We start from the raw sequence: 56225 nt of genomic DNA on the forward strand, positions 1-56225 counted from the left end.
ATCACCCAGGGCGGCAAGAGAGGCATATTCGTGCCGAATTATGAAGTTGGTAAACGTGCTCATGGAGATCAGGTCGATCCGGGACTATAAAGTACTTTTGAGAAGAGGGCGGTTTTTCGAAATCCTCCCGGGTCGATGAAGCAGGTTATCTCGGCGGTGTGCGCGAACGCCGGGATGGGATTATGCAGCCTGAGCATCCCGAACCCGAGAAACCTGCCGTCCGCATCCTCCACCGCGACCGAAGGATAGTCCCTGCAGGTGGCGAGGAAGATCTCGAAGAACTCGTAGGGCACCCCCTGCTCTGGGTATGCCGCGAAGGTGTTCTCGACGTAGTAGTTGAAGAGGTCGATGACCGCCGTCCGGTCGGCAGTCCCGATCGGCCATAGCGGGTATTCGGGTATCTGCTCATCGTACGTCATGCTATCACGTGCACCCATATCGAAAAAGAGTATCTGCGCAGGATTATTTGAGTTCGCTGCTCTCAAAGGCCTGGGTCGGTGCGGCAGTATCGGTTACACCGGCCCGGCACCCTTTCGACCTTCCTCCGCTATTGAAGAGTGGAGGGGGGGACGAGCCCCTATCAGACGCTGATCTTCCGGAAGAGGTACGCCCCGACGGCGGTCATGAGCACGGCGCACCCGGCGAGGACGGCGAGACAGATGACCGGACTTACCTGTGCCGCCCCGGTCAGGCCGTAGCGGATCCCCTCGACGCCGTAGGTCAGGGGATCGGCGAGCGTCAGCGGCCGCAGCCAGGCGGGGAGGCTGTCAATGGGGAAGAGCGCTCCCGAGAGCCCGAAGATCGGGAAGATCACGAAGTTCATGATCAGCTGGAAGCCGTGCATATCTTCCATCCGTGATGCGATCGCAATCCCGAACGCGGTGAAGAACACGCCGATCAGCGCCATGAACAGGACGGCGATCACAAACCCGGTTACTCCGGTGGGCTCAAGCCCGATGAAGAGCGCGAAGACCATCAGGATCAGCCCCTGGATAACCGCCGTCGTCGCGCCGCCGAGGGTCTGGCCGAGCATAATCTCGAGCCGCGAGACCGGGGCGACCAGCGTCTCTTTCAGAAACCCGAACTGCTTGTCCCAGATGATCTGGATCCCGGAGAAGACCGAGGTGAAGAGAACGCTCATCGCCACGACGCCGGGGATGAGGAAACTTATATAGTCCCCTTCCATGCCCGGCACCCGGACGATCGAGTTCAACCCGAACCCGAGCACCAGCATGAAGAAGAGGGGCATTCCGAGACTGCCGACGATCCTGCTCTTCGAGCGCAGGTAGCGCTTGATGCTCCGCAGCCAGATGGCGTAGACGATATCCACCCCTACCGCCTCCCTGCCCGGTGGAACATGCGCATCGCCTCTCTGCCGCTCGCCTCCTCCTCGCGGATCGTCCGTCCCGTGTAGTGCAGGAAGACGTCTTCGAGCGTCGGTTTCCTCACCGCAAGCGAGGTGATGCCGATGCTCCGCTGGTGGATGGCGGTCACGATCCCGGGGACGTGCTCTTCGGCGTTCTCCAGGCGAATCGTCACCTGGCCGTCGCGGCGCTCGACCCCGGAGACCCAGGGAGCGGTCAGGAGGCCGGCGACTGCGTCCGGGTCGGGCGAGGCGATGGTGATGACGTCGCCGCCGATCGAGGCCTTCAGGCCCGCCGGGGTGCCCTCCGCGACGATCGACCCGCGGTCGATGATCGCCACCCGGTCGCAGAGCCGGTCCGCCTCCTCCATGTAGTGGGTGGTGAGGATGATGGTGATCCCCTTCTCGGCGTTCAGCCGCTCGATATACTCCCAGAGGTGGTTTCGCGTCTGCGGGTCGAGGCCGAGGGTCGGTTCGTCCAGAAAGAGCACCGTCGGTTCGTGGAGCAGCCCCCGGGCGATCTCGAGCCGGCGGCGCATACCGCCCGAGTAGGTCTTGACGAGGTCGTCTTTCCTGTCCTCGAGCCTGACGAGGGCGAGGAGCTCACCGATCCGCTGCCGGCGCACTTCGCCGCCGATCCGGTAGAGGCGGCCGTGGAAGTCCATGTTCTCATACGCCGTCAGTTCTTCGTCCAGGCTCTGGTCCTGGAAGACGATCCCGATAGACCTGCGGACGCCGTCTTCGTCGGTCACGATATCGTGGCCGTTGACCGTCGCCGCGCCCGAGGTCGGCCGCTGCATCGTCGCGAGCATCGCGATGGTCGTCGTCTTTCCGGCTCCGTTCGGGCCGAGCAGCCCGAAGATCTCGCCGCTCTCGATCGTAAACGAGATGCCGTCGACGGCGACGAATCCGTCGAAGGACTTTGTCAGGTCATGTACGTCTATTGCTGGCATGGTGCTCTCCGGCGGCAGTGACCCGCTGTCTCACTCCTCGGGCGGCTCTTCCGGCGCTCTCTCGAAGATCTGGAGCATCTTCTCGGCGATCCGGCGGAACTTGTCCGCCTTGACGAGGGCGATCCCGTGCGCCTCGTCGCCGAGGACCATCAGGGTGTCGCCGGGCTTGATGTCGAAGATCTCCCGGGCCTCTTTCGGGATGACGATCTGGCCGCGTTCGCCGACCTTGACCGTCCCGAAGATGTGTTTCGTCTCTTCGCTGCAGTGGTGGCGGTGGTGGTTGTGGAACATCTTTCATCTCCTCATGTACGGTTGGGCAGCACCGGCCGGCACCGCAGGTACTCGCGCTTCTCCTCCTCGATCGTCCAGGACCCCGACTCCCGGATGGCGCGGCGCGTCTTCTCCCGCGGCTGGTGGCCGTCGTCGACGATCAGGACGCCGTCCGGTTTTGTGATCCGCCAAAGCTCCGCGAGGAACGTGTCCGTATCCTCGACCATGAAGAACATGTCAAGGGCGTAGATGAGGTCTGCGGCGCCGTCCGGCAGGCCCGAGTCGTAGCCCTTCGCCAGGGCGGGGACGACGTTCGCGAGCCCTTCGGTCTCGATCCGCCGGGAGACGGCTTCGACGGCGAGATCGTGGACGTCCACGGCATAGACGGTGCCGTCCGGACCGACGAGGTCGGAGACCGTTTTGATGTAACTTCCCGGGCCGCAGCCGTAGTCCACGACGGTCATGCCCTCCCGGATCCCAAACTGCGCAAGCATCTTCTCCGGCGGGCGGATCAGATCTCTGATGCGGAACGCCAGCGACATCAACCGGAAATGGCCGTCTGACATCCTGACGGCAGTTCCTGCGGCTACTGCCATACGACTCCTCCTCTGCAGGATCCGATATGCTGATCCTTGAACATACTTCTCATCCTCGGAATGTAATTCATACTTCTCATCCTCGGAATGTAATTCATACTTTTCATACTAATGTGATATATCATCCTATATATCCCCATCGGCCGGCCGTGCACGAGAGCATCCGCTCGAGGCAGATATCCTGCAGAAGAGGTACGGACGCCTATGCGGTTTCTGGCCCGGTAAACCGGTAGGCACCCTCCGGGACGGTGATCTCGAACCGGACTCCCTTCCCGGGCACCCCCGTCTCCCGGATGGTCATACCGGTGATCGCGAGGATCTCGCGGATCAGGAAGAGGCCGTATCCCCTGTTCCTGCCGAACCCGCGTATGAAGATCTGCTCTTTCCGGTCGGCCGGCACCCCGACGCCGTCGTCCTCCCAGACGATGGTGACACCCCCGGCAGAGGGGTGGCAGCGCACCCGTACCGCGGTCGCCTGCTCGCCGTGCCGGAGCGTGTTGTCCATCAGGTTTGCGAGGACATTCGCGAGCATCTGATCGGCATAGACCTCAAGTCCGGAAAGGTCGCACCCGACCGGTATCTGCCCGTCGCAGGCCTGTGCGATCACCGCGGCGACGTTCTGCCATGCCGGTGCTGCGCTGCCGACCTTCTCGCAGTCGCGGGTGAACTCGATCTGCTGCCGGATCAGTTCTGCAGCCTTCTCGAGCTTCTCCAGGTAGTCGATCTGCTCCGGATCAGTGCTCCGCTCCCGTGCGAATTCGAGATACCCGGTGAGGGCGGTCACCTGGTTGAGAATGTCGTGCCGGGTGATGGCCGAGAGGAGCTGGAGTTTCCTGTTTGCAAGGCGCAGCGCCTCCACAGCACGTTTGCGTTCGGTGATGTCCCTGCAGAAAGCAATATATTCGTCCGGACGGATCCGTGCGGCATCAACGCTCATGGCGTAGCGGGAGCCGTCTTTCCGGAGGAAGAGGGATTCGGTGTTCGCCCGGCCGGTCTCACAGAGGTTCCGGAACGATGCAAGGCCGGCGCTCACGCAGGTCGGGTCGAGGATATCGGGGATTGCAAGCCCGAGAAGTTCTTCCTCGCTGTACCCGGCCAGAGCGCATGCGGCGGGGTTTACCCGGAGGAACCGCCCCTCTGCATCCGAGACAAAGATAGCGTCGGGAGAACCGTTGAAGTAGGCACGGAACCGCTCCTCGCTCTCTGCCAGCGCCTCCACGGCACGCCGCTGCTCGGTGATGTCGGCGATGTAACCCTCGAGGGCGACGAGCCCGCCGGCCGTATCGAATATTCCACGCCCCTGCTCCCAGACCCACTTCTCTTCGCCGTCCCGGGCGACCAGGCGGAAGATCAGCTGGAAGGGCCGCTGCTCCGCAAGGGCTTCCTGCACCTTCTGCCATACCCGCTCGCGGTCGTCGGGGTGGATCAGCGAGTTGTATACAACCCGCCGGCTCTCGACGATCTCTTCGGGTCTGTAGCCGGTAAGGGCGAGCGCACCGTCGCTCAGAAACTCCATCGTCCAGTCGCGGTCGTTCCTGCACCGGTAGGCCATTCCGAGGAGATTTGAAAGCAGGGTCGAGAGCCGCCGTTCGCTCTCGCGGAGCGCTTCTTCCACACATTTCTGCGCGGTGACGTCGCGGACGACAATTTCAACCGCAGCGAGCCTTCCCTCTGCATCGTAGAACGGCGTGTAATATTCCTCGGCCCAGATCGTCCGCCCGCCGTCCAGGACCCAGCGGAAGGTCTGTGGCTTTGACCAGTCGGTCTCGTTTCTGATTACCTTCTCGAACGCCGCCCGGTCATCGGGATGGATCAGCCGAAACGCGAGGGTGATATCGGCAGCAAAGTCCTCGACGGAGAATCCGGTGACATCGGTCACCGCCGGGTCGACGTAGGTGATGACCGGCCGTGGGGTAAACTCAACCCTGAAGAGGAACTCGTGTCCGCTCTTCACGGCCCGCCGGAGCCGTTCCTCGCTCTCTGCGAGGGCTTCTTTTGCCTGTTTCTCTCCGGTGATATCCTCGGCAAGGCTCAGGATTGCAGGCGTCTCGCCCCAGGTGACGGTCTGGGCGTGCACGCGGAGCGGGAAGGTCGTGCCGTCGCTCCGCCGGTGTGCGACCTCGAAGACCGCTTCGCCGGTCTCGCGGAGCTGCTGCATCCGCGGTTCGATCAGGTCAGCGGATTCCGGGACGTCGAGGTCGTGCAGGCTGATAGAGAAGAACTCTTCCCGGGAGCAGCCGTGCAGGCCGAACGTCCGCTGGTTGGCGTACAGGAACCGCCCGTCCATGTCGTGGACAGTGATGGAGCAGGGGGCGGCGTCGACGATCCGGGTCAGGATGCGTCTCTCCTCGCCTGCACGCTTCCTCTCGGTGATGTCCACCAGCGAGGCGACCGACCGGTCCGTCTCCGGGATAATGCCGACGGTCAGGTGGATGTGCCGTATCTCCCCCGAGCGGTCGAGGAACCGGAACTCGTAGCGGCTCGGCACGTCCGGAAGGCCTGCCCGCCGCCCCCGGTGGTAGGACTTCATCAGCTCGAGGTCGTCCGGGTGCACGAACCCGGTCCACGGTTTCACGCCTTCGATCTCCCTGCGGGAAAATCCGGAGAGCCGCTCGAACGCGCCGTTTGCGAGGGAGATGGTCGTATTGTTCTCGATGATGATCGTCGCCGAACCGGTATTCTCGAAGATGCCCCGGTACCGGTTCCGGGACTCCCGCAGCGCCTGCTGTGCGGCGGCGATCTCCTCGACCTGCTGGCGCATCTCCTCTTCCGCGGCGGCAAGGCGCTCGTTCGCTGCGAGCAGCTCGTCGTGCCGCTGCTGCAGTTCCCGCTCCGCACGCCTGCCGGCGACGGCCCGGCGGATCTTGTGCAGAAGCTCGGCAAACTGGGTCTTCGGATCGCCGCCTTTCTGGAGGTAGAAGTCGGCGCCGCTGTTGAGCGCCTCGATGGCAACCTCTTCCCGACCTCTCCCGGTGAAGATAATGAACGGGATGTCGTTGCCCTGCCTGCGGAGGTGCTGCAGGAGGTCGATGCCGTCCATGCCCGGCATCTGGTAGTCCGAGACGACGGCGTCGAACTCGCCTTCTTCGAGCATCCGGAGCGCACTCGCCGCGCCCGGCGCCGGCGTTACGACGACGTCGCCCGCCCGCTCCAGAAAGATCTTCCCGACATCGAGCAGGGCGGGCTCGTCATCGACGTACAGCAGGGAGATGACCGTCGAGCCCGCCCCGTCAGGAACCATAGTGAGTAATAGTTAAAAACGGTAGATAACCTTATCGATCGCGCCAGCCCCTGGCGAATGTTGTATCGCTTAATTCGCTGGTTTTTGCGGATGCGGTGTTATATTGGCCGTTTTACAGGGGGTGGCGACAGACATCTCCACCGCAATGCCCTGACCCGGTACTGGCCGCTGCACCAGAGTGTTTATATGGCGCTTCCTGCCTGCGAATTGCAGAGTTCAGGCACCGGCAGGTGCGGCGTGCAGCGGCGGCGGGAGTCCGGCGCAGCCTCTGCTACTGCCGTCACGCGAAGCGTATTCTCCGCGAATTCTGGAGACCAGGAATCTCATTTTTTATCGCGAAATACCAAATATTAATCACTTTTAAACTGCATTTTTCCAATCGGGCTCGTTTCCGGGGCGATAAAACCGGCACCTTTTCATAGCAGGTCGGATACGTACTGGTATACAGAATGGATCAGCAAACAGGGCTGTCTCGATCTCCCGATCCCCGGGAACGGTCGAAAGGATGCGGATAACAGCATTCGGAGGCATACTGATGAATGAAAAATATTTCCGGATATGTGGAGTACTCCTCCTTTTTTGCATCTGCGGCATATCGTCGGCAGGTGCTCTTTCTGCAACGTACGTCGGTATCGATAAAGTCGATCTGCAATGGTGGGAGCCATACGGCTACGACTTCGAGTCGTACACGGTGTATCGCGGCGACACAGCGATCGCGACCATCTACAGCAAGAACGATGTAAGGCTTCGGGATGACGGCCTGGTGCCGGGTCAGACATACGATTACCGGGTCAGAACGGTCACCGAATCCGGTTCGGACGATCAGACCTGTTCTGTAACGGTCGGCAAGCCCCGCGGAACGCTTACAATGGGGGACGACACCTGGACCCGCCCCTTCCTGACGATGGACGGGAACGTCGACCTGAACGGCCATTCGCTGAACATCAGCGGCTGCACCATCGACGCCGCATCTGAGCGCAAGATATCGGGTTCGGGAGAACTCGGGATCTCCGATGCCGACCTGACCAACATCACGGTCTCCGTCACCGCGCCCGGGGCACTGATTGAAAACGTCCGGAGCGACCGGCCGATAACGGTGAGGGGCGGAACGATCGCGGCAACGAACGTTGCGGTCCCCCGGGACTCGAACTGGGTGGGCGGGGATCTTGTGCTCTACCTCTACGGTGACGGCAACACCATCAGCAGCTGCAACGCCGAGGTGCGCCTGCAGGGCGACTGGGGTGTGATCGAGGACTGTATCGGCGAGTACACCAGGATTCGGGCGACCGGCAACAACCTGACGATCCGCAACAACACCATCCGCGACGTGCCGGGTTACGGGATCTATGTGAGCGGCAACGATCTCATGATACGCTACAACGATATCCGGAACGCGACGCGGTGGGAGAAGAGCTACTATGTGACCGAAGAGGGCACCGGGATCCGGCTGTACGAGTGCTACCGGAACGTCGATCTCTTCGAGAACACCATCGCCGAGGCAGGCGACAAGGCAATCCACGCCACGGGCGGATACGCGTCGGTGATGGAGGACTGGACGGTGGACTACAACACCATCCGGGACTGCAAATACGGCATCTTTGCGCAGCTCCCGTCGCAGCGCTGGACGGTCGGGGAGAATACCGTCACCGACTGCCTCTATGACGGCATTTACCTGCAGTCCACGAACTGGTCGAAGGTCAGCGGCAACACCCTCACCGGCTGCCGGAACGGGGGAATCTACTTCGCCGGCGGCGATGCCGAGATCTCCGAAAACACCGTCACCCTGTACGACGGTGAAGGCATCAGTGCGGGAACGCAGCAGGGCATGGGGAACCTCACCGTCGCCGGCAACATCGTCACCGGACTCTATACCGAGGACGGATGCCCCGAGGGCATCTATTTCTCCGGTCAGGACGGCATGCTCCGGGACAATGCCGTGTATGACTGCAAGAACGGCATGTATGCCGGGGACAGGGAGAACCAGACAATCCTGAACAACGAGGTGCTGGACTGCTGGGGCGAGTGGGGACTCTACGCCTATGAGCTCTACGGCGGCCGTATCGAGGGCAACACCTTTGAGAACATCACGGGGACGAGCGATGGAGGGGCCATCTATGTCCACCGTACCGGGAACGCGACCGTCTGCGACAACCGGATAGAGGGCGGGCGCCGCGGCATCAACGTCGTGTCCGCCGACGACGGTCTCGTGATCCGGAACAACACCGTCCGGAACGCCACCTCAACCTGCATCCGGGTGAATGCAGCGAAGAACGGGGATCCCTATAAGAAGAACCGCGGCCCGGCGAACGTCGTCATACAGGAGAATATCGCCGAGAATGGGTTTTACGGGTTTGCCCTCTCCGACGTCGATGGAGTGACCGTGGCGCAGAACCGCGTGGAGGGCTGCAGCAGCGGAATTATGATCGAACGGTGCAACGGGACGGTCGTCTCCGAAAACCTCTGCGAGAACGTCGAGACCGGATTTAGGGTGTACGCCGCCAGCATATACGACTCGGTCATCAGCGGCAACGTCTTCAACGTCTCCGAAACGGGCATCCGGATCAATAAAGGCACCAAGAACACAACCGTTGCGGATAACGTCATCTCGGGCTACGACATCTGCGGCATCCAGGTGAACGACCCGGAGAAAAACCGGGTCGTCAGCAACACCCTCACGGCCTCGAGCCCCGGCGCCTGGGATATCATTCTCAGCATCCCCGAGGGTGTTCTCCAGGAGACGCTCCTCCTTGAGAAGAACACGCTCGGAAAGAGCCACCCGACGACCGTGACCATCACGGATCCGAACGAGCCGATCTTCATCCGCGGCGTCGAGAACCCGCCGGAGCCGCCGTCGTATCCCGACTACCAGACGACGAAGCAGGAGATCGGGAACTGGGTCGAGATCTACGGAGAGCTCGGCAAGACCGACGTCCAGCTCAACCTCACCTTCCACTACACGAAAGAGAATCTCGGGGAAGTCAACGCGAGCACGCTCCAGATCTGGAAGCACAACGGAACCCGATGGGATGCGGGAAGCGCGGACGGCGATTCCTGGAACGGCACCCGGTGGCATGACCTCGACAACCGCGAGATCGGCGTCGAGGTGGAAGAGCTCTGCATCTTCGCCCCGCTCGGCGGGCAGACCGTCCACAACCTCCGGATACCCAAGGACTACTCGACCATCGACGAGGCTCTCCGCGACTACGAGTTCCAGGACGGGGATACCATCACCGTCGACGGCGGTTACAGCGGGACGAAGGAGAACCTCGCTATCTTCAATGAGGTCACCCTGAAATCGGCATCCGGCCTTCCCGCCGACGTCGTCCTGACGGCGTCCGACCCGTACAAGCCCGTCGTGACGGTCTACTCTGACGACGTCGAGATCGACGGCTTCGTGCTCACGGGGGCGACGGGCTCGCAGGGGCTCCGGGTCGAAGGGGCGGAGACCGTCAAGCTGAAGAACTCCCGGGTGGAGGGGAACTACTTCGGCGTTACGATCCGCAGCGAAGAGGACTACTTCCACGAACCCTCGTCGCACTGCACCATCCAGCACTGCACCGTCACCGGGAACGAGCACGGTGCCGTGTACATCAACCGGTCGAACGACTGCAACGTCTTTGACTGCACCCTCTCCGGCGCGGTCGGCATCGGCATCGAGGACGGGACCGGGAACTACCTTGCCGACAACACCCTCACCGACTGCGCCGACTACGGGATCGTCGTCGACGGTGGCGGCAAAAACCGCGTGACCGGCAATACCCTCTCCGGCGGCACGCTCGGGATCTACCTCTTCGACAGCGATGAGAACACCGTTGAGCGAAATACCGTCACGGCCACGACTGATTCCGGCCTGCTGCTCGAGAAGGCGGAGGAGAACGCTGTCGGCGAAAACACGGTCGAGGGCTCGCCGCTCGGAATAGTACTTAAGGAAGCCGACGAAAACACCCTCACCGCGAACCGGGTCGACGGCGGCGCCGGGGGCTCCCGCCTGGTCGGCATCGTCCTCGAAGACTCGGATGAAAACACCGTGACCCGGTGCTCGGTCAAAGACCTTGCTGCGATCGGCTACGCCGTCACCGGCCTCGAGGTCTCCGGCTCCTCGTCCGGCAACACCGTCGACACCTGCAGTTTCAGCGGGTTTGAGGCGGCACGGGTCGACGGAGCGGATATCGGCGCCTCCGGAAACCTGATCCGGAACTCGACCTTCACCGATCTGCGGGGCGGCCCTGCGGGCGTCTCCGGCGTCATCGTCCGGCAGAACACGGCGGGCACGGTGCTCCGCAAGTGCACCATCGACGGCCTCTACGCGCCCGAGAACGCGACCGGCGTCTCCCTCACCGGTGCGACGGGCACCCGGATCGTCGACTCGGCGATCGGGTCGGTTCTCCCTGAGAACACCTCTTCCTATGTCGTCTTCGAGCGGTCGGCCTACTCGAACAGCGTTGAAGCGACCACGCTCGGCCCGCTCGCCGCGATAACCTCACTGTATGCTGCCGGCAACGTCACGGCATCGAACGCGACGGCGGTCCCGCCGGACGGCGAGGATACGATGAACATCGGCCACTACCTGAACCTCACGTCGGACGGCACCGGCGAGGTCTCGGTGGCTTTTACCTACACGGATGAGGACCTCGACGGCAGGAACCCGGCACTGCTTGCGGTCTGGCGGCACGACGGCAGCGCCTGGTCGAAGGTGCCCGCCCCGAACGGGGTGAACACGGCCGGGCGCTATGTCTACGCCGAGAACATCACCGAGTTCTCCATCTTCGCCCCGATCTGGTCGGCGAGCGGTATGCCCCGGGCAAACTTCACCGCTGAGCCGACCGACGGCGACGCCCCGCTCGCGGTGCAGTTCACCGACGCCTCCCGGAACGCCGAGTCGTGGTCGTGGACCTTCGGCGACGGCGCGGCCTCGACCGGGCAGAACCCGATTCACACCTACACCGCCATCGGGCGGTTCGACGTGACGCTCACCGTCGGCAACGCTATCGGGACCGACACGCTGACCCGGACGCACTACATCACCGTCCGGGACGTCCCGCCGGAGCCGCCGGAGCGGGCCGAGAACTTCACCCTCCGTGACAACGGGACGAGCGTCACCGCTGTCGGCGGCAAACAGCAGGTCAGCTTCAACGCAACGACCGGGAACGGAACGGTCAGCGGGGACGAGATCGTCCTGACGGGCGGGAACATGAACGTCACCATCCGGACCGACGGGCTCACCACGGCCGGCAACGTCTCGGTCGGGAACGTCACCGGCGTCCTGCTCGAGAGCAGCCCGGTGAGCACCGACCTCGGCGACCTCGGCAACGTCTCGGTCAATTTCAACGCCTCGATGAACGGCTACAACCCTGACCTCGGGATCACGACCGCGATCTACGACCGGCCGAGTGACGAGGCGGCAACGTCGTTCACGCTTGCTGCGGCGGACGACGGGCTTTCTGTCACCTCGACGGCCTACGCGGTCTACTTCACCAAGACGAACCTGACCGAGAACGACACTATCCGGGACGCCGTCCTGCGGATGACCGTCGCGCCTGACTGGGTGAACGCGAACGGCGGCACGGACGCGATCCGGATCTTCCGGCAGGGCGACGACGGCGACACCGAAGCGCTCGCGACGACGTATCTTGGGATTGACGCCGACGGGATGATGGTCTTTGAGGCGGTTTCACCCCGCGGTTTCTCCGCGTTCGCGGTGATCGCGGCAAAGGCCGTCGTCACCCCCGCCCCGACCCCGTCCCCGGCCTCCGGCGGCGGCGGGTCATCGGTGAAACCGACCACTGTGGTCGGCAGCGCCAGCCTCCTCACCGCCTCCTGGGGCGGGGTGCTCCGGCCCTACCTCGTCTCTGCCGACGAAGGGTTCGCCTGCCTGGCGATCGATACCGGCGTGATCGCCCTCGACGTCGACGGCGAACCGCTTCCCGAAGTCGGGATAGCCGTCGTCTCGACCCTCCCGTCCGATCCGTCGTATACCTTCTCCGGCTATGCGGTCGACTGCACCCCCGACGGCTCCGCCTTCTCGCCGGCGATCGACCTGATCTTCACCTTCACCACAGAGGAGTGGGCGGGTCTGCTCGCCACGGCGGACGGCGATGCGGGGCGGCTGGTCGTGCAGGGCTACAACGCCACGCGCGGCGTATGGGAAGACTGCCCGACGAGCGTCGATGCCGCCGCCCGGACGGTGACTGCATCGATCAGCCACTTCAGCACCTATGCTCTCACCTGCGCTGCTGAGGCGACGACGCCGGTCACGCCGGAACAGACGGTGACGGTGCCGGCAACCGCAGCGCCGCAGACGCCTCCTGCCGGAGAGGGCGCCGAAACACTCTCGTTCCTGTACATCGCCGTCGCTCTTGTGGCGGTGCTGGTCGTTGCGGGAGTGGCGTTTGTCCTGATGGGCAAAAGACGGTAACACCACCTTTTTTGCCGTCCTGACCCGGATTCGGGACAGCGCGGGATGTTGAAATGGCCTTAAGATCTCTTTCCAGGCGCAAATCCCGAATATCGGTGCTCTCCGCCCTTCGCGCCCACCTCCCGCGGCGGCCGGATCGCGGCGGAGGTGGGGTGCGATCCGATTTTGGGCGAAGAATGGCCGGCCAGGCGATCCGACCATTTTATTCATGATTTTTGAGAGTATTGCTGCTTAATTGATACAAGGCCGGCTTCAGATTTTTATTTGCCAATGCATATATTTATATGCCCTGAGGTGCAGATAGTCCATTGCAGACCGGCGCCGGGTATATATATGCCCGCCGGCCTGCACCAGGGGGAGAGAAATGGCATTTCTACAGGGAATCACCTGCATCTGCGACAACGGGCGGACACTCGAAGACCACAGGCCTATCGTCGGTGACGACGTCGTCTCCGAGATTCTCCGCAAAGCCGCGGTGCTGCAGGGCAGGCGCGTCATCCACGTCAACTCGACATACCAGAGCGGCGGGGTCGCCGAGATGATCCTCTCGCTCGTACCGCTGATGAACGACGTCGGGATCGAGACCGAGTGGAAGATCCTCACCGGGCACGGGGACTTCTTCACCATCACCAAGAACTTCCACAACGCACTGCAGGGGCAGCGGATCGCGTTCTCGGAGATGGAGAAGTCGCAGTACGTCGTCACCAACCAGGAGTTTTCGACGCAGCTTGCGATCGACCACGACCTCGTCGTCATCCACGACCCGCAGCCGCTGCCGCTGATCAGCTTCTACGAGAAGAAGCAGCCCTGGATCTGGCGCTGCCACGTCGACCTCTCGAAACCGGACGGCGACCTCTGGCGGTTCCTCCGCGACTACGTCGAGCTCTACGACGGCATGATCATCTCGCACGAGGACTACCGCCGCGCGAATATGGCGAAGCAGCAGCGGATCATCCACCCGGCGATCGACCCGCTCTCCGACAAGAACCGCGATCTTACGGACGAGGAGATCGCAGGACTCCTCGAGCGCTACAACATCCCGATCGACAAGCCCCTCGTCACCCAGATCTCCCGGTTCGACAAGTGGAAAGACCCCGTCGGCGTCGTCGAGGCCTTCAAGATCGCCCGGGAAAAGGCGGACTGCAGGCTGGTGCTCTGCGGCAGCATGGCGCCCGACGACCCGGAGGGCTGGACGATCTACCGGCAGGTCGAGGAGGCGGCAAAGGACCTGATCGAGCAGGGCGACGTCATCCTGATAACCGCCGAAGATCATCTCCTCGTCAACGCCCTGCAGCGTGTCTCGGTCGTGATTGTGCAGAAGTCGCTCAAGGAGGGCTTCGGTCTGACCGTCACCGAGGCGCTCTGGAAGGGCCGGCCGGTCATCGCCGGCCGGGTCGGCGGCATCCCGCTCCAGATCCAGGACGGCGAGACCGGATACCTGATCGACCCGACGGATATCGCGGCCTGCGCTGACCGGATCCTCCGGGTGCTCGAAAGCCCCGAGCGTGCAGTCGAGATGGGCCGTGCCGGCAAGGAATACGTCCGGAAGCACTTCCTGATCACCCGGCTCCTCGTCGACTACCTGGATATGCTCACCTGCGAACTCGGCTGCGCAGCGCCTGACTACGCGGTCGGCGAGGTTTTCCACGGCGAAGACGTGCCGACCTGAAAACCCCCTCTCTTCTCTTTCTGCGCTCGTCCGCATCACGGATCGGAGATGGCGCGCCTCCCCCTGCCCCCTCCAACAGTTTTTTCTTCTCCCGGTGCTATCTCACCGCGATCGTTTGTATGGCCGTCGTCGAGTTCATCTACCCGAACGTCGCGTCCGTCCGGCAGCGGGGCGGGCTGGCAGAACGCTGGGCGCTTGCCGATGCGGCGGGCTGCTCGTACGTCGAGATGCCTGCCGACCTCGTCAAGAACCGGACCGAGGTCGAGCGCACCGGGCAGGACGTCGGCTCGTTCCTCTCGGCAGCGTCGATCGAACTGCTCTACGAGAGCGGCGGCGGGGTTGACGGGGGCGTGCGCTACATCCTGCATACCGAGCCGTCCGTCCCGCGGCGGGACGGCTACGACCTGGTAACCCAGACGCCGCTGCGGTGGTACGACGACGCCTGGGTGACGACGTTTGTGGAGATGCTCCTCGGGATCGAGGAGTTCCTCGGGAGCCCTGCAGCAGCCGTCGAGATCCATCCCGGCGACGCCCGCAACACCCATGAGGATCTGATCCTCGCCGTCGACGACATCGTCGAGGCGCATGAGAGCGCCTTCGGCTTCGCGCCGCTGGTGCTGCTCGAGAACCGGACAAACCAGATCATCGCCGACGGTGCGGATATGGCGGCCTTCTGGGACTGCATCCGCACCGAGGCACCCGAGACCGCCTGCCGTTTCGGGTTCGTCATTGACCTGCAGCAGCTCTACGCCGTCACTCGGGGCCGGCTCGCCGCGGCGTTCTCTGAAGTGCCGCAACGGGCGATCGCCGGGCTCCACGTGCATCACCGGCACCGGTGCCCGTCGCCCTCCGACCCGATAGCGTGGGAGGACGTCTTTGCCGTCGTCAGGAAGATCGACCGCCCGCTCCTCGTCACCCCCGCGGTCCACGACGCCCGGCGGGTGCAGGACGCGATGGGATTCTGCCGCCGGATGCTCGGGAACGGCTGAGGGCGGTGCGCTGCACAGAGCAGATGCAAAAGACATTAAGCGGCAGACAGTGATCTCTATAGAGACTATGGAAGATCCGGGTTTACTTGACATCTACGGGGAGTTCTGCGACGAGATCCAGTCCATCTTCCGATCGGGCATCCTGATGCAGGTGTTGATCGGCCTCGACAGCGGGGAAAAGACCCTGGCTGACCTCCGGAGCATCACCGGCAGTTCCTCCCAGGCACTCCTGCCGCGGATTCGGCAGCTCGAGTCGTTCCACTACGTCGAGTCGAAACCCGGCAGGTACGCGCTGACGCCGCTCGGGGAGATTGTGGTGCCCGAGATCGGACGCCTCGTACGGCTGATGGCCGGCATCCGCAGGCACGAGGATTTCTGGAGCGCCCACGATATCGCCTGTATTCCCGAACCGTTCCGCAAAAGTCTCGGCGACCTCTACGAGGCGACCGTCCTCCATGCCGTCGCGGAGGATATTCTCAACGTGCACACGCATTTCCTGCAGGTACTCGACCGGGCGGAGTGGATACACGCGGTATCGTCGATAACGAGCCACGATCACGCCGATACGCTCCGGCGCCTGGCGCTGCGGGGCACGCCGATCGAACTGGTGGTTCCCGAGACGCTTGCCGAGAAGCTGATGGCCTCGCCCTACGCGCACATGCAGGACGAGCTGGCCGGCATCGAGACGTTCGCATTTTACATATCCCCCGAGCCCATCCGGCTCGGCATGACCGTCACCGACACCGCCCTCTCCCTCGGGCTCTACAAGCGGGGCACCGAGACCTACGATCTTGCGGCCGACCTTGCCAGCCGCGATCGGCGTGCGGTCGCGTGGGGCGAGCAGGTCTTCCAGCACTATAAGAGAGGCGCGGAGAGACTCACTCTCGGGTGAGCGCTTCGTGCGCTCCTCCATGGCCGCCGCCTCTCTCCTGCCACGTACTCTTTCAGCAGTTTTACGAAACACTGCCGTTCCTTTCGGCATCGGGTCAAGCGATACGGTTAAATGTCGGGATTGATTACCATTAATATGTACGATGAATAGTATCCGAACGGATTAACGGTTCATCGTCGGCACGAGTACCGGATCCGTGCGATCCGTACCGCAACCAACGCAGCAGTATGGTGTCGAGATGCAGGACAAAACCGCGAAAACGGCTCCGGCGGCTCCTCTTCCGGGTGAAGGGAACGACGGGAAACGAGGAGAGGAGAGACTGTCCGGACGGTGCAGGTATTCTTCCTGCCCGTATTACGAATCCGAGCGGGATTACTGTCTGCTGATCGATATGCCCGTATCCAGACTCTTCGCCTGTCCCCACACAAACCCCCCACACATTACCCACAAACCCCACACATACACGTAACCTCCGGCCGGCCAGGCCAAAATCTCTTTTTTTATGGGGGCGTGCCTGCACGTTTTCGATTGTTCGGAGAGCTTTCCGGAATCCATTTTATATAGGAGCATGCTCCTACCGGTGCGTGATGCAGAGCCGGTACGATCTCGTTGTTGTCGGTGCGGGTCCCGCCGGCAGCACTGCCGCACGCTACGCGGTAGCAGAGGGTCTTTCGGTTCTCCTGCTCGATAAAAAGAAGACGATCGGCGTCCCGGTCTGCTGCGGGGAGTTTCTTCCCGCACCCTCGGTCGCTGCCAGGGCGTTCCCGAATGCCCCCGGGACGGACGAACTCTTCCCGGTCGATCCTGCGGCGATCCGGCGGAAGATCCGGCGCCTGGTCGTCGTCTCGCCGAAGGGGAGGGAGTATCCGATCCCGCTTCCCGGCTGCACCATCGACCGCGATACCCTCGATCAGAGTCTGGCCGCCGCCGCCGTCCGGGAGGGGGCGACCCTTGCCACGGAGACGAAGTTCCTTGCCCTGGACGGCCACACCGTGACGACCAGCAGGGGCAGCGTCCGCGCCGGTGTGGTGATCGCCGCCGACGGGCCGCTCTCGCGTGTCTGCCGCTTTGCGGGGCTTTCCCGCAGCACCGTCCTTGCGCCGGCGGTCACCTGTCGGGTCGAGGCGGATCTCGGCGACGATCTGCGGATATTCTTCGGCAAGCGCCACGCGCCGGGCGGCTACGCCTGGATCTTCCCGAAAGACGGTTCGGCCAACGTCGGTCTCGGTCTGCAGAAGTCGGGGGTGCCGGTGAAGCGTCTGCTCGAGTCCTTCCTCGAAAGTCACGGGCTCGATCCCGCAGATCCGATACGGGGCTGCTACGTCCCGGTGGCAGGTCCGCTCCCTGCGACCGTCCGGGGTCCGGTTCTCGCCGCCGGGGACGCGGCGGGGCACGTCGTGGCGTCGAACGGCGGGGGGATTGGACCGGCCATGATCTGCGGCAGGCTCGCCGGGCTCGCCGCAGCGGCGCACCTGCTCCGCGGAGAACCTCTTGAGGCCTACGAGCAGGCGTGGCGGCAGGCTATCGGGAACGAATTGCAGGCGGCACTGCGGACAAAAAGGATGGCGGATGCAGCCTTTCGCTCGGATTTTCTGATGGAGCAGGTGATGCGGGCGCTCGGGGAGTGGGGGATCGAACGGGTGCTCGTCTACAACGGCACGGGTCTCTTCCGGTAGCCATTGCATCTACCGATTTTTATATATGTCAGATCATGGTATCCCTATCCGGGAACCGGGATGGCAGGACCGACGTATATCACCGATATCAGGAAGGTTGTGCAGATTCCCGCTGCCGAGCGGGAGCGGCTCGCCGACGTGGCACGGAAATTTGCGTTCCGCGCAAACGACTACTATCTCTCCCTCATCGACTGGAGCGATCCGGACGATCCCCTCCGGAAGATCGCCGTCCCCGACCCCGAGGAGCTCGCGGAGTGGGGGAGCCTCGATGCCTCCGCCGAGAGCGCGTACGTGGTGGCGCCCGGGATGGAGCACAAGTACGACCAGACGGTTCTCCTGCTCGCGAGCGACCTCTGCGCCGGATACTGCCGTTACTGTTTCAGAAAGCGGCTCTTTATGCACCGCACCGATGAGGTGGCGCGGGACGTATCGGCCGACATCGACTATATCAGCCGGGACCCCGAGATCACGAACGTCCTCATCTCCGGCGGCGACCCGCTCTTTCTCGCAACACCCCGGCTCGAGCGGATCGTCCGGCAGGTCCGCCGGATCGAGCACGTGAAGATCGTCCGGATCGGCACCAAGGTACCGGCCTTCAACCCCTACCGGATTCTCGATGATCCCGCACTCCCCGCGATGCTCAGCCGCTACAGCACGCCGGAGAAGCGCATCTACATCATGACCCAGTTCAATCACCCGCGGGAGCTGACCGACCCGGCCGTCCGGGCGCTCGACGCCCTGCAGAACGCCGGTGCGGTACTCGCGAACCAGACGCCGCTCCTGCGGGGGGTCAACGACGACCCGGTCGTCCTCGCAGACCTCTTCCGGAGCCTCTCGTTCGTCGGCGCTGCTCCTTACTACCTCTTCCAGTGCCGCCCAACCCTCGGCAACCGCCACTTCGCCGTGCCGGTGGAGGAGGGCTACCGGATCTACGAACAGGCCAAAAGCCGCTGCTCCGGGCTTGCCAAACGTTCCGTCTTCGCCATGTCGCACCGCACCGGGAAGATCGCCGTCGTGGGCCTCGACGAGGAGAACATCTACTTCAAGTATCACCAGGCGGCACGGCGCGAGGATATCGGGAAGTTCATGGTCTTCCGGCGGTGCCCGAAGGCGGTCTGGTTCGATGATTACACCGATATCGTGCGGGAGGGCAGGATCAGCGACGCGGAGGAGAAGGAGGAGATCCGCCCGCCGCCGCTGCCCGCCTGATGGGACAGCGAGAACCCCGGCTCCACCCTTGTGGCCGATAGAGCGGTTGTGCCGGGGAGAGGCGGGTGGGGAGCGCCCCGTTAGCGCTACCCTGAGATACGGGGATTTGCGCGTATACCATGTTCTTCCCCTGACCGGGCTGGTGCCGGACTGGGACCGACGGGGAGGGTTTCTCCCCTCCCCTGTCTTACGCAAAGATCCACAGACATCATCAACCCCACCCCACCCGGCCTCCGGCCTCCTCCCCCGCCCCCAGGGGCGGGGGCAGTCATGGCGATACCCAATGGAAAGCCGTGCTCCGGGTTGCGCCTCCGGCTTGAGCATCCTGAGCGGAACAATTCTATGGCGATACCCGATGGAAAGTCGGGAACACCCGGATGCGATCTCACCAAAGGGAGTACCGGGTGTCTCGGAGGGCACTACCCGCCCTTCAGTGCACCCAGAGGGTACGGTAGCGTATAGGGGGGAGCACCCCTCGCGCCATCTGCTGAGAATTCTGAAATTTCAGAAAAATCGGAATATTGATATGCATTGCCCGACCACTCTTCTCCGGTGAACCTGCATGGCACACGTTCGGAGAGATGATCGGGCCTGCTCCTGCTCCGTCGAAGCGGTCGTGAGCGTCGACGGGCGGGGGCAGATGGTGCTCCCGAAAGAGATTCGCGAACGAGCGAACCTCTCCCCCGGCGACCGGCTCGCGGTCGTCTTCTGGGAGAAGGAAGGAGATGTCTGCTGTATCACGCTGATCAAGGCGGATCATCTCACCGGGATGGTCAAGAGCCTCCTCTCCCCCATGATGGAGGAGATCGCAGACGGCAGGGATCCAACGGCATAGGAGACGTATACGATGAAGGAACACGACGTTCGCAGACGAGTGAGAAGCGAATACGGACGGGTTGCCCGGCAGGAGCATTCCAGCTGCGGGTGCGGGAGCGGGTGCTGCGGCACCGGCCGGTCGGTCGAGTCGGTCGGCCTCGGGCTCGGCTACTCGGCAGAGGATCTTGGACAGGCGCCGGAGGGCGCGAACCTTGGTCTCGGGTGTGGAAATCCTGTGGCGCTTGCAACCCTCCGGGAAGGCGAGACGGTGCTCGACCTCGGCTCCGGAGGCGGGTTTGACTGCTTCCTCGCTGCCGAGCGGGTCGGGGAGACCGGCCGGGTGATCGGCGTCGACATGACACCCGATATGCTCGACCGGGCACGCGGGAATGCGCGGAAAGCGGGGTATACCAACGTGGAGTTCCGGCTCGGCGAGATCGAGCACCTCCCGGTTGCGGACAACACGGTCGACGCAGTCATCTCAAACTGCGTCATCAACCTCTCGCCCGACAAAGCCCGGGTCTTTGCCGAGGCGTTCCGGGTGCTCCGCCCGGGAGGAAGGCTCATGGTCTCCGACATCGTCCTGACGATGCCGCTCCCGGAGCCCATCCGTGAGTCGGAGGTCTTCTATACGAGCTGCGTCGCAGGGGCACTGCAGAAGGAAGACTATCTCGGGCATATCGCCGCCGCAGGATTTGAGGAGATCGCTGTCGTCGGGGAGACGGTCTTCCCGCTCGACCATATCGTCAGCGAACCGACGCTTGCGGCTGCCGTCGCCGCCGCTTCCCTCGACGAAGCGGAGCGCAGGGCTCTCCTCGAGAGCATCGTGAGCATTAAGGTCGGTGCCAGAAAACCGGCCGGGTGCACCTGCTCAGGGACGGGGTAACCCGCCGAATCACACACCCTTTTCTCCAGGTCTTCTCCACGCACGGTCGGGAACCCGGACCTCGAACCGCGCTCCCGCTCCTTCTGTCCCGGTTTCGGCGATGCCGATGCCGGTCACCGCCAGGATCTCGCGGGTGAGAGCCAGCCCGAGGCCGGTGTTCTTCCCGTAGCCGTAGGTGAAGATCTTCTCCTTCTCCTCGTCCCGGACACCGCCGCCGTCGTCGTCGAAGGCCACGACGAGACTGCCGTCCGGCTGCTCTTCGGTCGTTATCAATATCCGGGTGAGGGAGCCCGCGTGCCTGATAGCGTTCTCGAGCAGGTTGTATGCGACTTTTGCCGCGAGCGAGTCGGCGTAGACCTCCACCGGTGCGACGCTGGAGACGATCGAGACCCCGTCGTCGGGCAGGCTCCCGACGGCATCGGCGATCAGCGCCTCGAGCGGCTGCCAGGCAGGCTGGTGCACCCCGATCTCCTGATACTCGCGGGAGAATGCGAGGTGCCTGCTGATCTTCTCGGTAACCTCGATGGCTGATGCGAGGCAGGCATCGCTCTGCGGGCCGGTTCGCTCCTCCGCAATGAGGGACAGGTACCAGGAGAGGGCGGTCACCAGGTTGCCGATATCGTGCCGGGTCAGCTGTGTCAGGAGCGAGATCTTTTCATTGGCGATCCGGAGCGCCGTCTCTGCAGCCTTCCGATCGGTGATATCCCTGACGATCAGGACGATGCCGGCGTTTCCGCCGTCCGGGTCCTGCACTATCGAGGCTGCAATGCTGACCACCGTCTCTCCCTGCCCGGCGAGGACGGCTTCGCGATCCGAGAGGCGCCCCCGCTCCGTGACCGCCGCCATGATCGCGGCGTAGGCGGCGGGCGGGATGAGCGATGCGACTGATCTTCCGGGAAGGTCGGCCTCCGCCACTCCGAAGAGGTTCGCGGCGGAGGCGTTCGCCGTGATGATCCCGCCGTTCATATCCGCAAGGATCATGCCGTCCGGGATCGTCCGGATGATCTCCGGGACCGCCGTCTCCGGCCGTAAGACGAAGAGGCCGTGCCGGTGCACGGCGTAGGCGATCACCACGGAGAAGACGAGGATCCCGATGAAGACGAGGTTCGGGGCATGGATCCCGAGCGCCGGGAGAACCGCTCCGGAGAGGGATCCGAATCCGATGACGGCCGCAATACCGGCGCTGACAAGGCGGTTCTGGCGCCGGATCGGCCCCGGCTGTGCCCGTCTCCAGGAGGAGATGCTGACGGAGGCTGCAAAGAGCATCACCAGGATAATGAAGGCCGTCTCGGTCTGGCAGAGCAGGTCTGTCTGAACCGGCAGGTAGACGTAGCCCGCCACGGGGTCGAAGGCGACGGTATAGATCCGGTCGGTGAAGATCTCGATGAGAGCGAAGAGCACGGCGGGCAGGTAGAGGGCGGCGACGAGAATCCCGCGGTTCTTTTTTTCCGCGAAGGGGTGGCCGGTGAAGGCGAGGACGAAGTGAACGATGAACGCGACGGCAAGCGTCCAGAACGAGCTCGCCTTCAGCCAGAAGGCGACACCCTCGTAGCCCGCCGCCTGCCAGAGGAAGAACTCGCCGAGCGCCCAGTAGGTTGCGGTCAGCGTCGCGGCGAGGAAGAGGCGGTTGACCGTCGAGGACGGGCTCTTTGCGTAGACGTAGATACCGAGACCGTAGGTGATCAGCGCGGATACCAGGCAGAAGGATACCTGGAGGGTGAAGAGAGCCATGGGATAATCGTATCCCGGGAGGTCTTCCCGGTTTTCAGGAAGACACGCCACAGGATTCACTGTTGCTGTAACGGCTCTGTCTTCAGGCGAGAAAATGTTTTTCTTTCGGGTGGGAGCAGGAATGTGTCTTCCAGCCGAATGGAAGGGATAGGAAGGGCGATCCTCGCCCTTCCGCTCTGGTGGCTGCAGGGTTTTCCTACTTCCGGCAGTTTGCGCCGGTTCCGTCCGGCAGTCTGATCTGGTCGCGGTTCCGGTTCGCATCTCCGGCGCCGGCACCGTTGCAGGCATACCGGCATCCGGGGCAGTTGTCGCTTGCATGGTCGGCCTTTCTGGACTAAAGAGCCGCAGCGCCCGCCGGTACGGCGAACACAAGCAGAACCAGAAGAACTGCTCCGAGCCCGAGGGCAATCGTTCGCTTGTTCATGTTGCTCTCCCCTTGCGGTTACCGGATCTGCCCGGCAGGGTATAAGCATCTACCATAGTGCGGATCAGGTTGCTGAACCGGTAGTTCAACGGACAGGAACCCCTATGCCGGATCGGGACAGATCAGTACACCCTGGTATGGTGGCGGACAGAGACGCCCGGCATACGGAGCGTCGCCGTGGCCGCCGTGACGATGCACCCTTTCCGACGGTACCGGAAAGGAGTCCGGTGAGAAGACGTGTTAGGTAGACAGATCTCCCTTGATGGACTGACGCGAGAAGATCTCGACGCCGTTAAGCAGCGTACGGCCGGCCTTTCGGTTGTCTCGAACACCGCGCTGGTGCTGATGAAACTCGTCGTCGGGTTTGCTATCGGTTCGGTCAGCATCATCTCCGAGGCGATCCACTCCGGCATGGACCTCGTCGCGGCGGTGATAGCATTCTTCGCGGTCAGGCGGTCGAGCCTGCCGCCCGACGACTGCCACGCCTTCGGCCACGGGAAGTACGAGGCCTTCTCGGGCCTGATCGAGGCATTGCTCATCCTGATTGCGGCCGCCCTGATCATCCGCGAGGCGGTCGGCACCCTGCTCGGCGAGGGGGCGGAGACGCTCTCGCCCGATCTCCTCGTCGCCGGTATCGCCGTCATGGGGATCTCGGCCGTCGTCAACTGGCTGGTCTCGTCGCGGCTGATGGCGGTCGCGAAGAAGACCGAATCTATCGCGCTTGAGAGCGACGCCTGGCACCTGCGGACCGACGTCTACACCTCGCTCGGCGTGCTCGCCGGCCTCGTGCTGATCCGGCTGACCGGTATCGTGGCGCTCGACGCGCTCGTCGCCATCGGCGTCGCTCTGGTGATCGTCCGGGCGGCGATCGACCTGACCCGCCGGTCGCTCGCCGACCTGACCGACCGCCGCCTCACCGACGAAGAGGAGGAGCGGGTGCGCCGGATCATCTGCGAGCATGCTTCCTCGTACGCCGGTTTCCATAACCTGCGCACCCGGCGGTCCGGGCCGGACGTGCATATCGACTTCCACCTGGTCGTCGCCCGGGGCGTCCCGGTCGAGCAGGCGCACGACCTTACCGACCATCTCGAGTCGGACCTGCGGCTCGAGTTTCCGCGGGCGAGTATCAATATTCACATCGAGCCCTGCGACGAGGCCTGTTCGGAGTGTGCGTCGTTCTGCCCGGTGGCAAAAGAGTCCGGGCAGTAACCGTTTCACGTTTTTCTTCTCTGCTCCGCCGTCTCCCTGACAGAGGTGAGCGCGGCGACCGCATCGGTCCTTTTCTGGTCGACCGCATGCCCTTCGGCGAACGACCGGAACCGTTCCGCGGCGTCGGCGCCGATCACCGGTTCTGCAGCGTCGGCGACCGAATCGTACGTCCTCTCGGGAAAATAGAGGCGCCGGCCGGCGTCGAGGACCGCCCGGGCGGCGTCGGGCGTGAGCACGCCCTCGTTGACCGCCCGATCGAGGGTTGCGCGGATGTTCACCAGCGGCTCGGAGAGTGCGGTTCCTGTCTCCGGGTCGAAGACGAGCGCCACCTCGTCGTCGGCGACGAGTTTTCCGTCGCGGTAGGCGCGGTAGATCTCCCCGACGCCCTCCATCCCGAGGGTGTCGAGTTCCGCCGCCCGGAGAGCGCCCATGCTGGAGGCACCGACGACCCGGACGCCCGCACGCAGGGCGGCGAGGATCTCACGGTGGGCGACGGCGCAGTCCTGGAAGAAGACCCCGTCGATAAGGACGATTACTCCGGCACCGCCGGATGCCGCCGCCTGAATATCGCCGCGGCGTGCCGGCGGCAGATAGGTCGCGTCCAGGATTGCCCGGGCGCTCTCCGGATCAAGGCTCGGGCCGAGGAAGACGACGATCCCGTGCATCCCTGCACCTCGCTCCCATCCGCTCCTGGTCCATCGCAAAGACCTCGAGCCCGGGCACGATCACCCGGACGACCGGGATGCCGATATCCTCACGCGTCAGGTCGACGGCGATCACCCGGCCGAACCCTGCCGCCCGGAGCCGCTCAGCGGTGTGGGTGATGTCGGTGAGAAAGTCGCTGCTGTCGCAGGACGGTATCGCGGCGAAGTCGCGCTCCTCCGATTCGGCGAACCAGTGGCGGTTCAGGCGCTTCGTCCGCTCGTAGCCGAGCTGCTTGCGCACGTCCGCGGTATCGGTGTCCTCGCGGGCACCGTGGATCTGGGTCAGCCTGCTCTGCGCCACCTCGGTGAGCGCCCGCAGCACGGCAATACCGGCGTTCGTGTGCGTCCCCATACCGATAGTGAGCAGCGTCGGGTCCCGCAGCAGCAGGTCGTCGGAGACGGCGGCGAAGGTGGGGATCCCGATGTCGCTCGTCATATCCCGGATCCTGACCTCGACCTCTGCCGTCGCGAACGTCTCGAGGAGTTCTGCCGCAAGCCCGCCGGCGATCCCGGTGACCTCGGGGCAGGTGCTCCGGCGCACCTCGACGAGCGACCAGGCGTCGCGCTCGACGACCTCCATCAGGGCGTGGAAGACCGCCTCTTCAAGGGTGTTGCCCGAGGCGAGGCCGTTGGTGTTCGTCCGGAAGAGCCGGCCGCAGGTGACCGGCAGCGGGTGGAAGACGGCGTGCGCCGGGACCAGGATCTCCTCGTCCTGCAGGAGGTCGTAGCCGGCCACCCAGGGGATCGGAAAGTCCGCCGGAGCCCGGGCGGGCAGGATCAGGTCGGCGGGGTCGAGGACGGTATTGCCGTCGGCGGCGAGGTCGCTGTATCTCCCGGTGAGGAGCGGCCGGTCGCCCTGTTCTGCGGAGCAGCGCTCGATCCCCTCCATCATCGCCGAAACCTCGGCCTCGACGGGCGTCGCTCCTTTGCCGTTGTAGACCGATATCGCGCCCGCTTCGGCGGTCGGCCGGATGCCGGAGAAGACCGGTATCCCGATCCGGTCGAGGTTGGTGATGTCGGCTATCCGGGTGATCCCTGCCGCGGGGAGGACTCCCCGCACCCGGGCGAGCGTCTCCTCCGGCGGCACGGCCCGCTGGGTCTCGTTTGCGTACTCCTTCCTGCACGATTCGAGCCGGATCATGCCGGTCCCTCCGGGTACTCTCCCGGCACCCAGGTCTCGCCGTCCTCCCGGACCTCCTTCTTCCAGATGGGGACGCTCTCTTTGATCCGCTCGAGGACGTACTCGCAGGCGTCGAAGGCTTCTTTGCGGTGTCCCGCCCCTACGACGATCAGCAGGATATTCTCGCCGACCGCAAGGGAGCCGACCCGGTGGAGGATATCCACGGACGTGATCGGCCACTTCTCTATCGCCTCCTCCCGGATTGCCGCAAATTCCTGCACGGCGACCTCTTCGTAGGCTTCGAGATCCATCCGCTCGATACCGTCGTCCCGCACGGTGCCGAGGAACGTGACGAGGGCACCGATCTCCGGCCGTTTTGCCGCCTCGAGCACGGCGGCGACGTCTATCTCCTCCCGGACGATGCCGATCATCGACTCAGCCCCCCGCGACCGGCGGGAAGAGGGCGATCTCATCGCCGTCCGCGAGGGCGAGAGCGTCGATATCGCCCTGCCGCACACGCTTTCCGTTCCGCATCAGGATCACGTAGCCTTTCAGTTCTCCGTTCTCTTCAAAAAGAGCGTTCTGTGCTTCTTCCGATACGTCGCCGACGACGGCGAGCAGCCGGGCGAGCGGTGCCCCGTCCGGAACCTCGACGATGAGGTCGCCTCCGATGGCCTCCCGGATCCGGGCAAATGATCTGACCTGTATCTGCATTCTCTTCTCCTCGTGTTTTATGTCTTCACCGGTGCGCACCGCTCCCGCAGTCGGCGCAGTCCTCCTGGCGCTCGACCGACAGGAGCACTGTGGACGCGCTGCGCCCGTCCCAGAGCAGCAGCCGTCCCTTCAGCGGATCTCCGGTCCCGGTTACGTATTTGATGACTTCGTTTGCCTGGATGAGCCCGACGACCCCGGCCGTGGCGCCGACCACCGGCACGCTCTCTTTCGGCGGCGGCACCGGGAAAATACACCGCAGGCAGGCGGTCCTGCCCGGGAGAACCGTCGTCACCTGGCCGTCGAACCCGGAGACGGCACCATGGACGAGCGGGATGCCCTTTGCGAGCGCGGCCCGGTTCAGGAGGTAGCGGGTAGCGAAGTCGTCCACGGCGTCGACGACGATGTCGGCATCACCGATGAGGTCTTCAGCGTTCTTCTCGTCGATCGCCGCGTGCCGGACGCTCACGGTTAATCCCGGATTCTGCGCCAGCAGTTTCTCTGCAGCCGACGCGACCTTCGGCCGGCCGACGTCGCCCTCGTGGTGGAGTACCTGCCGGTTCAGGTTCGACCGCTCGACCCGGTCCGGGTCGACCAGCCGGATCTCCCCGATTCCGGCGGCGGCGAGGTAGAGGGCGGCCGGGCAGCCGAGTCCTCCGGCGCCGACGACGGCGACCCTGGCCTTCCCGAGCCGCTGCTGCCCCGCTTCACCGAAGAGCGGTATCTGCCGGCGGTAGCGCTCGCGTTCGCGTTCGGTGAGCATCCGCCCCTCTCACGGCGTTTCGTCTGCGCTCTCTTCCCAGGGCGGCAGACCCATCCGGGCGCGGTAGTTGTTGATGGCGGCGTGGATTCCCTCCTCGGCGAGAACGGAGCAGTGGACCTTCGGTTCGGGAAGCCCGCCGAGCGCCCGGACAACCGCACCGTTCGAGACCGTCCACGCCTCTTCGAGGGTCTTTCCCCTGATCAGTTCGGTCGCCATCGAGCTCGAGGCGATCGCCGCTCCGCATCCGAAGGTTCTGAACTTTGCATCCGCGATCCGGTTCTCCTCGACTCTGATGAAGATCTGCATCATATCGCCGCAGGCCGGACTCGTGACCTCTGCGTAGCCGTCTGCGTCCGGGATCTCCCCGGTGTTCCGCGGGCTGGTGAGGTGGTCGATGACGGTGTCGTTGTACACGGTAAGATCTCTCCCTGGTGCTGCAGTGTTCGCAATTGTGAACACACCTCTTATGTATCTTTCCGGACAATTTTAAGATTGTGATGCCATGAAACTGCCCTGCCAGGTTATCGTATGGGACGTGCTTCCCGCAATCCGGGCGGCCATCGCCCTGGAACTTATCCGGTGCGGGGCGTCGCAGGCAGAGGCCGCCCGCAGACTGGAGATGGCGCCGTCGGCCATCTCGCAGTACCGGTCGAAGAAGCGGGGCTACCGGATCGTCTTCGACGAGGACGTGACGGCGCTGATCCGCGACCTCGCCGGGGATCTCTATGCGGACCGGGTGGACGACCTCGCCGCCCGCATCTGTGCGATCTGCCGAAGGCTTCAGACGGAGCAGGACGTATGCGGCTCGTGCGGCGGGAAGAGCTGACTTTTTTCGATGCTGCAAAAAAAATCGCGGTCAGGGCAGCCTTTCCTATCGCTCCTCTTCCGCCTGCCTGACCACGTGGACGGCGCTCGCCTTGAACGCGACCTGCACCTCTGCGCCGGTGCAAAGGCCGAGGTCGTCGACCGCTTTCCAGGTGACGAGCGCGGCGACGGCAAACCCGCAGTCGACCCCGACGTGGCTTAAGGGCCCGAGCGACCGGACCGACGTCACCCTGCCCGAATAGGCGTTCCGTGCGCTTCCGGTGTCTGCGCCCGCCCGATACAGGGTGATGTCCTCCGGCCGTATGCAGAGGCAGACTTCCTCGCCCGCCGGAATGTCCGTGGGTGCCGTGACCGGCGTTCCGCCGACATCGACCGTGGCGACCCCCCGATCGCGTGCGGTTACCCTGCCCTCGAGGATATTCTCCATCCCGACGAACCGGGCCACGCTCCGGGTGTTCGGCTCTGAAAATATCTCGCGCGGTGTCCCGACCTGGGCGAACCCGCCCTCGATCATCACGCCCATCCGGTGGGCGAGCCGCTGCCCCTGCAACAGGTCGTGCGTCGTGAGGATCAGGGTGGTGCCGTAGTCGCGATTGATCCGGCGGATCAGATCCTCGATATTCTCCGTCGCTATCGGGTCGAGGTTCGCCGTCGGTTCATCCATCAGGAGCAGGACCGGGTCGGTGACGAGCGCCCGGGCGACCGCCACCCGCTGCATCTCCCCGCCCGAGAGCGTCCGGGCGTTCTGCTCCGCCCGGTCGGCGAGCCCGATCAGTTCCAGCGCTTCCTTTACACGGCTCCGTATTGCCGCTTCGCTCATGCCCCGTATCCGGAGCCCGGCAGCGACGTTCTCAAAGACCGTGGTGCTGAAGACGACCGGTTTCTGGAAGACCATTCCCATGCCCCGCCGGATCGAAATCTGCCTGTCCGCGGCGTGGATGTCCGTGCCGTCGATGCGGACGCATCCGCTGCTCGGCGTCTCGAGGAGGTTGACGATCCGAAGCAGCGTCGATTTGCCCGACCCGGAGGGGCCGATGACGGCGAAGATCTCGCCGTCCCGAACCGTCAGGTCGACGCCGCGGAGCACCTCGTTTGCGCCGAACCGTTTGGAGAGTTCTGTAATCTCGATCATGGCGTTATCACCGCTGCTGCACCGTCATCAGGACGAGGTTCACGACGAGGGCTATGGCGAGGAGGATGATCCCGAGCGCCATGGAAAACTCGATGTTTCCCATCGAGGTCTCCAGGGAGATGGCCGTCGTCAGGACGCGCGTCGACGTCCAGAACGCCGATGTCTTGGTGTTGCCGCCGATCATGATCGCCGCGCCGACCTCTGCGATCGCCCGCGAAAACCCTACCACCACCGCCGCGAGGATGGCGAACCGCGCCTCGCGGACGAGCAGGGCGAGGTACTGCCGGGTGTTCGCACCGAGCGAGCGGATCGTATCGCGGATCGTCGGATCGACGCCGGAGAGCGCCGATATGGTCAGCCCGGTCATGATCGGGAGGATCAGTACCGTCTGTGCGATGACCATCGCCGTCGGGGTGAAGAGGAGCCCGAGGAACCCGAGCGGCCCGGCGCGGGATATAAAGACGAAGACGAAGAGACCGACGATCACCGTCGGAAGAGCATACAACGTCTGGATGAGGTTGATGAGCATCTTCTTGCCGGTGAACTCGTGGACGTAGATGAGAAACCCGAGCGGGATGGCGATCGCGGTCGCAATGATCGTCGCCGAGAGTGAGATGATGAGACTGCGTGCGGCTATCTCCATCACGGCCGGATCGAGGGTGACGATCAGCTCGACGGCCTGGAAGAATGCCTCGATGATCTCGTTCATGGGTGTCCTGCACTACTGCGTTTGGCCTGCGATCGAAAAAAAGGGGAGGGTTTCACGTCTCTGATCAGGCGAGCGGGGTTGCGCACTCGCCTGCCGGGACACCGATCGTCTCTGCCTTGCCGGACGCGCAGAAGAAGAGCGGCTGGCCGTACTCCGCGACGCCGAAGACCTCGATCTGCTGCTGGACGTCATCGGAGACCATGTAGTTGATCCAGTCCTGTGCGATGCTGGTGTTGACACCCGCGTGCATTGCCGGGTTGATCTCCATCACGCTGTAGACGTTGAGGAGGATCGCTCCCGAGTCGACGAGCGCCACGAGGTCGAGGTCGCCCTTATACGCGAGGAACGTGCCGATGTCGGAGAGGGTGTAGGCCTGCTTCTCGTTCGTCATCACCAGGGTGTCTCCCATGCCCTTGCCTGCCTCGATGTACCAGGCGCCGGAGTTCTGGATGTCTTCGGTGTAGTTGTACCCGGCGGACTTCCAGATCGCCTTCTCCTTGGAGTGGGTTCCGGAGTTGTCGCCGCGGGAGATGAAGGCCACGCCGTCGGTGCCGTTCGTGCCGAGCGCGTAGATCGTCTGGAACGCCTCTTCGGGCTGCATGCCCGCAATACCGGCCGGGTCGGACTCGGGGCCGACGATCACGAAGTAGTTGTAGGCGATGACCCGGCGGTTCAGGCCGTAGCCGTCGGCGAGGAAGACGTCTTCACGGGCGCGGTCGTGTACCATCAGGATATCGACGTCGCCACGCTGGCCGTACTCGATTGCTTTGCCGGTTCCGGCGGATACGATCTGCACGACGGCGTTGTGCTCCTTCTCGAATCCCGGGACGAGGGAGTCGAGCAGCCCGGTGTCGTAGAGGCTGGTCGTGGTCGCGATGCGAAGTGTCTGCGGGGGTTCGGCTGTCGTCGTCCCCGTCTGCGTACATCCGCAGACGAGGAGTGCTGCAACCAGGACCGCCGCAACAAGGAATGTGCTACGCTTATCCATGACAGGAGGGTTTGTGCGGCCGTAAATAGACATTTCGAAACTTGTTGAAGTAAGCTACATCAATATACTCCTATTGATTTGCCGGAAAAGTAAGGTATATGTAGCCGCACGTGTCCGCGTTCCCATTCGACGGTATCTTTTTACGCCCCGGCGTCCAGCACCGGTGCGAGATGACAGACCCGCACCGTGATGTCTGGAACCTGCACGAGAGCGACTACCCGCGGTCGGGAAGCGTGGACGAACAACTCCGGTTTCTCCTCGGCTACGCAATCCTGGCGCCGTCGAGCCACAACAGCCAGCCGTGGAGGTTTCGCATCGAAGGTGGAGCCGTCCTGCTCTTCGCCGACCCGGGCCGTGCCCTCCCGGTCGTCGACCCGGCGGGCAGGGAGCTCGTCATCAGCTGCGGTGCGGCGCTCGAGCATCTCCTGATCGCGCTCTGGCACTTCGGGCACGCAGGCAGGCTCGCCGTCTTCCCGGAGCCGGCAAGCCCGGTGCTGCTCGCCCACGTCGAGCCCGGGGAGCCTGCAGACGCCCCGGAGAGCGTCCACCGGTGCTTTGCCGCCATCACCCGGCGGCGGACAAACCGGAGGGCGTACCGGGACGAACCCCTCCCTGCCGACGTTCTCGACGAGATCACGACTGCCACTGCCGGCGTCCGGCTCCACGTCGCGGCCGACGACGTCGAACAGGGAGGAATCGCCGGGCTGGTCGCGGAAGCAGACCGGATCCAGCAGGCGGACGCTGCCTACCGGCGGGAGCTCGCGTCGTGGATGCGGTCGAACGCGAACCCGGGAAGTGACGGCATCCCCGGCTACGCCCTCGGGATGGGGACGGCAGCGTCGCTCGTCGGTCCGCTGCTCGTCAGTCTGGTCGATATGGGCGACCGGCAGGCCGCCGGGGATGCGGAGACGACGTTTCGTGCCCCGGCCCTCGTGCTGCTCGAGACCGCGGCGGACGACCCGGTTGCCTGGCTCTCTGCCGGCCGGGCGCTCGCCCGTCTCCTGCTCCTCGCCCGGAGCCGCGGCGTCTGGGCGTCCTACCTGAACCCGGCGGTGGAAGTGCCCGAGATCCGGGAGCGGCTCCGGCAGGTCGCCGGCGTCTCCGGGCATCCGCAGGTGCTGATCCGGCTCGGCTACGCGGAGGACGTCCCCCCGACTCCGCGGCGGACGGTCGATGAGGTTCTCGAGTGAGAGAACACTTGTCAGGTTCGGCGGTTTCATGCCGGTGGGCGTACAACCTCTCCCACCAGGCAGTATACCATGAAGACGTTCACCGTAGACCTGACAGGAGATATTGAGGTCGAGACCGACCAGCAGTGCGATGCAGAGGTTCTTGCCGACCGCATTCTCGATGAGATCAGAGCGATCTTCGCCGGCCACGGCGCCGTCAAGGAGAGTTCGATCGCCGTCGCAGCGATCCGGGAAAAGCCGGAGTAGGATCCGGCCGCAACAGCGGGTTATCCTGATCCCGTTTCTACACGTTTTTCCCGCATTGCCGCCAACGTTTTCTTTCGGAAGTGACTGAAGGATGAAGATTACTGCAGTTGTGGGAAGCCCGCGGGGGATGCGGAGCAGGACGAGAAAACTTGCCGGCTTCGTGCTTGCCGGGGCCGAAGAAGCGGGAGGCATGGTCGATATTATCGACCTTGCAGACCTGCAGATCGTCCCCTGCACCGCCTGTGAGAGCTGCAGCCTGGACGGCATGTGCGTCTTTGCCGACGACTTCTCCGCCGCGTACGACCGGATGCTGGACGCCGACGGGCTGGTGCTCGCATCGCCGGTCTACGTCGACAACATTAGCGGGCAGATGAAGGTCTTCATCGATCGGCTGGCGGACGCGATGCACTACCAGACCTTCGCCGGGAAGTACGGCTGTAGCGTCGCGACCACCCGGGTTTCTGGGGGCGACGCGGTTACGGGCTACCTGAACCACGTGCTCAATTATTTCGGGGTGACGGCAATAGAAGGGATGAGCGTCGCACTCGGTGACGATCCGGAGGCGCTCGACCGGGCGGAAGCGGCGGCACGCGACCTCGGGCGGCGGCTCGTCCGTGCCGTCAGGGAGCGGCCGCGGTACCCCGACCAGGAGGCCGGGATGGCGGAGAGGCGCGAGTGCTTCGCATCGATCGTGCGGGAGGGCTGGATCCGGGATGAGTGAGGGCGTGGATATCGATTTCACAACTATTAATACTTTTCAGATCTGAACAAAACTCTATTAGAGTTGTTTGCGCATTATGACGAAAATTCTCCTCGTTGACGACGAACCCGCGCTTTTAGAGGTTGGAAAACTTTTCATCGAACGGAGCGGCGCTATCTCCGTCGACACCGCCCCGGGCGGAGCCGAGGCGCTGGAGAAACTCTCGTCATGCTGCTACGATTGCATCGTCTCCGACTACGACATGCCCGGTATGGACGGCATTGATCTCTTAAAAGCGGTTCGCAAGAGCGATCCGGGTATTCCGTTCATTATCTTCACCGGAAAGGGGCGGGAAGAGGTGGTGATCGACGCCATCAACCACGGCGCCGATTTTTACCTCCAGAAGGGCGGCCACCCGAAGGCGCAGTTCGCCGAGCTTGTGCATAAAATCCGGCAGGGCGTCCGGCGCAGGATCACGGAGAAGCGGAATGCACATTTAAAGAGCGTGCTGCACGCGATACGGGACGTCCACCACCTGGTCGCCTCGGAGCGGGATGCAGCGTCTCTGATGCGCAAGGTTGCGGGGCTGCTTGTTGAGGCCCGCGGGTACAGGCACGTCTGGATCCTGCTCCTCGACGGCGAGGGGAGGGTGCAGACTGCCGTGGAAGCCGGGATCGGCGATACATTCAGGACGTTCGTCGCGATGCTCGACAGAGGCGAATTTCCTCCCTGTACCCGCGAAGCGATCGGCCGCAGGGGCGTCGTCACGGTCACGAACCCTGCGGCCACCTGCCGGGACTGCCCGCTCGTGCATAGCCACCCTTCCATCAGCACCATGACGACGCCGATCGAGGGCGGCGGAAGGCTGCTCGGCATCTTCTCGGCGACCCTGCCGCGGGAGTTCGCGGCCGATGAGGAGGAACAAACCCTCTTCTGCGAACTCGGGGATGACCTCGGGTTTGCACTGCAGGCGAACGAGGCGGTTATCCGGCGGGAGCGTGCCGAAGCTGCACTGAAAGAGTCGGAAGCCCTCTACCGGGCAGTCTTCGAGACCACGGGCACCGCCATGGCGATCTTGGAGGATGACCGGACGATCGCTTACGCCAACCGGGAGATGCTGCGCTTCACCGGCTACTCCCGCGAGGAGCTCGAGGGAAAAGTGGCGTGGACGTCCTTCATACCGGAGGACGACCTCGACCGGATGAAGGAGTATCACCGCCTCCGGCGGTGCATGCCCGGGGAGGCGCCGCAGGCGTACGAGTTCCTCTTTCTAAACCGGCAGGGGGAGCGGCGGCCGGGCTTCCTCATGGCGTCTATGATCCCGGGCACCGGGCGCAGCGTCGTCTCCGTGCTGGACATTACCGGGCTGAAAGAGGCAGAAACCGCACTGCACGAATCCGAGGAGAAGTTCCGGCTGCTCTCCGAGTCGTCGCTCGTCGGGATCTACGTGATCCGGGACGGTCGGTTCGTATACGTCAATCCTGCCATGAGCGCCATCTTCGGCTACTCTCAGGAGGAGGTTTTGGGGCTCTCCCCCTACGACCTCGTCCACCCCGACGACCGGGCGAGCGTCAGCGAGAATATCGCACGGCGGCTGGCCGGCGAGGCCGGCATGAAGTACGCGTTCCGGGGGATTACGAAAGCCGGTGAGGTGCGGTGGTTTGAGGTCTTCGGCAGCGTCACCGTCTACGACGGCCGGACTGCCGTCTTCGGGACGCTGATCGACGTCACTGCACACCGGGAGACGCGGCTTGCCCTCGAAGAGAGCGAGCGGAAGTACCGGTCGTTCGTCAACAATACCACCTCCGGTATCGTGGTCGCCCAGGACGGCAGGATCCGGTACGCGAATCCCGTGATAACAGACCACCTGGGGCGGGAGCCGGACGGCTCCGATGCCCTGTCGTTCGACCGCTATCTCCACCCGGACGACCTGGAGCACGTCGCCGGGATGCACCGGCGGAGGCTGGCGGGCGAGGAGGTTCCGGAGAACTACGTGATCCGGGTGATCGACCGCGATGGCAACACCCGGATGATGGCCATGAACGTCTCGGTGATCGCCTGGGAGGGGCGCCCTGCGACGCTGAACTTCCTGACCGACGTCACCCGCGAGTTTGCGCTCCAGGAAGCGCAGCAGGAGGCCGAGGCAAACTACCGGACGCTCATGGAGAACGCCCCCGTCGGGATCGTCGTCCTCTACCGGGGAAGCGTCGTCTATGCCAACCGGAGCGTCCTCGCCCTTCTCGGTGCCGGGGTACCTGACGAGCTCGCCGCCCGCGGCCTCCTGGAATTCGTGCATCCCGCCCACCGGGAGGCTGCACGGGCTCTTTTTGCAGAGAATTACGCCGGGGAACGGCAGTCCGGATTTTCGCACGTGACGATGCTCGGCCTCGACGGGCGGGAGATCGAAGCCGATGTGGGCACGGTCCCGATAACCTACCGGGGAGATGCGGCGGTTTGCATCCTTATCCGCGACGTGACTGAGCAGAAGCAGAACGAACGGAGCTACCGGGAGAGCAGGCAGCAGCTTGCCCTGGCTCTCGACAGCGCCAACATGGGTGTCTGGGCGGTCGACCTTGCCAGCGGCAGGCAGTCGATGAACGCCCGGGCTGCAGGCATCGCCGGCTATTCGCCGGGCGATTTTTCGGGAAGGGAGGAAGAGTGGCGCTCGCTCGTCCATCCGGACGATCTTGGCGGAGTTACGGAGGCGATCCAGAGCCACCTCGGCGGGGTCTCCCCCTTCTACGACGCCGAGTACCGGCTCCGCCATAAGGACGGCAGATATGTCTGGATCCACAGTGCAGGACGCATCGCCAAGAGAGACCGTGACGGAACTCCCCTCCTCATCACCGGGGTGATGCACGACATCACCGGGAAGAAGGAGGCGGCCGAGGCGCTGCACAGGAGCCGGGAAGACCTGCTGATCAAGACGACGGCGCTGGACGTCTCGGCGACCGCGGTCACGATGATGGAGCCGGACGGCACGATCTTTTATGCCAACGACGCCTTTGCCCGGATGTGGGGCTATGCCGGCAGGGACGAGGTGATCGGCACCGCCTGTATCCTGCTCCGGCAGGCAGACCTGCGCTATCCGGAAGAGGTGCGGACGTTCTGGGAGACGGGATCGTTCGTCGGGGTGCTGGAGTTTGCGCGCAGCGACGCATCACCCGTCACCCTCCACGTCTCGGCGGCGGTCTTCAGGGATGAAGGGGGCGAACCGCTCAGTCTCATCGCCTCCATGATCGATATCAGCGAGCTCGAGACGTACCGGCGGAGCCTTGAGCGGACGAACGAGAAACTGAATATCCTCTCCGACATCACCCGGCACGACATCCTCAACCAGCTCGCGGCGATCCGGGGCTACCTCTCGTTCGTCCGCACCGACTACCCGGACGACCCTGCCGGATACGTCGCAAAGGTCGAGCGGGCTGCCGAGACGATCGAGCACCAGATCTCCTTCACCCGCGACTACCAGCATATGGGTGTCGCCGCCCCGGAGTGGCAGCGGGTCGACCGCCTGGTCGAGGAGGCGCTGGCGGAGTTTGATTTCGGGCCTATCGAGGTTCTGGTTTCCACCGGGCCGCTCGAGGTCTATGCAGACCCGCTCTTGCGGAAAGTGATCGCCAATCTGCTCGACAACGCCCTCCGGCACGGCGGCGCTGTTACCCGGATCACGATCTCGTTCACCCGGGCGCACGACGGCGGAACCCTTCTCTTCGAGGACGACGGAGCAGGAATCCCCGACGCGATGAAAGAGCGGATCTTCCTGCGCGGGGTTGGCAGGAATACCGGGTACGGGCTGTTTCTCGTGCGGGAGATCCTGGAGATCACCGGCATCTCCATCAGGGAGACCGGAACAGAAGGCGCCGGGGCACGATTTGAGATAGCCGTTCCGGGCGCTGTCTGCCGGACGGCCCGGTGAGGGGGCGCAGGATTTTCTCTCCGGGAGACCCACCTTTGGGTACGTGAACGGCACCCTCGATCCGGATCTGAACGGCCTTGAGAAGCGGCTCATCGCCGCCGTCAGGCGGGACGGCGCCACGCCCGAAGCGATCGCCCTCTTTCGGGAGTTGATTCTCATGCACTATCGAAAGTGGGGCCGCGACCTTCCCTGGCGGCGGACGGCCGACCCGTACCGGATCATCGTCGCGGAGATGATGCTCCAGCAGACGCAGGTCGACCGGGTGGTCCCGAAGTACAACGCGTTCCTCGAGCGGTTCCCGGAAGCCGACGCCCTTGCCCTTTCGCCGCTGAAGAACGTCCTCGCGGCGTGGCAGGGGCTCGGCTACAACCGCCGGGCGATCGCACTGCAGAAGACGGCGCAGCGGATTGTGGACGACTTCGGCGGCACGGTTCCGGCGGATGTCGATACTCTCACAACCTTCCCGGGGATCGGCCGGGCGACCGCCTCCGCCGTCTGCGCCTACGCCTTCGACATGCCGGTGGTCTACGTCGAGACAAACATCCGCCGGGTCTTCATCCACGTCTTCTTCCCCGGCCGCGAGGGCGTCCCCGATGCGGAGATCCTGCCGCTCGTCGAGCGGACGCTATATCAGGAGAGCCCGCGGGAGTGGTACAATGCGCTGATGGACTACGGATCCGTCCTCAAGCAGCGGACGGAAAACCCGAACCGGAGGAGCGCGGCCTATGCGGTGCAGAGTCGGTTTGCGGGGTCGGACCGGCAGATCCGGGGTGCTATTCTCCGCTCCCTCCTCGAGCAGGGCTCGCTCGACGCGGCGACGCTTGCGGCCTCTCTTGGGGAGGATGCCGATCGGGTGGCAAGGATCGTGGCGGCGCTCGAACGGGAAGGGTTCCTGGCCGTCCAGGAGGGCCGGATCGTTCCTGCCGGGGACGGGCCGTCGCGGTAGCCCTGCGGTGACCTGTGTTTCCTTATTTACTGGGAAAATATATTTCTTTTCAAGAAAAAAATGTTTCAAGACCTCTCAAAAAAGAGAATGCTTTAAATAATCCCTGGAAAAAATATCTCCCTGTTGTCTGCGTCGCACCGGGTGCGGCAGCGTGAACGTAACAGGGATGGTTCTTGCAATGAGGAGCAGGGTTTTTGCAGTATGTATGCTGGTCTGCGCCGTCTGCATCGTCGGCGGAGCAGCGGCGGCAGCCCCCGATATCGAGTGGTCGTACAAGTTCGGCGGCAGCGGGACCGACTACTGGCCGGATGTCGCGGCGACCGCCGACGGCGGGTCGATCTTCGCAGGGCAGTCAAACTCACAGGATGGGAATATCACCGATCCGATCGGCGGATACGATATCGTCCTGCTGAAGCAGGACGCGGACGGCGAGATCGAGTGGCAGAAGAATCTCGGCGGAACACAGAACGAAGCTTCCGGCCGGGTGCGCCAGACTTCCGACGGCGGTTTTATTCTTACGGGAACGACAAAGTCGAACGATAACGATGTGAGCGGACTGCACGGCACCTACTATGATATGTGGGTGGCCAAACTCTCCGGGAGCGGCGGCATCGAGTGGCAGACGTGCCTCGGCGGGAGCCATACCGAGGATGGCATGGATATCCGGCAGACGAGCGACGGCGGGTATATCGTCGCCGGCAACACACGCTCGACCGACGGCGACGTGACCGATCGGGTCGGCGGCACCTACGATGCCTGGGTCGTGAAGCTGAACAGCACCGGCGGCATCGAATGGCAGACCTGCGTCGGGCGCGATGGAGAGGGCGAGATGGCAAACAGCGTCGTGCAGGCGAGCGACGGGGACTATATCATTGCAGGAAGCTCGAACATCGACAGCCAGTGGGACGGCCTCGTCGCCAGGCTGAACAGCACCGGCGGCATTGTCTGGGAGAGCTACTTCGGCGGCACCGCCGACGACGGATTCATGGGCGGCCCAGACGATGCCGAACTTTCGGGTGTAACTCTGGACGACGACGGAAACGCCATCGTCGTCGGGACGATAACCCTCGAAGAGGAGGGGATATCCGACCACAACGATGTCTATCTGGTCAAGGTGGACGGTGCGACGGGTGCGGTTGTCCGGGAGATGACCTTCGGCGGGAGCCGGACGGAGTACGGCGTGAGTATCGACCGCACGTCCGACGGCGGCTATATCGTCGGGGGGACGACAGGTTCCGTCGACGGCGATGTGAGTGGTGTTCACGGCGACTACCCGCCCGCGGGTGATTACTGGATCGTGAAGCTCGACAGCAGTTTCACCATCGAGTGGCAGAAGTGCGTCGGCGGCACCGGCTCCGACTGCTACCCGAGAGTCGCGCAGACGACCGATGGCGGGTTCGTCTGCGCCGGCCACACCCGATCGACGGACGGCGACGTGCCGCCGCTCACCTACGGCGGCAACTTTATCTTCTGGATCGTCAAGCTCGCCCCCGAGGGGCTCCCCGCCCCGCCGGTCTGTGCAAGCCCTGCGGCATCTCCAGACACCATCCCAACCGACACTGACGGCTCGGCCGGGTGGGGCGAGAGCGCCGCCCTCTCGGTGAACGTCACCGGCGGGAGCACCATCACCTCGGTCGTTGTCGACCTCTCGCCGATCGGCGGGTCGGCATCCGCCGCAATGATTGCGTCGGGCAGCGTCTGGTCGCTCGCCACCAACGCCTCGACTGCCTCGCCGTTCTCGGGCGGGGCGTACCAGCCGGTCAACCTGACCGTGACCGCCACCGACGCCGCTGCACAGACGAACACGACCGTCATCGCCCTGACGGTGATCGCCAACGGCGACGTGAACGAGGACGGCAGCGTGACTCTCCCCGACGCCCAGTACCTCGCCCGGTCGGTTCTCGGCATCCCTGGCTACACGATGCACTCCAACGTCGCCGACGTCTCGGGCGACGGTGCCGCCTCGCTCTACGACGCCGTCTACCTCGCCCGGCACGTCATCGGGGTATCCGGCTACGGGACGCTCCACTAACAGAACCCTTCCATACTTTTATCGCCGCGGCCGCCGGAGTTCACGTATTGTGAAGATCGGCTATCCCTGCATCAACCGGAGCATCGCCTGCCGCGGCAACCGGACGTTCCGGCTGGCTTCGTACTCGGAGGAGCGGCTCTTTGCGACGGTCGCAGAGAACCTCCGCTGCCTTGCAGCGATGCTCCGCTATAACATTGAACATACCCTGCTCTTCTTCCGGATCACCTCCGACCTCGTCCCGTTCGCCTCCCACCCGGTTTGCGCCGCCGACTGGCGGGGGCGGTTTGCGGCCGATCTTGCGGCCGTCGGCGAGTACGTCCGGGAGACCGGGACCCGGATCTCGATGCACCCGGACCAGTTCGTCGTCATCAACGCCCGGGATTCCGACATAGTCGAACGGAGCGTCGCCGAGCTTTGCTACCATGCCGACCTGCTGGACGCGATGGGGCTTGATACCACCGCGAAGATCCAGATCCACGTCGGCGGGGTCTACGGCGAGAAGGAACGGAGCCTGGAGCGGTTCGTCCGGGCGTACACGACCCTGGACGAGACTATCCTGCGGCGGCTGGTCATCGAGAACGACGACCGGCGCTACACCCTCGCCGACTGCCTCCGGGTCCACGACGAGACCGGCGTGCCGGTGCTCTTCGACCGGTTCCACCACGAGGTGCACTCCTCCGGCGAGAGCCCGCGCGATGCGGTCATCAGCGCTGCCGGGACCTGGCGGGCTGTCGACGGCGTCCCGATGGTCGACTACAGCTCGCAGCAGCCGGGCGGGCGGCGGGGAAACCACGCAGAGACGATCGACCCGGACAACTTCCGGGCGTTCCTCGCCGAGTCGGCGCCGGTCGACTGCGACATCATGCTCGAGATAAAGGATAAAGAGAAGAGCGCTCTCCTGGCCGCAGCCATCGCGGCCACGGATCCCCGGTTCGCCGCCCCTAGGTGACCGTGACCTCCAGGCTCGGCGGCACCAGCGCCGCGTCGATGGCGTGGCAGATCCCGTTCGTGCAGAAGGCGTCCGCCTCGACGATCGGGACGCTGTTGACCGTCACGCCCCTGTCCGAGGAGCGCACCGTCAGTTCCGTCCCGAGGAGCGACCTGACCATCGAGACATTTTTGAGGGCGTCCAGCGTCCATGTCCCGGGCACGATGTGGTAGATCAGGATGATGGCGACCTTGTCCGGGTCGGCGCCGATCTCCCGCATCCGCTCCTCCGGGACGCGTGCAAAGGCGCTGTCTGTCGGCACGAAGACGGTATAGGGCCCTTCGTTCCGCAGGCGGTTCTCAAGCTCGGCGTCGCGTGCCAGTTTCAAAAACGTGGAAAACCCTTCCGAGTCCTCCAGTGTTGCAAAGATGTTCTTCATCTCATCTTCCCCCCTTCCGGATAGCTGCCCGGTACCGGCGGGGGCGTATATATACCTACGCCAGCACCTCCGCCATCTGCGGCATGAGCACGGACTCGATGATATGCACCACGCCGTTGTCGCACTCGATGTCGGCCCGCGCGATCCGTGCGTCGTTGACGACAATATCCTCCCCGATGCGGGATATGTCGAGCTCGGCACCCTGCATCGTCTTGATCGTCGGGTTGCGCATCGAAGGAACCTCGCTTGCAAAGAGCTCGCCGACCACGACGTGCCACCGCAGCATGTCGGCGAGCCGTTCCGGAGTCTCTTTGAGGGCCTGCAACGCCTCTGCAGGGAGGCTCCTGACCGCCTCATCGCCTGGGACGAAGACGGTGAACGGCCCGCGGTTCCGGAGCATGTCTTCAAGCCCGGCGATCCGCACGAGGCTCAGAAATTCGCTTACGTTCTCCTCTGTTTCAAGCGTCTCAAGAATTGATGCCATGTCCATACTCCTCCAATAAACGGCTGCCTTCAGCTGCCGCTCCCATATATACTTTTGTGACTTACGGCAGAATCAGCCCCGGATGCCCGATCGGTCTGCAGATCGTACCGTTCCCGCAGCCGTCAGACCCTCACCAGCGAGGCGCGACAGCCTCCGTCGTCGCCGGGATCAGCACCCGGTTGATGGCGTGGACGACCCCGTTGGTGCACGCGATATCCGCCTCAGTCACCTCCGCCCCGCCAACCCGGATACGCCCTCCGGCGGCATCGATCGCGAGATCGTCCTCGTGCAGCGTCTCGATCGTCCCGGAAAGATCGCCGGAAAGCAGCCTGCCCGAGAGGATATGGTGCTTCAGGACCTCGGCGAGCCGGGGCGGCTCCTGCATCAGGTCATCGAGCTGCTCCTGCGGGAACCTGCCGAACGCCTCGTCGGTCGGGGCAAAGACGGTCAGCGGCCGCTGGCGTGCGAGGACGCTTCCAAGCCCTGCCCGGTTCACGGCGGCGAGGAAGACGGTGAACCTGCCGTCCTCCCGTGCCGTCTCGAGGATGTTCTTCATCGCTGTCTCTCCCCCCCTTCACCGGGCGGCCGTCTCCACAGCCGCCGGCCTGATAAGGTAGTCGACGATATGGATGACGCCGTTCGTGGCGGCGATATCCGCCTGGATGATGCGGGCATCCTCCACGGTGAGCTGGCCGGCGTCCGGCGACCAGGCGACGGCGATCGCATCGCCGCCGACGGTGCCGATCCGCATCGTTCCCTGCTGCCGGATATCGGCCGTGCTTATCCGTGCCCGGACGACATGGTTCTGCATGGCCGGACGGAACCGGCCGGAGACCTTGCCGAATGCCTCGTTCGTCGGGGCGAAGACGGTGAACGGCCCTTCGCCGCTCAGCAGATCCTGCAGCCCGGCAGCCCGGACGGCGTCGACGAACCGTGTCAGTTCTGCAGCCTCACGGGCAGTTTCGTAGATGTTCTTCATGGACTTCTCCTTCCCAGGGGAGGGCGTATATCTGTTGCGGTCACCCGGGAACGTGCCTCATATCCACTTTGCCGTCCGTGCCTCGGCGGCTCTCGGGATGAGCAGGGCGTCGATGACGTGGATATACCCGTTCGAACACTCGATGTCGGGCTGGACGATCGTCGCGGTGTTCACCTGGATCGCCCCGCCGGCCTCGCTGATATCGATGTGGTCGCCGAGCAGCGTCTTGATCGACTCCGCTACCCGCAGGTCGTTGGAAACGAACTTCCCGGCAATGACATGATAGGAGAGTATATCGGTCATGTTCCGCCGGTTTGCCATGATCTCGTTGAAGACCGCCTCGGAGACTCCGGTTATCGCCTCATCCATCGGCGCAAAAAGCGTATACGGCCCCTCATGCGCGAGCGTCTGTTCCATCCCCGCTTCCCGGATGACCCCGAGAAGTTTCGTAAATCTCCCGTCGGCCTCTGCAGTCTCGATGATATTCTTCATCTCCATACCCCCGGACGTGACGCTCTCTCTTCTGTCATCTTCTATATAAGGGCTTGTGAGACGCCAGGCCGGGCGGCCTACCGGGGCAGGATCTGGGCCGCGGACTGTGTGAGCAGCACGGTGTCGATGGCGTGGCAGACGCCGTTTCCTGCCTCGATATCGGCGGCGACGACGTGCGCATCGTTCACCATCACCCGGTCGGCTGACGCCTCTATCCTGAGATCCGCACCCTGCAACGTGGCGACCGCCGATCGCTCCATAAGGTCGTTTGCGGTCAGCCGCTCCGGGACGATGTGATAGGTCAGCAGGTCGGCCGCACGCTGCCGGCTGTGGACGATATCGTGCATGACCTGCTCCGGGATGCCGCCGAACGCGGCATCGGTCGGGGCAAAGAGGGTGAACGGTCCCGCCCCCTGCAGGATGCTCTCAATCTCCGCCGCCCGGACGAGTTCGAGCAGGCGTGAAAATCTGCCCTCATCCTGCAGCGTATCGATGATGTTCTGCATCGCACACCTCCGGAAAAAAATGAGATCCAGATGTCCCCGGCCTCACCGCGGTATCGGAATTTCTGCCTTCTTTGGAACCAGTACCGTGTCGATGATGTGGCAGACGCCGTTGGTGCACTCGATGTCCGCCTGCGTGACCCGGGCATCGTTCACCCGCACCGTCCCCTGCGACGCGTCGATGGAGAGGTCTTCGCCCTCCAGCGTCTGGACCGAGTTCTGCTGCATGATATCCTGCGCCATCATCTTCCCGGAGACCACGTGGTACTTCAGGATCGACTGCAGCAGGTCTTTGTCCTTGAGCGCGCTCTGCAGCTGGTCTCTCGAGAGCTTGTTGAAGGCGCTGTTCGTCGGGGCGAAGACCGTGAACGGCCCCTGTGAACTCAGGGTGTCGGTCAGCCCGGCGGCGTCGATCGCTTTGAGGAGCGTGTTGAACCGCCCATCATCCTTTGCCGTCTCAATGATATTCTTCATTGCTCATTCCCTCCTGGGGCGGTCCGGTTCCTCTGCCGCTCAGATATTTAAAAATTTGTATACGCCGAGTAACTGCTCCGTGCTCGCCGATACGCCCGATTTGGCAGACGGCTTGTCGGACAGGCGCGTATCGATACAGAGAGAAGAGTGTGGGTGTTTCTTCCCACAACGCACCCTTCCGGCCGGCAGTCTGTATCTCACTGGCCGGTCTTGGCGTAGGCCTCGTAGGCCTGTGAGAGGGTTGCGAATGGCACTTTGTCGATGACGTGGATGATCCCGTTGTCGGCCCCGATGTCCTGGTCGATGACCTTTCCGGTCTCGATCTGGTAGCCTTCGTCGGTCTTCATCACCTCGAGGTTCACCCCCTCGACGGTCTGGATGATCTTCTTCTCCGCAAGGTCGTCGATCGAGTACTTGTGCTCGCCGATCTGCATAAAGTCGAAGAGGTGCCAGAGCATCTGTTTGTCGTTTAAGATCATCGACCGGTTCGGCTCCGGGATCTCGTCCCAGGCCGAATCGACCGGCACGATGAGCGTCATCGGTCCCGCGCTCTTGAGCATCTCCTCCTTGTCGATCGACTGGACGACCTCCAGGAACTTCCCGAACCGCCCGTCATTCTTCAGGGTCTCGAAGATATTTGCCATACCATGTACCTCCGTTTGTTACGGGCGTTCCTGCGACTCGCTAATATATATTCCTTATTATAATTGTAAAGCCATGGAACTGCCCCTCCGGGCGGGGGTTTTGGGGCGAAAAAATGAACCTTATTCCGGAGCTTGCTTTGCGATATAGCCCTGCAGAAGGTCGAGCGCCTCCCACTCCCGCCGGCCGCCGCACTTCCGGACGAGGGATGCGTGGTGGTCGATCAGGCGCCGGAGATGGGGGTCGCCGGTCCGCACGTAGCGGGTGGCGTGGACGGTGGCGTCGATGATGCTCGCAAAGCCCCGGTTCACCGGGTGCAGCCGGAGGTCTTCGACCGCCTCGCGGAGCAGGGTGAGCCTGACGACGTGCGCCTCCTGCGTCGAGCGCTCGACCTCGGCGGCAAAAGCGATCCAGGCCTCCGCGTCCACGAGGCGCTGCACCGACGTCCCGTCGACCGCTTCTGTGCGGAACGCCTCCGCCGGAAGGTCCTCAAACGCCGTCCTGACCCAGACGACCGGGTCGTAGACGAAGTTCGCCACGATCCAGCCGTCCCGCAGGACGTTCTCCGCGGTGTGGCTGCCCCGGAAGAGGACCATCCGGGGAACGGCGTCCCGGCAGATGATCCCTATCGGCGCCGCGTTGCCGCTGGTGGTGGCGATCACCTCGTTGATCCCCTCGCCTAGCAGTCCCACTGCCACCCCTCCCCGAGCGCGACGTAGATCCCGGCGATGGTGATGTCGGCGATCGATCCCGGGTTGATCCCGCCTGCGATGCACTCGTCGTCGAGGTCGGCGATCGTCCGGGCTCCGGCGACGACCTCGCGTGCGTGCTCCCGCGTCTGCAGCGCCACGGCCTGGCCGTGCTTCTTTGCGATGAAGGTGTCGGGCTCTGCGGCGAGGAGGTTCATGAACGCGGCGACGATCGCCTGCCGCCCGCCCCCGTGCTCGTGGAGGAGGTCGGCGGCTCTGCGGGTCAGGGCGTAGCCGTTCGTCCACTCCCGGGCGACCATATCGTTCATCGCCGAATACGCCATGATGTCGAGCAGCGTCATCCCGCGCTCGCGGATGGCGGCGACGGATGCCGGGTCATTGACATCGAGGCCGTCGCCGTCCGGCATCCGGACCTGCGTGAGCCCGAACGCGGCGTAGAAGTCGACGGCGTCCTCGACATCGGTCTCCCGGACGGCGGCGAGCGCTCCTGCGATATCTCCGCCGGCCAGCAGGGGGAAGAGCAGGATGTAGGCGCCGAAGTGGGTGTTGCCGCCGGCGTGACCGCTGGTCAGACGAACGGCCTCCCTGATGAGAGCGCCGAGCCGTCCTCCCTCCCGTTCGGCCCGCTCGAAGGCCGGGCGGACAAAGATCGTGGAGGCGAGAAAGTGCTCGAGCCGGGTGTCGGCGTAGTCGTGGCAGCGGTCGACGTTGCCGGGCTTCGGGTAGGCCGTCACCTCCAGCATCATCGCGAGCTGGGCGCGTTCAGTCCGTGTCGGCGGCAGATGCTCCATTAAACAACCTGTGCATCAGTTTATCGGCGAGGCGGTGTTTGTAGCGCATGTAGTCCTGGATGGAGATCCCCATCTTCTGGAGCGTCATGTTCCGGAACATGCAGGGCGAACTCGCCTTGCAGCACCAGGCGAGGCTGCCGAAGCAGGTGTTTTTTCCCTCGGCGAGCGGCGTGCCCATCACGGCCTCCTGCTTCATCTTCAGGTAGTCGTCGCGGCTCATCCCGATCTTCTCCAGTGTCGGGAGGAGCGGGCAGTTCTTCACCGGCATGCAGCAGAAGGTCAGCGCCCTGATGTCGCCGCCGCGGCAGAGTTGTTTCGGGGCGTTGTACCAGCCGGTCTCCTCGGCTGAGCGGGTGATGGCCGCATCGAGCCCGGAGAGCGTCCAGGGATCGGATTTTCGGGCGAGGGAGACGAGATCGGCACCCCGGGCGAACATATCCATGGCTTTGTCGAAGCTGGTTATTCCGTTATTGGCGATGAGGGTCAGGGGGCAGACATTCCGGATCTGGCGGAGTTTTGCGTGGCCGAAGTCCATCAGGTCGATATGGAGGATATCGGCGCCGGCCTTCCAGAGTGCGACCGCGAGGGCGCGGTCGTCGGCAGTGACGCCGGCGCGGATCTTGACCGAGACCGTGACGCCGGCGCTTTTCAGTTCCCGGACCGTCTCGACCAGCCGGGCAGGGTGGTGGAGCAGGTATTCGCCGCACCCGGCCTCGACCATCGCGGGCTGGCGGCAGTGCGCGTCGATCTCGTAGACCACGCTCTCCTCGAGCGCCTCGGCGATCTCGCGGTAGGCCGCGGGTGTGCTGCCGCGGAGGTTGATCCCGGTGACGACGTCGCTCTTCTCCAGAAGCTTGACCTGCCGGGCCAGCTCCTCGACCGGGTCGTCGTATATGAACTCTTTCCTGCCTTCGGCTGCCATCTGCGCACTCGCCTCGAGCGTCGGGCGGTCGATGGAGTATCCGCCGATGAACGCGGCCCCGATATGCGGCGCACGCTCGAGCACATAGGCGGCGTCCACGATGCCGGCCATGGATGCGATGGCTATCGGTGTTTTGACAATTCGATCGTTTATGAGGAGCTCAAAACGATCATAGGCTTCCATCATGATTCCTGTACTTTTCGTGCTGGAAGGGGAAATTGTTTTGCGTCCACCCCTCCCCGGGCACGAACCCGGCGCGGGACGGGACGGCGCCGATGCGGTGGGGGACAATCGGTAAGTATTTTAAATTCCTATCGTAGTACCTTGTGCTATATGGCTACAAAAGGAATGTTACTGGTCGGACACGGGAGCAAACTTCCCCACAACAAGGAGCTCATCGAGACGACGGCCGCGATGATCGCCGAGCGCTCCGATGAATACCTGGTCAAGTCCGGGTTCATGAGCATCAACACCCCCTCGGTCGAGGAGCAGCTCGAGGCCTTCCGCAGTGAGGATATCGATATGCTCGTCGTGGTGCCGCTCTTCCTTGCCAAGGGCATCCACATCAACAAGGACATCCCCGGGATCCTCGGGCTCGCCGAGGGCACCCGGAAGGGCACCTTCCGGCTGAACGGCAAAGAGGTTCCGCTCTACTACGCAAGCCCCATCGGCAGCGACCCGCTGCTCGCCGAGCTGATGCTGAAGAACGCGAAAGAAGTCGTCGCCGAACTCGCCGACTAATCAGTATGCGGCTGCTGGTGCTGGACACCATCCACGGGGGGGCGGAGATCGCCGCGGCTCTGCGCTCCCGCGGCCACGAAGTCGACGCAGTGGACGTCTACCGGGGAGAGGGGGGGATCTCGGTCAGTGAAGCGCTTGCCCGGGAGTACGACTGCGTTACTGCGCCCGTCCACCTCGACCCGGACCACCCCCTGCTCCGGCCGGACGCGGTCTCCCACCACGAGGCGGTGGGGATGCTTCTCCGCGATGCGGTGCCGTCGCCGATGATCGAGGTCACCGGCGCCCGCGGCAAGACGACGACTGCCCACGCCCTCGCCCACCTGATGCCGGGCGCAGGCATCCTCCACACCTCGGCCGGGACGCGGCGCTGCCCGGACGGCGAGGTTCTCTGGCGGCGGAGCATCACCCCGGCCTCGGTCATCCCGGCCGCAGAAGCGGCCGGCGGCTGGCTGATCGCCGAGGAGTCGCTCGGGGTGACCGCCGCCGGCGACGTTGCGGTGCTGACGAGCGCCGACGATTACCGTATCGCTGCCGGGAAGAAGAGCGCCCTCGCCGAGAAGTGCCGCTCGCTTTCCCGGGCGAAGACCGTCGTCGTCCCGCCCGGGGTCACGCTCCCCGGCGCCGTCCGGGCGGAGGAGGCGGTCTCGTTTGCGGGCATGATCTGCCGCTACGACTGCTGCGGGATCGCGGGAGCGTTTGCAAATCCCCTCTGCACCCTCGCCGGCTACAAAACGCCCCTGATGATGGCGGCGGCGACCGCCTGCGTCCTCGGGATCGATCCGGCCCCGCTCGCGGACTTCGCCGCCCTGCCCGGCCGGATGGCCTCGCGGGTCGAGGATGGCGTCCTGATCGTCGACAACGCAAACAGCGGCACGAACGTGGCGACGACGGTCGAGGCCGCCCGCTACGCCCGCAGCCTCTCCGGGGAAGAGCGTATCACCCTGGTGATCGGGGTGCTTTCCCAGACCGTCTGCGAGGGGTTCCCGGCGGCGGAGGTCGAGCGGGCCGTCGCGCTCGTCCGGCCGGACCGGGTCGTCTACACCGGCAGCGACTGGACGGCGAGCGGGAGATCCCACACCGCCGCCGACCTTGCCGAAGGGCTCGCCCTCGCCCGGTCGCTCACGGACGACGGGAGCATCGTGCTCGCAGTGAAGACATGGAGATAGAGACGTATGCACTACATTCAACCAAGGCCGAGTTCGATCGTGGCCGCGCTCTACACGGCGCGTGACCTCGGGGTGGACGTCGCCGTCCTCCACGGGCCGTCCGGCTGCTCGTTCAAGCACGCCCGGCTGCTCGAGGAGGACGGGATGCGCGTCCTGACGACGTCGCTTGCAGACAACGAGTTCATCTTCGGCGGCCAGGAACCGCTCGAGCGGGTGCTCCGCCACGCGGAAGCGACGTTCTCGCCCCGCCGCATGGCGGTCGTCGGCACCTGCGTCGCGATGATCATCGGCGAGGATATGCAGTCGGCGGTCCGCGACTCCGGGATCGCTACCCCGACGATCGCGGTCGACATCCACGCCGGCTACCGGGAGAACATCGACGGCGTCATCGCCGCGCTCGAACCCGCGGCTGCGGCGGGCTGGATCAGCGCCGACGAGCTCGAACGCCAGCGCCACCTCCTCGGCAAGGCGAACGAGGTCGAGCGGCTCCGGGGAGCAGCCTGTAAGGACTATATCGCGCCGTCCCGCGGCGACCTGAAACACGTCGCTGCCGGAAAATTGCTCGAACTCGCCAGCTCCGGCGCCCGGGGCGTCGCGATCATGAACGCCAAGAAGGAGACCGCCTACATGTTCGCCGACGAGCTCCTCGCGCTCCATGACGCCTGCCCGGAGGCGAACGTCACCTACATCGCGAACCTCGAGCAGCGGGGGCTCCCGAAGGTCAGGGAGGACGCGAGCCGGATCCTTGCCGGGATGCGGGAGCGGGGCGTGAACCCCGAGCTCCTCGGCGCCCTCGACGAGTACGGGGCGCTCGGTGACGCTCTCGGCGAACGGCTCCGCGAACTCTCCCCTGACTTCGTCCTCCTCGTCGGCGTCCCGCACGCCATCCCGCCGGAGTACACCGCCGGGATAGAGGTCTTCTCGGTCACCAACGGCCCCCGGCAGGTGGAGCCTCTCCGGGAGATCGGCCACGCTCACGTGGTGGTCGAAGTCGACCTGCACCCCAAGACCCTCGGCGTCCGCGCGATCGTCGAGAGCGAATTCGGCGCCGTGCTGCGGAGCATGGCATGAAGACATTCCTCGTCTCCGGCGACCGTTCCGGGAGCGGCAAGACGAGCATCACCCTGGCGCTCTCGGCCCTCCTTGCGCGGGAGCGGCGGGTGCAGACCTTCAAGGTCGGGATGGACTACATCGACCCCTCTTACCTCGCCGGGGTGACCGGCCGGCCGTGCCGGAACCTGGACGGCTACGTGATGAGCCCTGAAGAGATCCGGATGGTCTTCGACCATGGCTGCCGGGACGCGGATCTCGGGATCGTCGAGGGCGTCCGGGGGCTCTACGAGGGCGCCGAGGCCCTCACCGACCTCGGGAGCACCGCCGGTGTCGCAAAACGCCTCGACCTTCCGGTCATCCTGGTCGTCAACGCCCGGAGCATCACCCGGAGCGCCGCGGCGCTCGTGAAGGGCTTTATGGCCTTCGACCCGGAGGTGCGGATCACAGGCGTCATCCTGAACAACCTCACCGGCACCCGCCACCGCGAGAAAGCCGTGACCGCGATCGAGCATTACTGCGGCGTCCCGGTCGTCGGCACGATCCCCCGCACCCCGGAGATGGAGCTTGCGATGCGTCACCTCGGGCTCGTCCCCTACCGCGAGGGTTCCGGAAACGAGGACTTCCACCAGCGGATCGCGGCGATCACCGAGAAGATCGGCGAGCACGTCGACCTCGACCGTCTCCTCGGGCTTGCGGACGACTACACGCCGCCGGAAGCGCTTGACCCCTTCTTCGCCGCGCCGGAGCCGGACACCCGCATCGGCGTCGCCCTCGACGAGGCCTTCAACTTCTACTACGCCGAGCTCTTCGACGTTCTCCGGGCGCAGGGTGCCGAGCCGGTCCCCTTCTCGCCGATCCACGACCGCCTTCCCGAGGCGGACGGCTACGTCCTCGGCGGCGGCTACCCCGAGCTCTTCGGTCCCGAGCTCGAGGCGAACGCACCCCTGCGGGAGGCTTTGTGCGAGGAATCCCGCCGCGGGACTCCCATCTACGCCGAGTGCGGCGGGCTGATCTACCTCACCGAGCGGATGGTGCTCGCGCCCGGGTTCCACGGCGCCGAACGGCAGGAGGTCTACGAGACGGCCGGGGTTTTTGCGGGCGAGACCCGGATGCCCTCCCGCCGGATGCTCGGCTACGTCGTGGGGGCGAGCAGTGCGGACTGCCCGCTCGGGGCCGCGGCCTTCAAGGGGCACGAGTTCCACTACAGCGACGTACGGCTCGCGGACGGGGTGCGCTACGCCTACCGCCTCTCCCGGGGCGGCGGGATCGCGGACGGTCGTGACGGGGCGGTGCGTGACCGGACGCTCGCGAGCTACGTCCACCTCCACCCGGTCGCGAGCCGGGGGATGTTCGCGCATTTCGTCGATCAGTGCCGCATCCGGAGCTGAATCCTCCGGCTCTACGCTCTTTCTGCCGTAATTTTGGTATCGGTGATGAAGCGGAACTATTGTAAAGAGCAGGTGCCAAAATCAGTATATGATCATTTATCTTGACGGCCGGTACGTTCCCGAGGAGGAGGCGAAGGTCTCGGTCTTCGATCACGGACTGCTCTATGGAGACGGTGTTTTCGAGGGGATCCGCGCCTACAACGGAAAGATCTTCCAGCTCGAGGCGCACCTCGAGCGGCTCTACGACTCGGCAAAGACGCTTGATCTTGCGGTCCCGATCTCCCGGGAGGAGATGGCCGGGGTCATCAGGGAGACGCTGCGGAAGAACAACCTGACCGACGCCTACATCCGCCCGATCGTCACCCGCGGCAGGGGCGACCTCGGCCTCGACCCCCGGAAGTGCCCGAAGGCGACGGTCATCGTCATCGCGGTCGAGTGGGGCGCGATGTACGGCGACCTCTACGAGAAGGGCCTCTCGGCGGTGACGGTCTCGGTCCGGAGGACGCCGGCGGAGGCGATGCCCCCGAACGTCAAGAGCCTCAATTACTTAAACAACATCCTCGCCAAGATCGAGGCGAACTACAAGGGCGGCGACGAGGCGATCTTCTTCGACACGAACGGCTACGTCTCGGAGGGCTCCGGTGACAACATCTTCGTTGTGAAGAACGGCGAGATCGTCACCCCGCCGACCCTGAACAACCTGCGCGGGATCACCCGGCTCGTCGTTCTGGACCTCGCCCGCTCGCTCGGGATCACCGTCCGCGAGCAGAACCTCGGCTACTACGATCTCTACTCCGCCGACGAGGTCTTCGTGACCGGAACGGCGGCGGAAGTCGCCCCGATCCGCGTGATCGACGGCCGTATCATCGGCACCGGCAAGCCCGGACCGGTCACCCGCCAGCTGATGGCCGGCTTCAAGCGCGTGACCGAGACACAAGGCACCCCGATAGCCTGATCGGCGGGCAGAAATATCCGCAACAAAACTTTTTTATCTGTATCCGTCGAAGTTATATGGCACACCTGTGCGCGCTGCTATAGTGTAGGGGCCAATCATGTCGGCCTTTCACGCCGACGACTGGGGTTCAAATCCCCATAGCAGCACTCCCGTTTTTGAAAACAGCCGCGGATGAGGGCTCGATTCCTGGAATAACCTGTCTGATAATAGCATCAACAAATCCAGATACGTTATTCACGTTGTTTTTCAGGTAGTGATACGTCTCTTTTGATATCGTGAGGCTTAATATAAGGCGTTTACGCTCCAAATTCGTCCCGATTGCCATTTGCTCATTTTTCCTCGATTCTCTTCTACTGTACGTACAGTTGCGCAACTGTGCGGACAGTTATAGGGAGACATTAGAGCTCGTGTCATAAAATGGGGGTGTAACATGCGTTATTTTTGATGCGTTCGATTATATGGGGATTTCATACTGTCGCCAAGTTCGGCCAAGTCTGTAGATGGATGGTAACTCTATTACCGGAATTGCCGATCAATCCACCCAGAAATCGTGGACGGCAATAGTCAAGTCTGGCAGCGGAAATACGAGTGGACGATACGCGAGGCGGATGTTGTTACCGGCGGTTTACTGCCTGACGAGAACCGCATGATGCGACTTGAAGTTATTGAGGACGATGACGAGCCGTTTGTTTGGATTTGCCCTCCGATATTCTTTCAACACCTCCTGGATGTCTTCCTGTTTGGAGCGCTCCCGGAACGTGATGATGGACGTGCCGTTGACGGCAAAAATTGCGAAGGTATTGACCCGGATCTTTGCGGTATTCTTCATGAGCGGCGGGTGGTCGAACGACCACATCCGCTGGGTATTGGCGGTCGTCTGCAAAGAATACTCGTCCAGGAACCCAAGCACCGTGTGCTTGCTCATCCGCGGGAATTTTTTTGAGCAGCCTCTTTGCATCCGCAGGTCTGCGATAATCTTGTGGATAAGGTTTCCTGTAGCACATGCCGAACGACTTCTGTGAGGGTCGTTTTCTCGAAGAATCCGGCCCTGATTGCTGACATATAAGTTTTGCTTAACCCATTTTGTATAGCACGCATCCAACCGAGATCCCTCTGTCTCAATTACCGGGGTGCATTCGTTCCAGCCATCAGAGCACCGCATCTTCTCTCTTCCGATCGAACGACCGGACGCAATTCAGCACCGGTACCCCCGCCCGGGACCGACGTCTGTGATGCCAGTCCAGATGAGTATGAATCACGATTCGGGAGTTTGTCGACGCGAGACCGGGCCTGCTCTCCTCGAGGAGGAGTGGCGACGGGACGGCGGGCGGGGGAGCGGCCTTCCTTTTTCGGGCGGTGTCGCCGGGCGCAAGGGTGACGGCCTAGAACAGATCATGCAGGTCTTCGACGGTCATATCGGCCTGTTTTAAAATATGCGACAGAGTAGAACGCTTGACCGGTTTATGCATAGGGACTGTCAGTTTCAGTGTTTTATCCGGCAGATGCTTTTGCAGGCGGATATGGCTGCCACGCGTGCGGACGACGACCCACCCGTCCCGTTGAAGAGCCGCAACGATTTTGTCATAATCAAGAACAGGTACCTTACTCATACAGCAATCTCAATCTGCTCGGCTGTTTCGCTAAAGACGAGATCATCCTCAACAGTTTCAAGATACAGGTCAATAGCTTCCCGGATATTTTCCAGTGCTTCATCCCTCGTATCGCCCTCGCTGATACAGCCGGGAAGGCTTGGTACATAGACCGTATAGCCTCCTTCCTCACTGGGTTCAAGCACTACACGCAGTCTCATACCCTACAGTATCAATCCGGGGAATTTATACTTAATTGCCGTACAATTCGAGATTCCGCGACGTTGATCGAATTCGTCAGATCCAGTCGAGGCTCGGATGAGCGGCGGGACAATGGTAGTTCCAGCACCGGACCTCCTGGGTCAGGCAGATTGTCGTCAGCAATGGGGCTTCAGACCTCACGCCGGTCGGGTGTGATCGATGCACTCCGTGTTGAGGAGTGACCAGGAGATCAGCTCAATTGTAAAGTCCTCTCTTTCAGACTGTTTCCGCTAATGCTTCTCAAAGAGCATTTGGTTGGAATCCCCTGGCGTTTTGGGTAAAACAGGGACATCCGTGCAATGGAAGGTCGGCCTCCTGGCCCTATTGTGTCACTTTTTTCAGAAGGGTGCGTTCAGTTTTGCGTTTGGTGAAGTTCCTAACCATGGTTAGTACTAATCTGGATTAGTACTCAAGGCTTCGCTCCCTGGTATAGATCCTTAGCCCTGGTATGATCCTTAGTATTCTAAATAACCCTCGCCGTAGATCCCCGTCGCGATCTCGTCCTCGATCGTGTCGGTCTCCTTTCTCGCGACCGCCTCCTCCCGCTGCCGCCGCAGGTCGCTGACGAGATCCCGTACAGTATAGATGTTGACGGCGTTGTACGATGTTTCATCGTATTCCAGCGCTGCGATCTCCGCGAGCGCCTCCTCGAGGCGGTCAAGGTCGCTGTACTGGCCGACGGCGATACGGAACCGGCCCGGGATCGGCTCTGCGGTGCAGCGGAAGTTCCCCCCGATCGCGTGGCCGAGGAGGATCTCGTCCACAACGCGGCCTCGCTCCGGCTCGACTGCTATCTCCAGGACTGCCGGCTCTATCTCGGAGGTATCGATATCGCCCACCCCGAACCCGGCGATGACGGTCAGCTGCATCCGGCACGCTCCATGTTATCGTTGATCTTCGATCCCTATTATCGGCATTATTGTTACTGCACTCACTTTTTCCCTTAATATGCTGGTTTCGTTAAATGCCTTCTTCAACGCTTGCCAAAACACTTGGTCGAGTGTGCTCAACTTCCTCAAGTAGTGGTTGTACTATCCTGCGAAGTTCGCAGAGGATCTCATCCCTTTCTTCTCGGTTGTTGAAATCATAAAAGAGTTATGCTGCTCGGATCAGGAGCGGAAGATCTACTGTGATGCCTTCGCATGAGCTATCCATTCTTGTATAGGACGAATTATTCTCTTTCAGGGGCTAAACGAGCATATAAAAACATTTTTCGTCTCCTTGCCACAATGTATCACATTAGGAGCAGTCTCATGGCCGATTTTCTCGATGCATTGGGTGTCAGTGCAGCGATCTCTGATCTCATCAAGAACGCTGCGGAGCAGATCTCTATTGTCAGCCCGTACATCAACCTGACTCCGCACAATAAGAAATACCTCCAGAG

General features: G+C 63.5%; 55 protein-coding genes and 1 tRNA gene (1 of these 56 running past the window's edge). 24 read left to right on the plus strand and 32 right to left on the minus strand.

Translation table 11 applies throughout. The features are described from left to right. Positions 1-68: 68 nt before the first annotated feature. The 6 genes from FGU65_RS14150 to FGU65_RS14175 all read right to left on the minus strand — a co-directional run bounded on the left by FGU65_RS14150 (position 69) and on the right by FGU65_RS14175 (position 6423). Positions 69-419 carry a GNAT family N-acetyltransferase gene (locus FGU65_RS14150; protein WP_301665150.1) on the minus strand — a complete coding sequence of 117 codons (351 nt, stop codon included), beginning with the start codon at positions 417-419 and terminating at the stop codon, positions 69-71. Positions 420-580: 161 nt separating this feature from the next. Then, a complete protein-coding gene (locus tag FGU65_RS14155; protein ID WP_301665151.1) occupies positions 581-1330 on the minus strand; it encodes an ABC transporter permease in 750 nt (249 codons plus the stop codon). A 2-nt stretch (positions 1331-1332) separates the two neighbouring features. Continuing rightward, complete coding sequence (locus FGU65_RS14160; RefSeq protein WP_301665152.1) at positions 1333-2316, minus strand: ATP-binding cassette domain-containing protein; 984 nt, start codon at positions 2314-2316, stop codon at positions 1333-1335. Between the two features lie 30 nt (positions 2317-2346). Then, a complete protein-coding gene (locus FGU65_RS14165) occupies positions 2347-2607 on the minus strand; it encodes an AbrB/MazE/SpoVT family DNA-binding domain-containing protein (RefSeq protein ID WP_301665153.1) in 261 nt (86 codons plus the stop codon). A gap of 11 nt (positions 2608-2618) precedes the next feature. Continuing rightward, positions 2619-3182 carry a class I SAM-dependent methyltransferase gene (locus tag FGU65_RS14170; protein ID WP_301665154.1) on the minus strand — a complete coding sequence of 188 codons (564 nt, stop codon included), beginning with the start codon at positions 3180-3182 and terminating at the stop codon, positions 2619-2621. Positions 3183-3384: 202 nt separating this feature from the next. Further along, a complete protein-coding gene (locus tag FGU65_RS14175; protein WP_301665155.1) occupies positions 3385-6423 on the minus strand; it encodes a PAS domain S-box protein in 3039 nt (1012 codons plus the stop codon). Between the two features lie 535 nt (positions 6424-6958). Here FGU65_RS14175 and FGU65_RS14180 point away from each other — a divergent pair. From FGU65_RS14180 to FGU65_RS14215, 8 genes are all read left to right on the plus strand, one after another. Then, a complete protein-coding gene (locus FGU65_RS14180; protein WP_301665156.1) occupies positions 6959-12838 on the plus strand; it encodes a right-handed parallel beta-helix repeat-containing protein in 5880 nt (1959 codons plus the stop codon). Positions 12839-13202: 364 nt separating this feature from the next. Next, a complete protein-coding gene (locus tag FGU65_RS14185) occupies positions 13203-14507 on the plus strand; it encodes a glycosyltransferase (RefSeq protein ID WP_301665157.1) in 1305 nt (434 codons plus the stop codon). Positions 14508-14626: 119 nt separating this feature from the next. Then, the gene (locus tag FGU65_RS14190; protein ID WP_301665158.1) at positions 14627-15496 is read left to right on the plus strand and encodes a hypothetical protein; all 870 of its coding nucleotides are present in this window, start codon (positions 14627-14629) and stop codon (positions 15494-15496) included. Positions 15497-15563: 67 nt separating this feature from the next. Beyond that, complete coding sequence (locus tag FGU65_RS14195) at positions 15564-16388, plus strand: helix-turn-helix transcriptional regulator (protein WP_301665159.1); 825 nt, start codon at positions 15564-15566, stop codon at positions 16386-16388. A gap of 587 nt (positions 16389-16975) precedes the next feature. Then, positions 16976-18064 carry a geranylgeranyl reductase family protein gene (locus tag FGU65_RS14200; RefSeq protein ID WP_301665160.1) on the plus strand — a complete coding sequence of 363 codons (1089 nt, stop codon included), beginning with the start codon at positions 16976-16978 and terminating at the stop codon, positions 18062-18064. A gap of 60 nt (positions 18065-18124) precedes the next feature. Then, positions 18125-19273, plus strand: a complete 1149-nt coding sequence (locus tag FGU65_RS14205; RefSeq protein ID WP_301665161.1) for a KamA family radical SAM protein — start codon at positions 18125-18127, stop codon at positions 19271-19273. A gap of 562 nt (positions 19274-19835) precedes the next feature. Next, entirely contained in the window at positions 19836-20108 is a 273-nt protein-coding gene (gene hgcC, locus FGU65_RS14210; protein ID WP_301665162.1) for an HgcAB-associated protein HgcC, read from the plus strand. Positions 20109-20120: 12 nt separating this feature from the next. Next, complete coding sequence (locus tag FGU65_RS14215) at positions 20121-20975, plus strand: arsenite methyltransferase (protein ID WP_301665163.1); 855 nt, start codon at positions 20121-20123, stop codon at positions 20973-20975. Positions 20976-20984: 9 nt separating this feature from the next. Here the strand turns inward: FGU65_RS14215 and FGU65_RS14220 are convergent, their stop codons facing one another. Next, a complete protein-coding gene (locus tag FGU65_RS14220; RefSeq protein WP_301665164.1) occupies positions 20985-22766 on the minus strand; it encodes a histidine kinase N-terminal 7TM domain-containing protein in 1782 nt (593 codons plus the stop codon). A gap of 601 nt (positions 22767-23367) precedes the next feature. On the opposite strand from FGU65_RS14220, the gene FGU65_RS14225 reads away from it, so the two are divergent. After that, positions 23368-24339 carry a cation diffusion facilitator family transporter gene (locus FGU65_RS14225; protein ID WP_301665165.1) on the plus strand — a complete coding sequence of 324 codons (972 nt, stop codon included), beginning with the start codon at positions 23368-23370 and terminating at the stop codon, positions 24337-24339. 5 nt (positions 24340-24344) lie between these two features. On the opposite strand, the gene FGU65_RS14230 is transcribed toward FGU65_RS14225, so the two are convergent. Genes FGU65_RS14230 through FGU65_RS14255 form a run of 6 tightly spaced genes read right to left on the minus strand, consistent with a single transcriptional unit; the run spans position 24345 to position 28051 of the window. Next, the gene (locus tag FGU65_RS14230; RefSeq protein ID WP_301665166.1) at positions 24345-25004 is read right to left on the minus strand and encodes a TfuA-related McrA-glycine thioamidation protein; all 660 of its coding nucleotides are present in this window, start codon (positions 25002-25004) and stop codon (positions 24345-24347) included. Beyond that, entirely contained in the window at positions 24967-26184 is a 1218-nt protein-coding gene (locus FGU65_RS14235; protein WP_301665167.1) for a YcaO-related McrA-glycine thioamidation protein, read from the minus strand. Before FGU65_RS14235 ends, FGU65_RS14230 begins: the two co-directional genes overlap by 38 nt. After that, a complete protein-coding gene (locus FGU65_RS14240; protein WP_301665168.1) occupies positions 26181-26594 on the minus strand; it encodes a molybdenum cofactor biosynthesis protein MoaE in 414 nt (137 codons plus the stop codon). Before FGU65_RS14240 ends, FGU65_RS14235 begins: the two co-directional genes overlap by 4 nt. 4 nt (positions 26595-26598) lie before the next feature. Further along, positions 26599-26877, minus strand: coding sequence for a ubiquitin-like small modifier protein 1 (locus FGU65_RS14245; RefSeq protein ID WP_301665169.1), 279 nt, complete (start codon positions 26875-26877; stop codon positions 26599-26601). 25 nt (positions 26878-26902) lie between these two features. Continuing rightward, positions 26903-27637, minus strand: coding sequence for a HesA/MoeB/ThiF family protein (locus tag FGU65_RS14250; RefSeq protein ID WP_301665170.1), 735 nt, complete (start codon positions 27635-27637; stop codon positions 26903-26905). Positions 27638-27646: 9 nt separating this feature from the next. Beyond that, positions 27647-28051, minus strand: coding sequence for an iron-sulfur cluster assembly scaffold protein (locus FGU65_RS14255; protein WP_301665220.1), 405 nt, complete (start codon positions 28049-28051; stop codon positions 27647-27649). Positions 28052-28139: 88 nt separating this feature from the next. Between FGU65_RS14255 and FGU65_RS14260 the strand changes: the two genes are divergently transcribed. Beyond that, on the plus strand, positions 28140-28463 hold the full coding sequence (locus tag FGU65_RS14260) for a transcriptional regulator (protein ID WP_301665171.1): 324 nt from the start codon (positions 28140-28142) through the stop codon (positions 28461-28463). A gap of 45 nt (positions 28464-28508) precedes the next feature. On the opposite strand, the gene FGU65_RS14265 is transcribed toward FGU65_RS14260, so the two are convergent. The 3 genes from FGU65_RS14265 to FGU65_RS14275 all read right to left on the minus strand — a co-directional run bounded on the left by FGU65_RS14265 (position 28509) and on the right by FGU65_RS14275 (position 31291). Continuing rightward, on the minus strand, positions 28509-29594 hold the full coding sequence (locus tag FGU65_RS14265) for an ABC transporter ATP-binding protein (RefSeq protein ID WP_301665172.1): 1086 nt from the start codon (positions 29592-29594) through the stop codon (positions 28509-28511). 7 nt (positions 29595-29601) lie between these two features. Beyond that, the gene (locus FGU65_RS14270) at positions 29602-30303 is read right to left on the minus strand and encodes an ABC transporter permease (RefSeq protein WP_301665173.1); all 702 of its coding nucleotides are present in this window, start codon (positions 30301-30303) and stop codon (positions 29602-29604) included. A gap of 64 nt (positions 30304-30367) precedes the next feature. Then, positions 30368-31291 carry an ABC transporter substrate-binding protein gene (locus FGU65_RS14275; RefSeq protein ID WP_301665174.1) on the minus strand — a complete coding sequence of 308 codons (924 nt, stop codon included), beginning with the start codon at positions 31289-31291 and terminating at the stop codon, positions 30368-30370. Positions 31292-31461: 170 nt separating this feature from the next. On the opposite strand from FGU65_RS14275, the gene FGU65_RS14280 reads away from it, so the two are divergent. The 7 genes from FGU65_RS14280 to uvsE all read left to right on the plus strand — a co-directional run bounded on the left by FGU65_RS14280 (position 31462) and on the right by uvsE (position 41273). Continuing rightward, entirely contained in the window at positions 31462-32481 is a 1020-nt protein-coding gene (locus tag FGU65_RS14280; RefSeq protein WP_301665175.1) for an Acg family FMN-binding oxidoreductase, read from the plus strand. 69 nt (positions 32482-32550) lie between these two features. Continuing rightward, positions 32551-32727, plus strand: coding sequence for a hypothetical protein (locus FGU65_RS14285; RefSeq protein ID WP_301665176.1), 177 nt, complete (start codon positions 32551-32553; stop codon positions 32725-32727). A 91-nt stretch (positions 32728-32818) separates the two neighbouring features. Then, positions 32819-33448, plus strand: coding sequence for a flavodoxin family protein (locus FGU65_RS14290; RefSeq protein WP_301665177.1), 630 nt, complete (start codon positions 32819-32821; stop codon positions 33446-33448). Between the two features lie 76 nt (positions 33449-33524). Beyond that, a complete protein-coding gene (locus FGU65_RS14295) occupies positions 33525-37346 on the plus strand; it encodes a PAS domain S-box protein (RefSeq protein WP_301665178.1) in 3822 nt (1273 codons plus the stop codon). 43 nt (positions 37347-37389) lie between these two features. Then, positions 37390-38292 (plus strand): HhH-GPD family protein, encoded by a 903-nt coding sequence (locus FGU65_RS14300; RefSeq protein ID WP_301665179.1) that lies wholly within the window; start codon positions 37390-37392, stop codon positions 38290-38292. Between the two features lie 151 nt (positions 38293-38443). Next, positions 38444-40324: a dockerin type I domain-containing protein gene (locus FGU65_RS14305; protein ID WP_301665180.1), complete on the plus strand. Its 1881-nt coding sequence runs from the start codon at positions 38444-38446 to the stop codon at positions 40322-40324. 49 nt (positions 40325-40373) lie between these two features. Beyond that, on the plus strand, positions 40374-41273 hold the full coding sequence (gene uvsE / locus FGU65_RS14310; protein WP_301665181.1) for a UV DNA damage repair endonuclease UvsE: 900 nt from the start codon (positions 40374-40376) through the stop codon (positions 41271-41273). On the opposite strand, the gene FGU65_RS14315 is transcribed toward uvsE, so the two are convergent. The 11 genes from FGU65_RS14315 to FGU65_RS14365 all read right to left on the minus strand — a co-directional run bounded on the left by FGU65_RS14315 (position 41266) and on the right by FGU65_RS14365 (position 47874). Next, positions 41266-41691, minus strand: a complete 426-nt coding sequence (locus tag FGU65_RS14315; protein ID WP_301665182.1) for a fasciclin domain-containing protein — start codon at positions 41689-41691, stop codon at positions 41266-41268. The two genes, uvsE and FGU65_RS14315, sit on opposite strands and share 8 nt — an antisense overlap. A 55-nt stretch (positions 41692-41746) precedes the next feature. Further along, on the minus strand, positions 41747-42175 hold the full coding sequence (locus FGU65_RS14320) for a fasciclin domain-containing protein (protein WP_301665183.1): 429 nt from the start codon (positions 42173-42175) through the stop codon (positions 41747-41749). Between the two features lie 130 nt (positions 42176-42305). Next, a complete protein-coding gene (locus tag FGU65_RS14325; RefSeq protein WP_301665184.1) occupies positions 42306-42731 on the minus strand; it encodes a fasciclin domain-containing protein in 426 nt (141 codons plus the stop codon). Positions 42732-42749: 18 nt separating this feature from the next. Further along, entirely contained in the window at positions 42750-43154 is a 405-nt protein-coding gene (locus FGU65_RS14330; protein WP_301665185.1) for a fasciclin domain-containing protein, read from the minus strand. 57 nt (positions 43155-43211) lie between these two features. After that, positions 43212-43646 (minus strand): fasciclin domain-containing protein, encoded by a 435-nt coding sequence (locus tag FGU65_RS14335; protein WP_301665186.1) that lies wholly within the window; start codon positions 43644-43646, stop codon positions 43212-43214. 77 nt (positions 43647-43723) lie between these two features. Then, complete coding sequence (locus tag FGU65_RS14340; RefSeq protein ID WP_301665187.1) at positions 43724-44152, minus strand: fasciclin domain-containing protein; 429 nt, start codon at positions 44150-44152, stop codon at positions 43724-43726. Positions 44153-44194: 42 nt separating this feature from the next. Beyond that, positions 44195-44623 carry a fasciclin domain-containing protein gene (locus FGU65_RS14345; protein WP_301665188.1) on the minus strand — a complete coding sequence of 143 codons (429 nt, stop codon included), beginning with the start codon at positions 44621-44623 and terminating at the stop codon, positions 44195-44197. A gap of 197 nt (positions 44624-44820) precedes the next feature. Further along, a complete protein-coding gene (locus tag FGU65_RS14350; protein WP_301665189.1) occupies positions 44821-45267 on the minus strand; it encodes a fasciclin domain-containing protein in 447 nt (148 codons plus the stop codon). Positions 45268-45387: 120 nt separating this feature from the next. Continuing rightward, the gene (locus FGU65_RS14355) at positions 45388-45957 is read right to left on the minus strand and encodes a DUF447 domain-containing protein (protein ID WP_301665190.1); all 570 of its coding nucleotides are present in this window, start codon (positions 45955-45957) and stop codon (positions 45388-45390) included. Beyond that, the gene (locus tag FGU65_RS14360) at positions 45945-46766 is read right to left on the minus strand and encodes a triphosphoribosyl-dephospho-CoA synthase (protein WP_301665191.1); all 822 of its coding nucleotides are present in this window, start codon (positions 46764-46766) and stop codon (positions 45945-45947) included. The genes FGU65_RS14355 and FGU65_RS14360 overlap by 13 nt, the downstream gene beginning before the upstream one ends. Beyond that, positions 46738-47874, minus strand: coding sequence for a methanogenesis marker 9 domain-containing protein (locus tag FGU65_RS14365; protein WP_301665192.1), 1137 nt, complete (start codon positions 47872-47874; stop codon positions 46738-46740). Before FGU65_RS14365 ends, FGU65_RS14360 begins: the two co-directional genes overlap by 29 nt. 147 nt (positions 47875-48021) lie before the next feature. On the opposite strand from FGU65_RS14365, the gene cfbA reads away from it, so the two are divergent. The 6 genes from cfbA (at position 48022) to FGU65_RS14395 (ending at position 53137) form a co-directional block, all read left to right on the plus strand. Continuing rightward, positions 48022-48429, plus strand: a complete 408-nt coding sequence (gene cfbA, locus FGU65_RS14370; protein WP_301665193.1) for a sirohydrochlorin nickelochelatase — start codon at positions 48022-48024, stop codon at positions 48427-48429. A 5-nt stretch (positions 48430-48434) separates the two neighbouring features. After that, positions 48435-49595 carry a coenzyme F430 synthase gene (gene cfbE, locus FGU65_RS14375; protein WP_301665194.1) on the plus strand — a complete coding sequence of 387 codons (1161 nt, stop codon included), beginning with the start codon at positions 48435-48437 and terminating at the stop codon, positions 49593-49595. A gap of 6 nt (positions 49596-49601) precedes the next feature. After that, the gene (gene cfbD, locus FGU65_RS14380; RefSeq protein WP_301665195.1) at positions 49602-50666 is read left to right on the plus strand and encodes a Ni-sirohydrochlorin a,c-diamide reductive cyclase catalytic subunit; all 1065 of its coding nucleotides are present in this window, start codon (positions 49602-49604) and stop codon (positions 50664-50666) included. Further along, positions 50663-52036 (plus strand): Ni-sirohydrochlorin a,c-diamide synthase, encoded by a 1374-nt coding sequence (gene cfbB, locus FGU65_RS14385; protein ID WP_301665196.1) that lies wholly within the window; start codon positions 50663-50665, stop codon positions 52034-52036. The genes cfbD and cfbB overlap by 4 nt, the downstream gene beginning before the upstream one ends. An 88-nt stretch (positions 52037-52124) precedes the next feature. After that, the gene (gene ilvE / locus FGU65_RS14390) at positions 52125-52991 is read left to right on the plus strand and encodes a branched-chain-amino-acid transaminase (protein ID WP_301665197.1); all 867 of its coding nucleotides are present in this window, start codon (positions 52125-52127) and stop codon (positions 52989-52991) included. A 73-nt stretch (positions 52992-53064) separates the two neighbouring features. Further along, positions 53065-53137: transfer RNA gene (locus FGU65_RS14395), tRNA-Glu, on the plus strand. Here FGU65_RS14395 and FGU65_RS14400 read toward each other — a convergent pair. The 5 genes from FGU65_RS14400 to FGU65_RS14420 all read right to left on the minus strand — a co-directional run bounded on the left by FGU65_RS14400 (position 53119) and on the right by FGU65_RS14420 (position 55710). After that, on the minus strand, positions 53119-53316 hold the full coding sequence (locus FGU65_RS14400; protein ID WP_301665198.1) for a hypothetical protein: 198 nt from the start codon (positions 53314-53316) through the stop codon (positions 53119-53121). The genes FGU65_RS14395 and FGU65_RS14400 overlap by 19 nt on opposite strands. Before the next feature lie 300 nt (positions 53317-53616). Beyond that, entirely contained in the window at positions 53617-53916 is a 300-nt protein-coding gene (locus tag FGU65_RS14405) for a transposase (RefSeq protein ID WP_301665199.1), read from the minus strand. A gap of 457 nt (positions 53917-54373) precedes the next feature. Further along, complete coding sequence (locus FGU65_RS14410) at positions 54374-54601, minus strand: type II toxin-antitoxin system HicA family toxin (protein WP_301665200.1); 228 nt, start codon at positions 54599-54601, stop codon at positions 54374-54376. Further along, a complete protein-coding gene (locus tag FGU65_RS14415; RefSeq protein WP_301665201.1) occupies positions 54598-54801 on the minus strand; it encodes a type II toxin-antitoxin system HicB family antitoxin in 204 nt (67 codons plus the stop codon). Before FGU65_RS14415 ends, FGU65_RS14410 begins: the two co-directional genes overlap by 4 nt. 495 nt (positions 54802-55296) lie before the next feature. Further along, positions 55297-55710 (minus strand): hypothetical protein, encoded by a 414-nt coding sequence (locus tag FGU65_RS14420; protein WP_301665202.1) that lies wholly within the window; start codon positions 55708-55710, stop codon positions 55297-55299. A 384-nt stretch (positions 55711-56094) separates the two neighbouring features. Here FGU65_RS14420 and FGU65_RS14425 point away from each other — a divergent pair, with 384 nt between their 5' ends. Then, positions 56095-56225, plus strand: partial view of a phospholipase D family protein gene (locus FGU65_RS14425; RefSeq protein WP_301665203.1) — the 5' end (the start) only. It continues 640 nt past the right edge of the window; only the first 131 of its 771 coding nucleotides appear in the window; its start codon is at positions 56095-56097; the stop codon falls past the right edge of the window.

Origin of the sequence: Methanoculleus frigidifontis (assembly GCF_030464345.1) — an archaeon.
Lineage (GTDB): Archaea > Halobacteriota > Methanomicrobia > Methanomicrobiales > Methanoculleaceae > Methanoculleus_A > Methanoculleus_A frigidifontis.

Bases quoted from the DNA above. Each gene is read 5' to 3' on its own strand.
- FGU65_RS14270 (WP_301665173.1), bottom strand. From the start codon at position 30,303: ATGAACGAGATCATCGAGGCATTCTTCCAGGCCGTCGAGCTGATCGTC.
- cfbD (WP_301665195.1), top strand. From the start codon at position 49,602: ATGCACTACATTCAACCAAGGCCGAGTTCGATCGTGGCCGCGCTCTAC.
- FGU65_RS14280 (WP_301665175.1), top strand. From the start codon at position 31,462: ATGACAGACCCGCACCGTGATGTCTGGAACCTGCACGAGAGCGACTAC.
- FGU65_RS14360 (WP_301665191.1), bottom strand. From the start codon at position 46,766: ATGGAGCATCTGCCGCCGACACGGACTGAACGCGCCCAGCTCGCGATG.
- FGU65_RS14190 (WP_301665158.1), top strand. From the start codon at position 14,627: ATGGCCGTCGTCGAGTTCATCTACCCGAACGTCGCGTCCGTCCGGCAG.
- FGU65_RS14290 (WP_301665177.1), top strand. From the start codon at position 32,819: ATGAAGATTACTGCAGTTGTGGGAAGCCCGCGGGGGATGCGGAGCAGG.
- FGU65_RS14205 (WP_301665161.1), top strand. From the start codon at position 18,125: ATGGCAGGACCGACGTATATCACCGATATCAGGAAGGTTGTGCAGATT.
- FGU65_RS14260 (WP_301665171.1), top strand. From the start codon at position 28,140: ATGAAACTGCCCTGCCAGGTTATCGTATGGGACGTGCTTCCCGCAATC.
- FGU65_RS14240 (WP_301665168.1), bottom strand. From the start codon at position 26,594: ATGATCGGCATCGTCCGGGAGGAGATAGACGTCGCCGCCGTGCTCGAG.
- FGU65_RS14350 (WP_301665189.1), bottom strand. From the start codon at position 45,267: ATGGCAAATATCTTCGAGACCCTGAAGAATGACGGGCGGTTCGGGAAG.
- FGU65_RS14275 (WP_301665174.1), bottom strand. From the start codon at position 31,291: ATGGATAAGCGTAGCACATTCCTTGTTGCGGCGGTCCTGGTTGCAGCA.
- FGU65_RS14365 (WP_301665192.1), bottom strand. From the start codon at position 47,874: ATGATGGAAGCCTATGATCGTTTTGAGCTCCTCATAAACGATCGAATT.
- FGU65_RS14405 (WP_301665199.1), bottom strand. From the start codon at position 53,916: ATGAGCAAGCACACGGTGCTTGGGTTCCTGGACGAGTATTCTTTGCAG.
- FGU65_RS14215 (WP_301665163.1), top strand. From the start codon at position 20,121: ATGAAGGAACACGACGTTCGCAGACGAGTGAGAAGCGAATACGGACGG.
- FGU65_RS14330 (WP_301665185.1), bottom strand. From the start codon at position 43,154: ATGAAGAACATCTACGAAACTGCCCGTGAGGCTGCAGAACTGACACGG.
- FGU65_RS14295 (WP_301665178.1), top strand. From the start codon at position 33,525: ATGACGAAAATTCTCCTCGTTGACGACGAACCCGCGCTTTTAGAGGTT.
- FGU65_RS14250 (WP_301665170.1), bottom strand. From the start codon at position 27,637: ATGCTCACCGAACGCGAACGCGAGCGCTACCGCCGGCAGATACCGCTC.
- FGU65_RS14415 (WP_301665201.1), bottom strand. From the start codon at position 54,801: ATGAGACTGCGTGTAGTGCTTGAACCCAGTGAGGAAGGAGGCTATACG.
- FGU65_RS14320 (WP_301665183.1), bottom strand. From the start codon at position 42,175: ATGGCATCAATTCTTGAGACGCTTGAAACAGAGGAGAACGTAAGCGAA.
- FGU65_RS14410 (WP_301665200.1), bottom strand. From the start codon at position 54,601: ATGAGTAAGGTACCTGTTCTTGATTATGACAAAATCGTTGCGGCTCTT.
- FGU65_RS14235 (WP_301665167.1), bottom strand. From the start codon at position 26,184: ATGATCCGGCTCGAATCGTGCAGGAAGGAGTACGCAAACGAGACCCAG.
- ilvE (WP_301665197.1), top strand. From the start codon at position 52,125: ATGATCATTTATCTTGACGGCCGGTACGTTCCCGAGGAGGAGGCGAAG.
- cfbB (WP_301665196.1), top strand. From the start codon at position 50,663: ATGAAGACATTCCTCGTCTCCGGCGACCGTTCCGGGAGCGGCAAGACG.
- FGU65_RS14170 (WP_301665154.1), bottom strand. From the start codon at position 3,182: ATGGCAGTAGCCGCAGGAACTGCCGTCAGGATGTCAGACGGCCATTTC.
- FGU65_RS14180 (WP_301665156.1), top strand. From the start codon at position 6,959: ATGAATGAAAAATATTTCCGGATATGTGGAGTACTCCTCCTTTTTTGC.
- FGU65_RS14345 (WP_301665188.1), bottom strand. From the start codon at position 44,623: ATGAAGAATATCATTGAGACGGCAAAGGATGATGGGCGGTTCAACACG.
- FGU65_RS14195 (WP_301665159.1), top strand. From the start codon at position 15,564: ATGGAAGATCCGGGTTTACTTGACATCTACGGGGAGTTCTGCGACGAG.
- FGU65_RS14230 (WP_301665166.1), bottom strand. From the start codon at position 25,004: ATGCACGGGATCGTCGTCTTCCTCGGCCCGAGCCTTGATCCGGAGAGC.
- hgcC (WP_301665162.1), top strand. From the start codon at position 19,836: ATGGCACACGTTCGGAGAGATGATCGGGCCTGCTCCTGCTCCGTCGAA.
- FGU65_RS14245 (WP_301665169.1), bottom strand. From the start codon at position 26,877: ATGCAGATACAGGTCAGATCATTTGCCCGGATCCGGGAGGCCATCGGA.
- FGU65_RS14285 (WP_301665176.1), top strand. From the start codon at position 32,551: ATGAAGACGTTCACCGTAGACCTGACAGGAGATATTGAGGTCGAGACC.
- cfbA (WP_301665193.1), top strand. From the start codon at position 48,022: ATGGCTACAAAAGGAATGTTACTGGTCGGACACGGGAGCAAACTTCCC.
- FGU65_RS14165 (WP_301665153.1), bottom strand. From the start codon at position 2,607: ATGTTCCACAACCACCACCGCCACCACTGCAGCGAAGAGACGAAACAC.
- FGU65_RS14420 (WP_301665202.1), bottom strand. From the start codon at position 55,710: ATGCAGCTGACCGTCATCGCCGGGTTCGGGGTGGGCGATATCGATACC.
- FGU65_RS14200 (WP_301665160.1), top strand. From the start codon at position 16,976: ATGCAGAGCCGGTACGATCTCGTTGTTGTCGGTGCGGGTCCCGCCGGC.
- FGU65_RS14335 (WP_301665186.1), bottom strand. From the start codon at position 43,646: ATGAAGAATATCATCGAGACTGCAGAGGCCGACGGGAGATTTACGAAA.
- FGU65_RS14340 (WP_301665187.1), bottom strand. From the start codon at position 44,152: ATGCAGAACATCATCGATACGCTGCAGGATGAGGGCAGATTTTCACGC.
- cfbE (WP_301665194.1), top strand. From the start codon at position 48,435: ATGCGGCTGCTGGTGCTGGACACCATCCACGGGGGGGCGGAGATCGCC.
- FGU65_RS14160 (WP_301665152.1), bottom strand. From the start codon at position 2,316: ATGCCAGCAATAGACGTACATGACCTGACAAAGTCCTTCGACGGATTC.
- FGU65_RS14265 (WP_301665172.1), bottom strand. From the start codon at position 29,594: ATGATCGAGATTACAGAACTCTCCAAACGGTTCGGCGCAAACGAGGTG.
- FGU65_RS14150 (WP_301665150.1), bottom strand. From the start codon at position 419: ATGACGTACGATGAGCAGATACCCGAATACCCGCTATGGCCGATCGGG.
- FGU65_RS14175 (WP_301665155.1), bottom strand. From the start codon at position 6,423: ATGGTTCCTGACGGGGCGGGCTCGACGGTCATCTCCCTGCTGTACGTC.
- FGU65_RS14185 (WP_301665157.1), top strand. From the start codon at position 13,203: ATGGCATTTCTACAGGGAATCACCTGCATCTGCGACAACGGGCGGACA.
- FGU65_RS14400 (WP_301665198.1), bottom strand. From the start codon at position 53,316: ATGGCAATCGGGACGAATTTGGAGCGTAAACGCCTTATATTAAGCCTC.
- FGU65_RS14325 (WP_301665184.1), bottom strand. From the start codon at position 42,731: ATGAAGAACATCCTCGAGACGGCACGGGAGGACGGCAGGTTCACCGTC.
- FGU65_RS14315 (WP_301665182.1), bottom strand. From the start codon at position 41,691: ATGAAGAACATCTTTGCAACACTGGAGGACTCGGAAGGGTTTTCCACG.